Raw genomic sequence first — 50,991 nt, 5'->3', positions numbered from 1 at the left:
TCGAATGGGAGGACGCCGGCATGGACCGCCTCACCGGCGCCCCCGAGGCCCTGACGGCCCTGAAGAAGTTCGACTTCGCCCCCTCCACCGCCTCCTTCGACGCCGCCTTCAGCAACCAGACCTGACGGAAGCCGCGGCGCGCGGAAGGCGGGCACGACGGCGCGGGTTCGCCTCCGCCGTCGTGCCCGCCTTCTGTGTGTCCCCGGGTGCGGGGGCTACCGCGATGGGCGCGAGCCGACGGCGATCACCACGTCGTCGCTGCTGTGGAACATGCGGCGCCCCTCGATGCCGCCGAACTGGATCCAGAGGACCGAGCCGTCGCGGCTCGCGCCGTCGACCGTTCCCGGGCCGATGTACTCGCCGTGGGCGGTGATGTGGACAAGGGCGCCGCGGCGCAGTTCGTGCCACGAGTGGCGCGCGACGCGGGCGATGCTGGGTGCGTAGGCCATGATTGCAGTCCCCTCAGACCAGACCGAGGTTGTTGAAGGTGAAGAGGTGGATGCCGGCCAGCCCCGCGCGGGACGCCGACAGCTCGCCGATGAGCCGCTCCGACGAGTAGGCGTCGCCGCTCAGCAGCCTGCGGGCAAGCGGTCCCTTGCGGCTGATGAACTTGAGCGACGGGCCCACGCCGATCTTGGCGGCGAGCGAGATGAGCCGCGCGCGCGGGACGCGGCCGGGGACCCCGGCCCACACCGGCAGGTCCAGGCCCTCCTGCCTCAGGAGCGCGGCGAAGGCGGTGATCGCGGGCGCCGAGAAGCACATCTGCGTGACCACGTTGGCCGCGAGGTGCTGCTTGGCGAGGAGCGAGTCGAGGAGCTCGACGGCGGTGCGCTGGGGATGGCCCTCGGGGTACCCGGCGATGCCGATCGCGAGCCGTCCGCCGGTGAGGTCCGCGATGTCCTCCATGAGGTCCAGGGACGTGGCATACGGCCCGGCGGGGCGGGCGGCGTCCCCGCTGATGGCGAAGACCTCCTCGATCCCCGCGGACTCGAAGTCGCGCAGCGTCTTCGCGAGCCGGGAGCGATCCGCGATGCTCCGGGCCGCCAGGTGGGGCACAACGCTGTACCCGAGGCCGGCCAGGCGGACCGCGGCCTGGGCCGTGGCCTCGATCCCGTGGTGCGGGAGGCAGGTGACCGTCAGGGCGGTGCCCTGGGGAACCGCGGTGGCGATCGCGGGAACGATCTCCTCGGTCGGCACGATCTCGAGGCGGGTCCGAAGGGGCTCAGTGGAAGCCGAGGTGCGCGGTGGCGCGGTGAGCGTCTGTCTCGTCATGGAGGACTCCCAGGTCTGGCCGGGCTGGGCCCGGCATGGATGGCTGTCCTCCCCGCTCTGTCATGAACCTGAGAGTTTCCGCGGCTGTCGCCGCTTTGCACCGTCGGTGAGCCCGCTCTGAACGGGCTGCTTTCCAGAGTTGCCTCACCGCGGCGGTACGTGGGCCTGAGAGATTCCTGGGGAGGATTTGCTCCTACGGCACCCGCTGGCTGCACCGGCGGGACTCTCCCGCCGCAGATCATCGGCCTATTGACTTGTAGCGCAGCCCCGGGGGCGGCACCGGTTCAGTGTGTCGGACCTCACCCGCGGTGTCAATCGCGTCCAGTGGCCCGGCGCCGCGCCACAGGACCCCTCAGCCGCACTTTTGGTGACACACCGACGTAAAATGTGGGTATGCCCCGCATCCAGGCCGAGTCGAATGCAGCCCAGCGAGCCCTGACACAGCGCAGGATCCTCGACGCCTTCGGCGAGCTGCTCTTCACGCGGGGTCTCCCCGGACTCACCATGACGGATGTCGCGCGGCAGGCCGGCGTGGGGCGCACGGCTGTGTACAACTATTACGCGGACATGGAGGAACTCCTCATCGGGTACGCGCTCGACGAGACGGGCCGCTTCCTCGCCGAGCTCAAGGCCCAGCTGGCCGGGCTCGAGAACCCGATCGACCGTCTGGCCGTGTACATCCGCGCCCAGGTCGAGGACCTCTCCCGCCGCCACCTTCCCCCGGGGCCGGCCATGCGGGCCGTGCTCTCGCCGTCGTCCTTCGCCAAGCTCGGCGACCACGTGGGCGAGCTGAACATGCTCCTGACCAGGATCCTCCAGGACGCAATGGCCGAGGGCTACCTGCCCGAGGCCGACGTCGACGAGCTGGTGGGCCTCGTGCACGGCTCCCTCACCGCGAGCGCGGACCGGGGCCGCGAGGAGGAGGGCGCGCCGCACGACGACGAGGCGGAGCGCCGCACGGCCGCCACCGTGCGCTTCATCCAGCTCGGGGTCGGCGCGCGGTTCGACGCGGAGGGCAGGCCAGCGCGGGGTGCTAGCGGACCGGCGGCGTCGACGTCGGCAGGTCGCAGGTGATGGTGCCCGGCGTCTGGTCGATGAGCGCGGGGTCGGTCAGGGCCTTGTAGCCGGGAGCGAGGATGAGGTCCAGGCTCGCATCGCTGCGGCCGTCGCGCACGTAGATGCTCCCGGGGACGTTGCGCTGGAGCGTGAACGCCGCGGCCTCCCCCGCGATGCCTCCACGGATCACGGCGACCGCCTCGGTCGGATAGGTCTCGTTCCCCACGTCCTTGATCACGAACTTGCGCGCCGCGAGCTGGTCGGCGACCTGGCGCGCGAGGCCCTCGCGGGATGCCGCGTTGAGCACGTTCACGCTGATCTGGTCCGCGGGGACGTAGTCGTAGGTCCCGGTGGGGCAGGCCGGCAGGGCCGGCTGGGCGTTCGGCTGGGGAATGGTGAGGTAGCCGGAGAGGATGGCCCAGGCGGTCCCTGCGCCGAAGACCACGATCAGCGCGAGGAGCGCGATGGCCACCCCGTGCCGGACGCGCCGCCACATGCGGGACGGGTCCTCGAGCGCCTCGGGGTCTTCGCGGAACTGCTCGCGCAGCTGGCGGCCGTTGACCACATGGTGTCCGTGGTAGACGGTCGGGTCCTTCGGCTTGCGTGCCATGGTCCGCTCACGAATCCAGGTCGAGGACGCGCGCGTGGATCGCGGTGCGCTGGTGCAGTGCGGTGCGGACCGCGCGGTGGAGGCCGTCCTCGAGGTAGAGGACGCCCTTGTACTGCACCACGTGCGGGAACAGGTCGCCGAAGAAGGTGGAGTCCTCGGCCAGGAGCGCCTCGAGGTCGAGGGTCCTCTTCGTCGTCACGAGCTCGTCGAGGCGCACCGGTCGCGGGGGCAGCGCGGCCCAGTCCTTGGGCGACGTGTAGCCATGGTCGGGGTACGGACGTCCTTCGCCCACCGCTTTGAAAATCACGCCTCAAGACTAGGCTCGCACCGCCTCCGTGCGGGAGCCGGGCCGGGAGCGGCCGGGGCATTGTGGCCAAACGGTTACCCGTCCCGCGGGCCTCGCACGCGCCCGTCATCTCGGCCGGCGGATTCCTGCGCCGCGGGCCCCGGTGGAAGAATGGCGGCATGGAGACCACGCCCGCCTTCGCCCTCCTGCTCGACGTCGACGGCCCCATCGCGAGCCCCGTGACACGGGACGTGAAGCCGGAGATCATCGGGCTCCTCGGCGAGCTCGGCGCGGCGGGCATCCCGATCATCTTCAACACCGGCCGCTCCGACGCGTTCATCCGCGAACAGGTCATGGAGCCCATGCTCGCGGCCGGGATGCCCGAGGGCTTCACGGTGCACGCCATCTGCGAGAAGGGCGCCACGTGGTTCTCGTTCACGGCCGAGGGGGCGGGGGTCGTGCATGTTGACCACAGCCTCGCCGTGCCTGAGGCCTACGCGGACGATATCCGGAGCCTCGTCGCCGAGAAGTACTCCGGCCACATGTTCTTCGACGAGACGAAGCGGGCCATGGTCTCCGTCGAGCAGCACGTGGACGTCTCGAACGCCGACTACCGCGCCGAGCAGGAGCTGTTCGACGCCGACGCGATGGCCGCGATGGGCAGGCACGACCTCGGGGTCGTGCGCCTGGACCACCACGCGCCCGGCAGCGACGACACGGTGGACTACCGCGTGGACCCCACGATCATCTCCACCGACATCGAGTCGGTGCGCCTGGGCAAGGACCTCGGGGCGTCGCGCGCGTGCGAGCTCCTGCGCCGGGACGGCATCGTCCCCGCCGCCTGGTACACCGTGGGCGACTCCCGCACCGACTACGCGATGGCGGACTGGCTGCACCACAACGACCACGTCGTCTCGCACGTGGACGTCCGCCCCGCCGACGGCGTCCCCGCCAAGCCCTACGAGGTCCTCACCGCGGCATACCTGGGCCTCGACGACGACGTCATCCACGACGACGCCGGGCTCGCCTTCCTCGCCCGGTGGCGGGACTCGCTGGTCCTCGCCGACTGACCGCCGAGGTCACCCCGTCTGAGCCCGAGGTCACCCCGTCTGGGCCCGAGATCACCCGGTGTGAGCGCGAGGTCACCCCTGAAGCACGACGCCGGCCACTCGCCGTCGTGCGTCAGCCTGCCCTCTGCGCACGCAGCCGCTGCCGCGCGGTGTTGAGACCGGCGGTGACGGGCACGTGCCGTGTGGCCCGGGCGAGGCCGAAGGCCGGCATGCCGTTGTACACGACCTCGATTCCGGATGCGGGCACCTGATAGGTCTCGTGCCAGACGCCGATGTCGCCCGTGCCCGCCACCGTGCGCATGAAGTCGCGCCAGGGCTTGAGGTGCGGGGCGTCGCGGTCGGCCGCGAAGCGATGGAGGTGCTCCGGGCTCTTCCAGTAGCTCACGAGCAGGGTGGTGCGGCCGAGCCACTGGTGCCACGCGAGCATCCCGGCGTCCGGGTCCCGCTCGAGGTGCTCGAGCATCCGCGGCATTGCGGACGCGACGCGGAGCACCGGCCCGAGCTTCCACCAGCGGTTGGCCCGCATCCCGATGAGGAAGACCGTGATGTCTCCGTCCGTCGCGGCCGTGTACCGCCCGGGGAAGATCTCCTGTGCCATGGCTCTGCCCTCGCTGTCTGCTCAGAATGTTCCGCAACTCCGTTTTGTAACCGCGTTACGTAACAACGTTATGACTACACTGAGGACATGGCAAGACCCGTCCTGCACGACAGCGTGCTCCGTTCCCGCCTCCTCGACGTCACCGCCGAGCTTGTGGACCGGGAGGGCCCCGCGCGGGTGGCGCTGAGGCAGATCGCGGCCGCCGCGGGAACCTCGACCACGGCGGTGTACTCGCTCTTCGGGGGCAAGTCGGAGCTGCTCTCCGCCGTCATCGACAGCGGGTTCGCCTCGTTCGGCGATGCGCAGCGGGCGGCGGCCGACGGCGGCCTCCGGGCTCTCGGGATCGCGTACCGCGCGTGGGCGCTCGCGCATCCCGCGCTCTACCGGCTCATGTTCGGAGGAGCGCTGGCCTCCTATGCGGAATGCGCGGCGGATCCGGAGACCGCGGACGGCTCCATGGAGCCGCTTCGCCGGTCGATCGCGGCAGCACAGGCGGAAGGGAGCATGAGGCAGGCCCCCCTCGAGGACGTGGCGGCAGTGATCTGGGCCCAGGTCCATGGCCTCGTGAGCCTCGAGCTCGCAGCCATCGCGCCGCCCGACGCCGACTGGGACGCCGCCTACAACGCCGGGCTCGACGCCGTCTCACGCGCCTGGGCGCCGTGAGACCGCAAGGCCTGCTGCGGCTGCCGAGCCGGGGCGGGGCCAGGGGCGGCGGCGCGTGAACCCCCCCCTGTCGTCAGGTGGCCGGGACCGTCGCCGGGAGGGCATCCTCGATCGCAGCGACGAGCTCGGGAGCGTCCGGCTCGACCGCGGAGCGGAAGCGGCCGACGACGTCGCCCTCGGGGTCGACGAGGAACTTCTCGAAGTTCCACTTGACCTTCTCACCGAGGTCATCCCCTGCCGGGAAGCCCGTGAGGGCGGCGTAGAGGGGATGCTGGTGCTTTCCGAGGACATCCGACTTGACCGTGAGCGGGAAGGTCACGCCGAAGTTCACGCGGCAGAACTCCTCGATCTCGGCGTCGCTGCCCGGTTCCTGCCCTGCGAACTGGTTGCACGGCACCCCGAGCACCACGAGCCCGCGGTCCCGGTACTGGCGGTAGAGCGCCTCGAGGCCGTCGTACTGCCTGGTGAAGCCGCACTTGGAGGCGACGTTCACCACGAGTACGGCCCGTCCGGCAAAGCGGCCGAACGTCGTCTCGGTTCCGTCGTTGAGGGTCAGGGCAATGTCAGTAAGGCTCACCCGACCCAGTCTAGGGTGCGGGGTCGGGTGAGGGTGCGCGGGTCGGGTGGACCTTCGCTGCGGTGCGCTACTTGGTCGCCGTGGGCGTGGGAGTGGGCGTCGCCGTGGCGGTCGGCTGCGGGGCCGTCGTGGTCGTCGTCTTGGTGGTCGCGGTGCTCGGGGCGGCGGTAGCCGTAGGAGTCGGACTCGGCGCCACCGCAGTCGGCGTCGGTGTTGGCGTGGGAGTCGGCGTCGGCGTCGGGGCCGGTGCCGTGGTCTCGGTCGGAGCTGGCGCGGGCGCCGGCGCGGGTGCGGGGGCCGGCGCCGGGGCGGGCGCCGGAGTCGGCGCGGGCGCAGGCGCCGCCGGGGTGGTCGTGGACGACGGCGGCGCGGCAGGCGAGCCGGTCGGGGTCGGGTCGACGAGCGGCGGCGGAGCCGGGGCGGTCGGGGCCGGGACCACCACTTCGCCGGGGGTCGGCTCGGCGGCCTGCGCGGGGATCGCCCAGTTCTGGCGCTCGTTCGTGGACTGGCCGTCCTTGGGGGTGTAGTCCGTGATGACAACGGAGCCGAGCGCAGCCTTCTGCGCGATCGGGATGAACGTGAACGTCATCGGGTCCACATGCTGCCCGTCACGGATCGTCTCGAAGTGCAGGTGGCAGCCCGTCGATGAGCCCGTCGAGCCGACGAGGCCGATCACCTGCCCGACCTGCACCGTCTCACCCGTCTTCACTGCTGCACCGAGCATGTGGTTGTAGGTCGTGATGATCCCGTTGCCGTGGTCGATCTCGACCCGGTTCCCACCGCCCCAGGGGTGCCAGCCAGCGGCCCGCACCACGCCGGCGTCGGCCGCGTACACGCGCGTGCCGCAGGCGGCCGCGAAGTCCTGCCCCCAGTGGAACTCGCCGGCCGTGCCCGTGAGCGGACTGGTGCGGTACCCGAATCCGGAGGTCGGGACGAGGGTCTCGAGCGGCGCGTAGAGCTTGCCCGCCTCGGGACGGTGGAGATCCACGGAGGCGACGTTGACAGGGCCGCTGGGGCTGGTGCCGGTGCTCTGGCCGGCGCCGACCGTGAGCACGTCGGTGCGGTAGAAGCTGACCGAGGCGTTCGGATCGGCCATGATGGGGAGGACGTCGGATGCCATGGCGGGCGTCGCAGCGAGCGCTATCGAACTGAGGGCCGCGAGGAGCACGCCTGCGGAGCGGGCGCGGAGGCGTGTGGCACCGTGAGCAGAGGCTCGGAGCATGGTGTTCGGACTCCCCAATCAGTCGCCGCGCCGCCCCGACGGCGCTACCGGTTATACAAGCGCCCCCGGCTGACGCACGATTCATTGTGCGTGACCGGCGGGCCTCTTGAACAGGGGCCGAAGGACCGTGGGCGCCCCGCTAAACCTGTGAATTTCGCACCATGCCGGTGGGAGGGACAAAGGAAGCCCCCGGTCCGAGAACCGAGGGCTTCCACATGCGCGGAGGATGGGGGATTTGAACCCCCGAGGGCTGTTAACCCAACACGCGTTCCAGGCGTGCGCCATAGGCCGCTAGGCGAATCCTCCAGGCTTGCTCATCAAGAGCAGGCTCCAGAATACCCGACTGTGCGCTGTGTGCCGAATCGGGCCCGAGGCATCACGCACGCGGAAGCCTCAGGGAGAACGCGGCCCCGCCCTCTGGCGCCCTCCCAGCGCTGAGCCGCCCGCCGAGCCGGGCCGCCAGTCGGGAGGCGATCGAGAGCCCGAGACCGGTGCCGACCTTCCGCTCCCCCGCGTACCGGTCGCGGAGGACGCCGCGGTCGAACGCGCGGGCAAGGTCCTCGTCGCTGAGCCCGGGGCCGCCGTCGCGCACCTCGAGCACGACGGCGCCGTCCTCCTCCCGCCCGGCGAGCACCACGGGCGCGCCCCGGTGGGCGGCCCGGAGGGCGTTCTCGACGAGCCCGTCGAGCAGCTGGCGCAGCCGCCGGGCGTCGGTGGAAACGATCAGCGGTCCGGACACCTCCGCCCGCACCGCGACTCCCGCCGGCTCCCACACGCCGCGCCACGCCTCCACGACGGCGGGCAGGAGCAGGGCGGCGTCGACCTCCGCGGCGTCGATGCGGAAGTCGTCGGCCTCGAGCCGGGCGAGCTCGAGGAGGTCGCGGACGAAGTGGTCCAGGCGCTCCGTCTCCGCCGCGAGGGTCCGTCCGACGCCGGGCACCTCGGCCGGCGGGATGATGCCGTCCGCGAGCGCCTCCGCGTAGCCCTGCAGCGCCGTGAGCGGGGTGCGCATCTCGTGGGAGATGGACAGGAGGAACTCGCGCTGACGGGCTTCGCTGGACGTGAGCGAGGCGTCGAGGCCTGCGAGCGCCTTGGAGACCTCGGCAATCTCCGCCGGGCCGCCGCCGTCGACCGCCACTCCCCGCTCGCCGCCCGCGAGCCGCCGCGCCGCCCCCGCCATCCGCACGAGCGGCTTGGCGACCCATCGTGCCACGAGCGCCCCGCCCAGGACCGCCGCGGCGAGCCCGATCAGCAGCGCCCAGAGGAGCCGCGCCACGAGCGGCCCGGCAGCCTGCGTGACGGCCGAGACGGGCTCGGCGAGCACGAGCCCGCCCCCGGCGGCAATCGGCCGCGCCTCGACCACCACGAGCACGCCGAGCACGGTTTCCGTCTGGGACACCGACTGGCCGGCGAGGACCTTCTTCACCACCTCCGGGCTCACGAGCCGGCGCCCCGCACCGGAGACGGCCCCGTCCGGCTGGACGAGTGCGATCCGCCCGGCCTCCCCGAAGGCCTGCTCCCTCAGGGAGGCGAGGTCCGTCACGTTTCCCGAGGCGCCCAGCGCTGTCGCCGCCCGGGCGAGGTCGGTGCGCGCCTGGTCCACGGCTGCCGAGCGGATGAGCTGGGCGCCGACGAGGCCTGCCACGACGGTGGCGATCGCGGCCACCACCGCCATGACGAGGGTGACGCGCGCGTGCAGCGAGCGCAGCCAGCGCCTCATGGCATCCGGGGCCTCTCGTCCGCCGCGCTGTAGCCGACTCCCCGGGAGGTGCGCAGGGGACTGGCCTCGCCGAGCTTGGCCCGCAGCTGCGCCACATGGACATCCACGGTGCGGCCCCCGCCGTAGTCCGCCTGCCCCCAGACGGCGGCGAGGAGCTGCTCGCGGCTGAACACCCGCCCGGGCTGGGACATGAGGTACGCGAGGAGGTCGAACTCCATCGCTGTGAGCGCCACAGGCCGCCCGTCGGCCTCGGCGGTGCGGCGTCCGAGGTCCAGCCGGACGCGGCCGACCGCCAGGACGGGCGGCGCCTGCGGGCCCGCCGCCCGGCGCAGGATGCCCCTGACCCGGGCCACGAGCTCGCGCGGCGAGAACGGCTTGGTCAGGTAGTCGTCGGCGCCGAGCTCCAGGCCGAGCACGCGGTCGACCTCGTCGTCGCGCGCGGTGACGAAGATGACGGGAGTCCAGTCGCCTTCCTCGCGCAGCCGGCGGCAGACCTCCACCCCGTCGAGGCCGGGCAGCCCGACGTCGAGCACGATGGCCACGGGCCGCAGCTGCCGGACGCGGGCGAGCGCGGCGGCTCCGTCCCGCTCCACGTGCACGCCGTACCCGGCCCGCGCGAGGTACAGACGCTCGAGGTCGGCGATGGCGGCCTCGTCCTCGACCACGAGCACGAGCCCGCGTTCACCGTCTGCGCTCTGCCTGCGCTCCTCCACAGACTCATTCAAACGCACGACGGCGCCCGCTCGCCCCTGTCTTCCCGGGCGGCTGCGAGACTTTACAGTCCCCGAACATGGACCGAACACGGCGCTTGCCGGCGCGGGGAACCATGGGCTGCATGAGGCGCGAATCAGCCACCTCCCCCAGAACGGAAGGCACCACCATGCTCCCGACGACAGACCACTCCACACGCCCCCGCCGACGCTGGAAGGCAGGGGCCGCGGCTGCGCTCACGGCCGCCCTCCTCGCTGGCGGCGGGACAGCTGCGGCCTTCGCGAGCACGGCGCCCCAGTCCGTGGCTCCCGCCGCTGCGGCGTCCACCCCGTCGCCGTCGGCCTCCGGGCACGCGGGCCCGGGGGCCCAGCGTCTGGCGCGGGTCGCGCTGAGGCGCGTGCTCGCCGTCGTGATCCGGCAGGACGGGAGCGACCAGTACGGACAGCACGCCCAGCGCGCGGCCCGGGTGCTCACCCGGCATCCGGCGGTGTTCAAGCATGTCCCCGAGAAGATGCAGCAGGACCTCAAGACGCTCGCCGACGCGCCCGCGGGAGACGCCGTGAAGGACGCCCAGACCGTCAAGGACCGCGCGCTCGACGGGACCTACGGCGACGCCGTGAAGAAGGCGGCCGAGGCCATCCAGAAGGCGCCCGCGAAGGCCCGGCAGAACGGCTCGCCCTCGCCGTCTGCCACCCCGTCGCCGAGCCTGAGCGCGAGCAGCTGAGCGGCCGATTCGAGGCATCGGCCCGACTCCGCTAAGATGGTCTGCAGCCCCTCATGTGGCGTCATCCTGCTGAACTCCCCCAGGACCGGAAGGTAGCAAGGGTAGGTGGGCTCTGGCGGGTGCATGAGGGGCCTTTTCGTACCTGTGGATAACCCGGGCCGGACGTCGGTCCTGATTGGTAGGGTTCTCTCTGTGACTGCTCCAGCTGCCCTGTACCGCCGGTATCGGCCGGACACGTTCAAGGACGTGATCGGGCAGGAGCACGTCACCGAGCCGCTCATGACGGCGCTGCGCAAGGACCGCATCAGCCACGCCTACCTGTTCTCGGGCCCGCGCGGCTGCGGCAAGACCACCTCGGCGCGTATTCTGGCGCGCTGCCTCAACTGCGAGAAGGGCCCGACGCCGGACCCGTGCGGCGTCTGCCCGAGCTGTGTCGAACTCGCGCGCGGCGGGGCCGGCTCCCTCGACGTGATCGAGATCGACGCGGCGAGCCACGGCGGCGTCGACGACGCGCGCGACCTCCGCGAGCGCGCCACGTTCGCCCCGGTCCGGGACCGCTACAAGATCTTCATCATCGACGAGGCCCACATGGTCACCTCGGCGGGCTTCAACGCGCTCCTGAAGATCGTCGAGGAGCCGCCGGAGCACATCAAGTTCATCTTCGCGACCACGGAGCCGGACAAGGTGATCGGCACCATCCGGTCCCGGACGCACCACTACCCCTTCCGCCTCGTGCCGCCGGAGCCGCTGCTGGCGTACCTCGAGCAGCTGTGCGCCGCCGAGAACGTCACGGTGGCCCCCGGCGTGCTGTCCCTCGTGATCCGAGCGGGCGGCGGGTCGGTGCGCGACTCCCTGTCGGTGCTCGACCAGCTCATGGCCGGCGCCGGGACCGACGGGATCGACTACGAGCTCGCCGTGGCGCTCCTGGGCTACACGCACGCGGCGCTGCTCGACGACGTCGTGGATGCCATGGCTGCAGGCGATTCCGGCACGGTGTTCCGCGCCGTCGACCGTGTGATCCAGACGGGCCACGACCCGCGCCGCTTCGTCGAGGACCTGCTCGAGCGGTTCCGCGACCTCATCATCGTCCAGGCGCTGCCCGACGCGGCCGAGTCCATCCTCCGTGGAGTCCCCGCCGACCAGCTGGCGCGGATGCGCGTCCAGGGGCAGAACCTCGGTGCGGCCGAGCTGTCGCGTGCCGCGGACGTCACCAACGAGGCCTTCAACGAGATGACCGGAGCCACGTCGCCCCGACTCCACCTCGAGCTCCTCTGTGCCCGCCTCATGCTCCCGGCCGCCGATGCGAACGAGCGCGGCTGGGCCGCGCGCGTCGATCGCCTCGAGCGTCGGCTCTCCTTCGCGCACGACGGCGCGGAGCCGGCTCACGCTGCCCCGGCACCTGCCGCCCCAGCGCCGGCTGCTGCGGCGCCTGCCGCCCCGGCGCCTACCGCCGAACTGCGCGGCGCCGATGGTCAGAAGGCGCCGGTGGTACCCGAGCGGAACGGAAGGCAACCGGAGCCGCGGGCGGCGGCGCCGGGGGCCGAACGACCGACACCCGTTGCCGCCGAACCGCGTGCCACCGAGCCGACGCCGTCTTCCTCGGGACCACAGGAGGTGACCTCGGCGCCACAGGGGGTGACCTCGGCGCCACAGGGGGTGACCTCGGCGCCACACGGGGTGACCTCGGCGCCACACGGGGTGACCTCGGCGCCACAGGGGGTGACCTCGGCGCCACAGGGGGTGACCTCGGCGCAGGGCGGAGGCGCGGGGAGCGTCGAGATGGTGCGCCGCGCCTGGCCCGAGATCCTCGACGCGCTCGCAAAGGTCAAGCGCAGCACGTGGGCCCTCGTCGGCCCGAACGCCTCCGTCGCGGGGTACGACGGCCGCACACTCGCTCTGGCCTTCGGGACCTCGGGCCTGGCCTCGGCGTTCACGCGCGGCGACCACTCCGAGAACCTGCGCAAGGCCATCCAGGACGTGATCGGGGTCGACTGCCAGATCGACGCCGTGACCGGTGGCAACGGGCCGGGAACCGCGCCGACGGCGGGGGGCGACCAGCGCCCAAAAGCGCCGGCTGACCCGCCCCCGGGCACGAGTGTGCCCGAGCCCGGCAGACCCACGCCGGCTCAGGGACCCTCCGCCCAGGCACCGCGGGCTCAGGCTGCAGCACCCCGTGCCACCTCGGGCAGGGCTGCCCAGCCCGAGGCAGCACAGCCCCAAGCAGCCCAGCCCCAGACCGCGCCGGCTCCGGCGGCGGCAGCTCCCTCGGCCGCGGACATCGCCTGGGGTCTGGCGCCGGCCCCCTCTCCGGCCCCGACAGCCGAACCGACACGAGCCGCCCGGGTCGCGGAGCCGTCCCGGGCCTCGGCACCGGCCGTCCAATCCTCCGCAGGGGCCTCCCAGCCCTCCACACGGTCGGCACCGCCCGCGCTGTCGGCGCCGTCCGCGCCCTCGTCAGCTGGCGCCGACGCGGGCCGGCCGGCGGCATCCCCGGCACCGGAGCCCGCGCGGGCTGCCGCCCCCACCCCGGCATCGTCGCCGGCGCCGGCGCCAGCAGCAGCACCCGCCCGCCGCCCCGCCGCCGAGCCGACGCCCTACGACGACATCCCGTACTCGGACGAGGAGCCTCCGAGCGACTGGGAGGCCCCGTACCCGGAGGACGAGGGCTACGCCCCGAGCCGCTCGCGCAGCACCGCCCCGGACCACAGCGCCGCTCCGAGCGCCCCGGGAGCCGCAGGCACTGCAACGCCCGGACCAAGCCAGACCTCGGCTGGCGATCCGTGGTCGTACGCCAAGGAGACCTCGCCGGGCGTGTGGACGGTGGGCACGGAGCCCAACCTCCGGTCCGGCGACGCTCAGACCCCCGCAGAGGCGAGGCCGACCGCGGAGCCTGGCCCAGCGCCGTCGTACGCCCCTGCAGCAGCCCAGCCGCCCCAGTCATCCCCCGCACCGGCTCCCTCCCCCGCACCGGCCCCCTCCGCAGGGTCCGGGCGGGGCGACGGCGGCCGGAAGCTCAGCATGTACGAGCGGCTGAGCCGCAGCGCGGCCGCGCAGCAGTCGGTGCATCAGCAGTCCGCCCAGCAGCCGCCGGCCCAGGGGGCGCCTCAGTATGTCGAGGAGATCCCCAGCGCGGACGACGAGACGATCGAGGGCTCGTCGCTGTTCGGCCGGGCCGCTGTCGAGCGGATCCTGGGCGGGAAGCTCATCGAGGAACGCTCCCTCGACGGTGCGCCCCTTCCACCGCGGTAGCGTAGTGGGGTGTATGAAGGCGCAGTCCAAGATCTGATCGATGAGCTCGGCCGGCTCCCGGGCATCGGCCCGAAGTCGGCGCAGCGGCTCGCCTTCCACATCCTCGAGGCCGACTCCGATGACATGAAGCGGCTGGCCGCCGCGATCGTCGGAGTCAAGGAGCGGGTCAAGTTCTGCCAGATCTGCGGCAACGTCTCCGAGCAGGACACGTGCGCGATCTGCCGCGACACCCGCCGCGACCCGAGCGTGATCTGCGTGGTCGAGGAGTCCAAGGACGTGCTCGCGATCGAACGGACGCGCGCGTACCGCGGCCGCTACCACGTGCTCGGCGGCGCCATCAACCCCATCGCGGGAATCGGCCCCGACCAACTGCGCATCCGGGAGCTGCTCACGCGCCTCAACGACGACCAGGTCACCGAGATCATCCTCGCGACCAACCCCAACCTCGAGGGCGAGGCCACGAGCACGTATCTCGCGCGCATGCTCAAGACCATCGGGGTGACCGTCACGCGGCTCGCCTCGGGCCTGCCGGTGGGCGGAGACCTCGAGTACGCGGACGAGATCACACTCGGCCGCGCCTTCGAGGGCCGCCGGAACGCGATCACCTGAGGGCGCGATCGCCCGAGGCAACGGCGCGGAATGGTACCCCGCCGCCTGTTCGTGACAGATTGTTACGCGCCCCTCTCGGGCGGGCGCATGCTGGATCCATGAGCACTGCACGAACCTCCATCCCGGTCCTCGACCTCTCGACCGCGAGGGGCGCCGACGGCTCCTTCACCCCCGACTTCCTCGAGGCACTGCGCGACGCGGCGCACAACGTCGGCTTCTTCCAGATCACCGGCTACGGCGCCCGCCCGGGACAGGACCAGGAGCTCCTGGACACGGTCGCCGAGTTCTTCCGCCTCCCGCTCGAAGACCGCCTCGCCCTCGACAACCGCTCCTCGGCCCAGTTCCGCGGCTACACCCGGCTCGGCACCGAGGTCACCCGCGGACGCGCCGACGCCCGCGAGCAGATCGACTACGGCCCCGAGCGCGCTCCGCTCGAGGACGTCCCCGCGGAGAAGCCCTACCTGCGCCTGCAGGGCCCCAACCAGTGGCCCGCAGCCTTTCCCGACCTCGAGAAGGCCGCCATGGAATGGGCCGATCTCATGAGCGCGGTCGGTGCCGAGCTCCTGCGCGGCATCTCCGTGGCGATCGGCCTGCCCGAGGACCACTTCGACGAGCCCTTCGCCGGAACGCCTGCCTGGATGGGCAAGCTCGTGCACTACGTCGGAACGGGCGTCGTGCCCGGCGCCGGGGACCAGGGCGTGGGCCTCCACGCGGACTACGGCTTCGTCACGCTCCTGCTGCAGGACCAGGTCGGCGGGCTCGAGGTCAAGCCGTACGGGCAGGACGAGTGGATCGATGTCCCCCCCACTCCCGGGGCGCTGGTCGTGAACCTCGGCGAAATGCTCGAGGTCGCCACCGACGGCTACCTCATGGCCACCATCCACCGCGTCATCGCCCCGCCGGCGGGCGTGGACCGCTACTCCGTGCCGTTCTTCTGGTCCCCGCGCCTCGACGCGGTCATCGACAAGGTCGAGCTGCCGGCCGAGCTCGCCGCCGCGGCCCGCGGCGTCTCCGACGACCCCGACAACCCCATGCTCGCCTCGTATGGGCAGAACGTGCTCAAGGGCTGGCTCCGCGCGCACCCCGAGACGGCGCGGATCCACTACCCCGACCTGGCCGGCTGACCCCCTGCCACAGCGCACGACGGCGCCCCGCACCCAGGCGGGCCGCGCCGTCGTGCGCGGTCCCCCGGCGTCCACGGACCGGTCACAATTCATGGACGCCAACGGCCGGGGCGTAAACTGTCAGGGACCATCCCTGTAGCCTCTAGCCCCCTGTGAGTGTGCCCGCATGTCGTTGCCCCTCGAATTGCCTGCCCGGCAGCTGATCGTCCAGAAGTTCGGCGGCTCGTCCGTCGCGGACGCGGCGGGCATCAAGCGGGTGGCCGAGCGCGTCGTCGAGACGCAGCGCGCCGGGCACGAGGTCGTCGTCGTGGTCTCCGCCATGGGCGACACCACGGACGAGCTGCTCGACCTCGCGGGCGAGCTCACGGACAGCGCGCCCGCGCGCGAGATGGACATGCTCCTGTCCGCCGGCGAGCGCATCTCGATGGCCCTGCTCGCGATGGCGATCAACCAGCTCGGCGCCAAGGCCCAGTCGTTCACCGGCTCCCAGGCGGGCATGATCACCGACGGCATCCACGGCAAGGCGCGCATCATCGACGTCGACCCGCACCGGGTGCGCACCGCGCTCGACAAGGGCAACGTCGCGATCGTCGCCGGCTTCCAGGGCATGAGCCGCGAGAGCCACGACATCACCACGCTCGGCCGCGGCGGCTCCGACACGACCGCCGTCGCCCTGGCCGCCGCGCTCAACGCGGACGTGTGCGAGATCTACACCGACGTGGACGGTGTCTACACGGCCGATCCGCGCGTCGTCCCCGCGGCCAAGAAGATCGAGCGGATCTCGAGCGAGGAGATGCTCGAGCTCGCTGCCTCCGGCGCCAAGATCCTCCATCTGCGCTGCGTCGAGTACGCGCGCCGCTTCGGGGTCCCGCTGCACGTGCGGTCCTCGTTCAGCCACAACCAGGGGACGTGGGTGCTGCCCAGCCCCGAGGACAAGATCACCGTCAGCGAGGGAGTCGCTTTGGAACAGCCCATCATCTCCGGCGTCGCGCACGACCGCTCCGAGGCCAAGGTCACCGTCGTCGGCGTCCCAGACATCCCCGGCAAGGCCGCCGCGATCTTCCAGGTCATCGCGAAGGCCCACTCGAACATCGACATGATCGTCCAGAACGTCTCGACGCTCGGCCGCGGCAAGACGGACATCTCCTTCACCCTCCCGATCGTCGAGGGCGCCGAGGCCCTCACCGCGCTCAAGGAGGCCCAGGAGGAGATCGGCTTCGAGGACATCGAGTACAACGCCGAGATCGGCAAGCTCTCCCTCATCGGCGCCGGCATGCGCTCGCACCCGGGCGTCTCCGCGACGTTCTTCCAGGCGCTCTCCGACGCCGGCATCAACATCAACATGATCTCCACCTCGGAGATCCGCATCTCGGTCGTCACGCGCGCCGACCTGCTCGATGACGCGGTACGCGCCATCCACACCGCCTTCAACCTCGACGCCGAGACGCAGGCGACCGTGTACGGCGGCACCGGCCGCTGACCCTGCCGGAGAACGGCGCGGAACGGAGGAAGCGGAGCCGAAACCCTGGGTTTCGGCTCCGCTTCGCTGCTTCCCGGCCCAGACCCTCGGGTCGGGGCGGCCTTCTGGGCACTGCTGGCCGGAGGTGTCCTAGAGGTGCGTCATAGGGGGCTTCTCGTCCTTGCGGACGGCGTAGTGGTGTCCTTCTGAGTCGGTCTCGACCGCGAACGTCAGCAGTTCCTGGTCCGACGCCTGCTCGAAGGCATCGTGCCTGTGGACCACCGGCGCATTCGGGTCGCCGTGAGCGGCAGGTCCCCAGATCGCGGCGGCACGGTCCGCCGCGTGGAAGAACCTGTCCATGGCCTTGTGCGTGCGGGGCATCTCATCACCCCCTTCCGGTACGCGCCATTGTACGCCCGGGTGTGCTCTGGCTCTCAGGGCTGAGCACGCCGCAGAAGGCCTCCGGCTGTGCGGGTGCGAGCGCGCCCGAGCGCGCCTGGGGTCAGCGCAGCGAGCGGTCGGTGGGGTCCTTGGGGACCACGTAGGTGCTGCCGTCGGGGCGGGTCACGGTCTCCCACTGCTGGGCCTCCGCCTCGCGCTGGACCAGGAGCTGCTTGTTCTCCTCGGTCATCTCGTGCGTCATGGAGCTCACGTGCGCCGGCCCGAAGATGGCGCGCAGCTTCCCCGTGGCGTGCATGAACCTCCGGGCGGCACTCTCACCGGACATTTCTGGCTCTCCCTTCGACCGCCGGACCTCCGGCTCCTCTTGAATAGTACACTCATGGTTAGTGCACTAACCAATGCGGAAGGATTCGCCATGGACGCCTCGTACGACGACCTCAAGCTCGAGAGGCAGCTCTGCTTCGCCCTCAGCGTCGCGAGCCGCAGCGTGATCGCGTCCTACCGGCCCGTACTCGAGAAGCTCGGCCTCACCCACCCGCAGTACCTCGTCATGCTGGCGCTCTGGGAGCGCAGCCCGCGCACCGTGAAGGACATCAGCGAGGCGCTCCTGCTCGAGCCGGCAACCGTGACCCCCCTGCTGCGTCGCCTCGAGGACGCAGGCCTGCTCACCCGCACCCGCCAGGCGGGCAACGAGCGGGCCCTCGATGTCGCGCTCACGCCGGAGGGGGCCGCGCTCCGCGAGAAGGCGCTCGCCGTGCCGCCGACCATGATGGCCCGGCTGCAGATCACCCGCGAGGAGGCCGGCGAGCTCCACGCCTCGATGATGAAGCTCATCGCCGCCGCCCAGGCCAGCCGGGACATGGACGGCGCCGAAGCCCTCGTCGCCCAGGCCTGACGGAGCGCGGAACCCGTGCGCCCCGTCCGCCGCGTCTGGATCCCGGCACTGCTCGGCCTCGCGTCGTGCGCCGTGGCGCTCGCCGCCTGCGCTGCCCAGCCAGGACCGGCGGGCCCCGGATCCTCTGAGCCGCGCACGACGGCGCCGCCCACCTCGAGCGGCACCCCCGGCGAGCCGACGGCCGAGCTGGAGGTCGTCGTCGTGCGCGGGACGGGTGAGCCAGAGCAGCGGTGGACGCTGCGCTGCGCCGGCCCCGTCGCGCTCCCCGGCAGCACGCACCCGTGGGCCGCAGACGCGTGCCGGCTCGTCGCCGCACGGCCCGAGCTCCTCACGCCGCCGCCGGGGAACCAGCTCTGCACCCAGCAGTACGGCGGACCAGAGGTCGCGACGGTCACGGGGACGGCCGGCAGGGCGCGCGTCGAGCGGCGCTTCGACAGGACCGACGGCTGCGGCATCGCCGCGTGGAAGGCCGCCGAGGCGCTGCTCGGCCCGCCCGGCGGCGCGATCTAGGGAAATGACCCCACAACGCCCACGACAACGCCCACAATGCGACTCCTCGGCGCGCCCGAACTGACTCCCCGACGTTGTGGGGTCCCGTCCCCGACGTTGTGGGGTCGCGTCCCCGACGTTGCGGGGTCGCGTCCCCGCCGTCGGCGAGTCAGCTCGCGGGGGTCAGGGTCTTCGAGTAGACCGTCTCGCCGAGCGCATTGCGCAGCGAGACGGTGAAGGCGTCCCCGCCATCGATCTCGACGTGCCCGAAGAACTGGCTCTTGCCGTCCCGCGGGGACTGGTTCACGCGGATGCCCGCCTTAGCGAACTCGACCGTGGGCCCGAACGTCAGGTCCATGGCGTTGGGGCCGAAGGAGCCGGCGTTGACCGGCCCGGCGACGAACTCCCAGAACGGGTCGAAGTCGCGGAAGGCCGCGCGCTCGGGCGAGTAGTGGTGCGCGGCGCAGTAGTGCACGTCCGCGGTGAGCCACACGATGTTCTGCACCCCGGCATCCTTGAACGCCTTGAGCACGCGGGCGAGCTCGAGCTCGCGACCCAGCGGTGCACCGTCGTTGCGGTTGGAGATGCTCTCCTGGCCCTTCGCGTCCGGCACGACGACGCCGAGCGGGAGGTCGTTGAGGATCACCTTCCACGTGGCCTTGGACGCGCTGACCTCGCGGATGAGCCACTGGACCTGCTCCTCGCCGAGGATGTGCGTCTCGGTGGCCTCTAGCCCCGGCGTGTTCTCGCCCTTGAAGGAGCGCATGTCGAGCGCGAAGAGGTCCAGCTGGGCGCCCCGCGGGATCTTGCGGTAGATGCGCGCGGGTTCGAAGCCGGTGGTCGCGGGCGAGAGGGCGCGCCGGTCCGCGATGGGCTGGTACTCCTGCCACGCCTGGCGGCCGCGCGCGGCGAGGGTGTTGACGTCGCGGACGGTGTAGCGGGAATCGTCGATGGTCTGGCCCGGCCACCAGTTGTTGTGAGTCTCGTGGTCGTCCCACTGCGCGATCACCGGGACGTCTGCGTAGAAGGCGCGGACGTTGCGGTCCATGAGGTTGTAGCGGTGGCGCCCGCGGAACTCGTTGAGCGTCTCGGCGACCTTGGAGACCTCCTCGGTCACGACGTTCTTCCACACCTGCCCGTCGGGCTCCGTCACGCTGGCCTGGATGGGCCCGTCAGCGTAGACGGTGTCCCCCGAGTGGATGAAGAAGTCCGGCCTCGTGGCGTGCATCGCGGCGTAGGCCCGCATGCCGCCGATCTCCTCATTGATTCCCCAGCCCTGGCCCGCGGTGTCCCCGGTCCACACGAAGCTCTGCCCCCGCGGAACGTCGTTGCCCCGCGCGGCGGTGCGGCCGGCGGCGTTGGGTCCGGCCGCCGTCGAGAAGGAGCCCTGGACGGCCTCGCCCAGATTCCCGTCCTCGTCCTCGAACTGCAGGGTGAGGGCGAAGCGGCTGCCCGAGGGGAGCTGGGTGGCGGAGATCTTCGCCGTGAAGTCGGTGTCGGCGCTGGCCCAGGAGCCTCGGAGGGTGCGCTCGAAGGCACCCTTGCCGCTGATCACCGCGCCGTCGGCGTCCACGGCACGCAGCGTCGCGACGAGGCGCCCGGCCCCGGAGGACCGGGACCAGAGGACCGCCGAATCGGTGGTGGCGTCCCCGGTCTGGATGCCGGAGGGAAGGGTGAGGCGGCTGCGGACCAGCGGGACGGCCGACGGCGCGCCCGCCGCCTGGGCGGGACCCGCGGCCCCCGCCGCGGAGACCGCGGTGAGGGCACCGGCGGCAAGGGAGCTGAGGACAAGTGTGCGGCGTGACAGATCAGTCATGGCGCCAGTGTCACGGGTCGAGCTGACGTCGCCGTGACCACTCGGTGAACTTCCAGGCCGCGCGGCGCTGGCTCTGGGCGGGTCTTGGGCGGATTTCGGCCGGAATCGCCCAGTGGCAGCGCGGCTGGGCTCTTGTCCGATGCGAGAATACCCTGAACCGCCTTCTCCGGTTCATAGCGTCTGAGGACCTGCTGAAGCAGTGACTCACAGAGCGAGAGAGTTCATTCTCCATGGACAGATTCCTCGGGGTGCCCCCGGACGCCATGGTCATGCGCAAGCGGTGGCAGGAGGGCCTGCGTTCCCCGCGCGGCCTCTTCTGGGGATTCCTTGTGGCCCATGTGATGTTCCTTGTGTTCGCAGCCCTGCTCTCGCTGCGGGGAGAAGCCTTCAGCGACACCTTCATCTACCGGGACTGGGCGATGGCAGGTTTCGACGACGAGACGCTGGCGCGCGGCCCCAGCCCCTGGGGCTACCCGATTCTGGCGCTCGTCCCCATGGCCTTGGCCGCGGCAGCCGGTCCCGGCCCCTTCCTGTTCCTCTGGGTCCTGCTGACCAGTGTGCTGAACGGTTGGGCCATGGGCTCGCTGACCATGTGGGGCCAGCGGCGTGACGCCATCCCGGCCGCATGGTGGTGGCTTGGATTCACGGTGCTCATGGGATGGCTCGGCTTCGCCCGTGTCGACGGCCTGACCGCCCCCGTCGTCCTCGTTGCGCTTGTCTATGGAGTGCGTCAGCCCTTTGCAGCGTCGGTCCTGCTCGGAATCGCCGCGTGGGTGAAAGTGTGGCCCGCCGCCGTCATGCTGGCCTTCTTCGCGGTCGTGAAGGAGCGCGCGCGTGTGGCCGCCGCAGCAGTCCTGACGTCGGCCGCCGTCGTGGCCCTCGCCGTGGCGGCCGGAGCCCTTCCAAGACTGCTGAACTTCCTGACCCAGCAGGGGGGCCGCGGCATGCAGCTCGAGGCCACGTTCACCACCCCCTGGCTGTGGCTGTCCGTGCTGGGAATCGGCGACTCCCACATGTACATGAACACCGCCATCAACTCGATGCAGGTGGACGGTCCCGGAACGGCGGTGCTGTCGGTGCTGATGCAGCCGCTGCTCCTGCTGGCGGCGGCCGCCGTGACCGGTCTGACGTTCTGGGCCCTTCATCAGGGCAAGGCCAACGGCGGTATGGACCGTACGGAGCTGCTCCTTTCAGGAGCCCTCGCCCTGACGACCGCCTTCGTGGTCTTCAACAAAGTGGGCTCGCCGCAGTTCATGGTGTGGCTCGCCCCAGCCGTCGCGGTGGGGCTGACCCACAACTGGAAGGAATGGCGCGTGCCGGCGGCGATGCTGATTGCAATTGCTGCCGCCACATTCCTCATCTATCCGCTGTTCTACGATGCCCTGAGCCACAACGACCCGGGGATGGCGCTCGTCCTGTCCATCCGCAACATCCTGCTCGTAATCCTGTTTGTCTGGTCAGTACGCCGCCTGCGGACGCTGGGCCGGAAGCCGCCCATTGCGAAGCCCGAGACCGAGGAGTCCTGAGATTTCCGCCATGGTGTTCGAGCATCTGGTCCGCATCCGGCACCGCGTCCTGCCCCCGGGGTTCGTCGTCTGGTTCAGCCGGCCGTCGAGCGTGTGGTGGGGATTCGCCGTCGTCCATCTGTACTTCCTCGGATGGATGGCCTCCTTCTTCCTTGACGGCGGCACCTTCAGCGACACGGAGCAGTACCGCCAATGGGCCATGGCGGGGTACAACCCTGACAGCCTCGGCGGAAAGATCAGTCCCTGGGTGTATCCAGTGCTGGCGCAAATACCCATCTTCCTGGCCAACGTTGCGGGCCCACAGCTGTACCTGCTGGTGTGGACCCTCATCATCACGGCCCTCAACGCGGTCGCGATGCTGTACCTGACCCGCGGCCCCCGACGTCTGAGCGGGATTGCCCCCGCCTGGTGGTGGCTGTTCTTCACGGGCTTCATGGGATACCTCAGCTTCGCCCGGGTTGAGGGCATCACGGCTCCCATCGTCCTGGTCGCGCTGCTCTTCGCTGCCCGCAGACCCGTCGTCGCGTCCGTTCTGCTCAGTGTCGCGACCTGGATCAAGGTGTGGCCTGCGGCCGTGCTGGCCCCCATGGTGATCGCCTCCCGCCAGCGCCTGAGGATGGCGGCAGCCGCAGGCGCCGTCAGCGCCTTGGTGGCCTTCGGGACCTACCTGACCGGCGCCCTGGACCACATCATGGACTTCCTCATCAATCAGGGCGAGCGTGGCATGCAGCTCGAGGCGACCTTCTCCACGCCCTGGGTGTGGCTCAGCGTGTTCAACGTTGCCGGCTCGAGAATGGCCGACAACGTGGCCATCAACTCCACGGAGGTCTACGGCCCCGGTGCCGAGGTGGCCGCCTTCCTGATGCAGCCCCTGCTGGTCCTCGCCGCGATCGCCGGTTCCGTCCTTCTGGTCCGTGCCCTCAACCGAGGTGCCGAGCGCGAGGAGCTGTTCCTCGAAGGGGCGCTCATGATGACGACAGCATTCATCGTGTTCAACAAGGTGGGATCGCCCCAGTTCATCATCTGGCTGGCTCCGGTGATTGTGGCGGGGCTGACCCACGACTGGAACCGATGGAAGGTCCCCGCCGCCCTCCTGATGGCCATCGCGGCGGCGACGTTCGTGATCTATCCGCTCTTCTACACACCTCTCATCCACGCGCATCCCGCCATTGCAGCCGTTCTGACGGCGCGGAATGTCCTGTTGGTTGTCCTGCTCTCGTGGTCGGTGCGCCGGACAGCCGAACTGGGGCGCAAGCACGGCGGCCGGCCGGCCGCCTAGCCGACGTCGGGCTGCCGGCGGAGGATGCGCCGGAAGCCCCGGCGCATCAAGTCCGCCGGCCTGCCCTGGATCAGCAGCGTCCGTGTGTGGACGTCAAGGACCAGCAGGTAGCACGTGAAGAGAAGGGCGATGGCAAACGCGAGGGACGATGCATTGACAGGCAGCTCCACGAAGGACCAGACCGACAGCTGATCCTGCGCCCCGAACACCACGAAGAACGTGACCCCGACGTAGAGGCACCGGATCTGCCAGTCGTCCCTGATGCCGGTCGCGGCCAGGAAGGGGATGATCCAGAGGATGTACCACGGCTGGATGATGGGCGACAGCAGCACGACCGCCGCGAAGGCAAGTGCCATGCGTCGCACCAGCCGGGAATGCTCGCCCCGGAGCATCAGCAGGAGGACCAGCCCGACGGCCGTCCACTTCAAGGCCGTCCTGAAGACGTCCGCCATTGCAGCACCGGGGAGCCCCAGGACACTGCCGAAGAACTCAACCTGCTGGCCGAGGAAACCCGACGGCGAGTACCCCGTGTAGCCCGGGGTGGGGTCCATGATGGCCCAGGTCCAGCCCAGGCCCAGGCCGTGCGGTATGCCGCTGAGGACCAGCACCGCGAAGCTCAGCGCGGCGGTGGCGGCAGAGACCCCGAGCCTGCGCAGCCAGGATGCCCCGGCTCCTGCCCACATCAGGGCGATGAACGGGAGAAGGAGCACCGTGGCCGGCTTGATGCCGATTGATGCCGTCACGAGCAGGACTCCGCGCACGTACCGACGGGTCGCGGCCATGTATGTCCCTGCAACCGCGAGGCCGACCATGAGGGCATCGTTGTGTGCACTCGCGATGAAGCTGATCAGGAACAGCGGATTCGCCACCGCGATCCACAGGGCCCGGGCGCCGTTGATCCCGTGCAGTTCCGCCAGCCTGGGCAGGTACAGCACGCACAGCAGCACCCCGGCGACGGCCAGCAACCGGAAGAGCAGGACAGACATGTCCGGTTGGGCGCCGGTGATCGCGACCACAGCGTGTTCCAGCCAGAGGAAGTACGGGCCATACGGCGTGCGGGCCTCCGCCCACGCCGGATCGGCTCCGAGGGAGAACCAGTTGTTCAGAACGGAGATGCCCTCGGCGTAGGGGTCTCTTCCCTCCATGAGCAGGCGGCCCTGGCCGATGTAGGCGTAGACATCACGCGAATAGATCGGCACCGCGAAAAGCAGCGGCAGGGACCAGGCGCAGATGGCCGCCATCACCTGTCGCCGCGTGCCATCGCCCCAATCCCCCAGCCGCTGCCCGAGCCTCAGCCATGACCGCATCAGCAGCATGGCCCCTACAGTCAGCAGGATGGTGGAAAGCGTCACCCCCCAGCGCTCGGCACGCAGCGCAATGACGACTGGCTGGCGGACCATCGGAGATCCGCTGGCAATCCACCCGATGCCGATAGACCCGACGAACATCATCAGCGAGCCAACGAACCCCTGGCAGATCGCGACGTACGCCCTGCGCTTCTGCGCCGTGGCCGCAGGCCATCGCGCCTGTTTCGACGCCAAGGGGCTGCCCGCGGGCCGGGAGGGAGAGCTGCTTGTCGTCATGGCTCTGTGGTTTCCCCCACTCATGGTTCGGCACCCCCTGGGACGGCAGGCAGCTGACACCAATTCACAGGTGCTTCGGCAAGGAGAATTCTAGCAAGACGGCCTTTCGCGCCCCGGCCCTGGGCCCCCGTCGGCCGCCTGGCATCGGGAATAATGGACGGGTGCCTTCCCGAGCCATCCCGTTCTCCTTCCTCGCCGAGGACCGCTGGCTGCCGCGCGCCCACGCGCACGCCGCGCGGGTAGCGCGCTTCGCGGAGCCCTTCGTGGCCCGGCGCAACGCGGGGAGGAAGCACCCCATCGAGGACTTCCTCTTCACCTACTACACGCTCAAGCCCGGCCAGCTGGCCCGTTGGCACCCGGGCGCGGGAACGGCTCTCGTGGGGCACGACGCCGCCGAGCGGCTCGGGTGGAAGCACTACCGCGCGCTCACCCGCACCGAGCGGGAGGCGGCGGGCGTGGAGGAGGACGTTGCCGCCGTCGTGCTCGACCTGCCCGCCTACGCCGCGGAACGTGAGGAGACGATCCGATTCTGCGGGATCATCCTGCGCGGCACTGCGGCCCGTCCGCCGCAGTTCGGGTGCTTCGGCCTGCACGAGTGGGCCATGGCCTACCGGAGCGTGAAGTTCGGGATCCGGCACGAGTACCTCCCGCTCCGGCTCGGCGCCGACGGCACCGACCGCGTGGTCGAGGAGCACCGCATCCGCTGCACGCACTTCGACGCGTTCCGCTTCTACTCCCCCGACGCGGCGCCCCTCAACGAGCTCCAGCCGACCCGTGCCACGCAGCGCGACCTCGAGCAGCCCGGCTGCCTCCACGCGAACATGGACCTCTACAAGTGGGCGTACAAGCTGGGGCCCGCGATCCCCGGCGAGCTGCTCATGGACTGCTTCGAGCTCGCGTGGCGGGTGCGGACCATGGACATGCAGGCCTCGCCCTACGACCTCTCCGGCTGGGGCTTCGAGCCCATCGCCATCGAGACGCCGGCAGGGAAGGCCGAGTACGTCGAGGCGCAGCGCGGCTTCGCTGCCGAGGCGGCCGCGCTGCGGGAGCGGCTCACGACGGCGCTCGCCCCCCTGGAGGCCGCCCTCTCGTCCTGATCGGGCCGAGAATAGACGCAGGAGGTGCGGCATGGGCTGGTACTGGTGGCTGCTGATCGCCGCGGTCGTTGTCGTCGTCCTCGATCGGGTCCTGCTGTGGATTGAGGGCCACGGCTGGATCTACTACCGCCGGCGCAAGCCCAAGGGCGGCAGCGCCGCGATGCTCGGGGTGGCCGCCGAGCTGTTCCAGCCGTCCCACACGGTGGTGGTCGAGGAGCGGGACCGGCAGCGCCGAGAGATCGTCGACACCGCCAAGGGACGCGACCCGGGCGACCTGCCGGATCTCGGCGAGGGCCCCCCGGAGTAGGGACGCCGCCGGCCCCGACGCGAGGCTGCCCCGCCGCCGTCGTCCCCCAGCGGACGACGGCGGCGGGGCAGCCGGGTGCGGAAGCGGGCTACCGCGTCATTGGCCGGGGACGGCGTCGACGGGCGCCATCTCGGGGGCGCCGGGGGCGGAGGCTGCGGGGGCCGCCGCCGTGCCGGAGCCGACCGCGACGTTCACCATGCTGCGGACGCCGTTGTCGCCGAACGCGAGGCGGCCCATGTAGGCGCCCGGTGCGAGCCCTGTCCACGAGAGGGTCTCGGTGGCCTGGGCGCCGTTGGCGGCGACGATCGGGTTCGGCGCGACGACGGCGTTGCCCGCATCGCCCGCCCAGGTCGCAGCGCGGAGCACTGCGTCCGAGGAGCCGTTGCCGGGGCTCGCGAAGAGGTTCCCGATGACGTAGTACGTGCCCTGCAGCGGGTCCGCGATCTCGAGGCTCTCGCTTGCCGATCCGGTCGCGGCCGTGTACTGCCTGAGCCCGCCCGAGCCGTTGGGTCCGAGGACGTACAGGTCCCAGTCGGTCTGGCTGTCGGCGGCGCTGAGCTCGAACCGGGCGACCTTCTGGCCCGCCGGCACGCCCACCGCGACGAGTCCGTTCGCGGCGTCATTCGTGGCCCTCACCGGGCCGGGCACCTTGGTGATGGACTTCTGGGCGACGGGGGCGAGGCCCTCGACGCCCACGGTGATCGGTGCGTCGCTCCCCGAGGTCAGCGTGAAGGTCCCGGAGCCGTCGCCGGTTGCCGACGAGAAGCTGTAGGCCGGTTCGACCTTCGCATCGACCGGGCGCACGGCGATCGGCGAGGTGACGGTGCGGGGACCCACCCACGAGAGGGTTCCGGTGGTGAACTTCCCGAGAGGGGCCGAGACGTTCTTGACGGTGATCGTGACCTCGCGGGTCTGGCCCGCCTTCGAGAAGTTGAGCGCCTGTGGCTCGACGTGGACCTCGACGCCGGGCAGTGTGACCTGCGGCCGGTACAGGCCGGGGACCAGTGCCGTCAGCTCGCGCTTCACCTGGACCTCCCCCACGAGGGACCCCAGTGCGATCGAGGGGACGTTCACGTCCTTCGCGGCGAGCGAGCCGGCCTGCGGCGCACCCGTCGGGTAGCCCTGGCCGTTGAGGAACGCGAGCCAGTCCTTCGATCCGGCGTTGTACACGAGGCCCGGATCGGTGACCTTGGTCGTGTCGACGTGGCCGGCACCCCCGTCGAAGGGGTTGCGGTTGGCGGTGCCGTCGGCGTTGACGAGCGGGTACGCGGTTGTCATCATGGCGGACTTGACCATCGCCGGCGACCACGACGGGTTCCTGCCCAGCACGAGCGCGCCGACGCCGGCGATGTGCGGGGCCGCCATGGACGTGCCGGACATGAATCCGAACTGCTCGCCGTGGTTCCCCACGGTCGAGACGCCGGCCAGGACATTCACGCCGGGCGCGGACACGTCCGGCTTGAGCAGGTCGCCCCCGGAGGCGAGCGAGGGGCCCCGGGAGGAGAACCCGGCGATCTGCGGGGTCGGGCTGGCGGGCCTGCCCGTGAGGTCGCCCTTAACGAGGCTGACGGTCAGGGCCGGGTTGGCGGCGATCTTCGCCTTGAGCTCGGGGCCCTCGGGCGCGTTGACGTGGATCGTCGGCACCGCGTGCAGGTCGGAATCCTCCGAGCTCGGGCTCAGGTTGACAAGGATCATCCCCACGCCCCCCGCCCGCTTGACCTCCGCGCTCTTGTCGGTGCGCGCGTTGACGCCGCGGTCGCACACCACCACCTTGCCCGCGGCCTTGGCCGGGTCGAGGCTGCCGGCGAAGCACAGGTTCGCGTCCGCAGCCCCGGCCGCGGCGGCCTCGGCCGCCAGGACCGGGGCCTTGTCGAGCACCTCGCCGCTCATGACCGTCGCGCCGCGGTAGGTCGAGCCGTCCGAGACCTTCACGGTGCCCACCAGGTCGCCGGGGAAGGTGCTCGCGGCCACCGTGGTGAGCCACGGCGAGGAGTGGTTGACGGTCGAGGCCGCGGGCCCCGAGTTGCCCGCCGACGCCGAGACGAAGATCCCCGCGGAGGCTGCGTTGAGGAACGCGAGCGCCACGGGGTCCGTGGTGGAGCCCGTGTTGCCCGAGATCGAGTAGTTGAGCACGTCCACTCCGTCCTGGATGGCAGCCTCGATCGCCGCCACCGAGGCCGAGCTGTAGCAGCCGCCGGTGTTCGGGTCGTCGTCCTCCCAGCAGACCTTGTAGACGGAGACCTTCGCCGACGGCGCCACCCCGGAGCTCACGCCGAAGTCGGTGCCCGCGATGCTCATGCGGACGTCGGCGTTCCCGGCCGCGGTCGACGCCGTGTGGGTGCCGTGGGAGCCGATGTCCACGGGGGAGATGACCTCCTGGGGCGCGCGGTGCGGGGCGGGCACCGACGCGAGGAAGCCGTCCGCGAAGTAGCGCGCCGAGACGACCTTGGAGTTGCAGGCCGTCCCGTCGAAGGACGCCCCCGTGTCCGTGCCGGCCTGGCATTCTCCCGTGAAGGTCGTGCCGTCGCCCTTGAGCATCGCGATCCTGCCGTCGGAATCCCGGTACGGGACGCCGACCTGGGGCTTCGTCCCGGGCGCCAGGGCCGTCACCGGCTCCCCGGCCAGGAAGGGGTTGTCCGGGGAGTACCCCGTGTCGATGACCCCGACCACCGTCCCCTTCCCCGCGCCCTCCTTGCCGCCGAACTGCGTGGCCCATGCCCCCTGCGGGCCCGTCAGCTTCATGAAGTCATTGCTCGTGTAGTCCGGGGCCGCCTGCACGTCCTTGGCGACGGCCACGACCCGCGGGTCCTTCGCGAGCGCCTGGGCCTGCGCAGCGGTGAGGTCGGCGACGAAGCCGTTGAGCGCCGTCGTGAACTGCTGGCCCACGGCCACGCCGCTCCGGGCGGCGACGTCCCGCTGGGCCTTGCGCAGGTGCGCGTCGTAGGCCCTCACGTTCGGGCTGCCGGAGTCGACCTTGCGGCCCTTGCTCGGAGCGGTCGCCGCGTAGCCGGGGGTGCCGCCGTCGTAGGCAGCCACGGCCTGTTCGGCGAGGACCACGATGTACCGGCCGTCCTCGTACGAGGCGCCGGCGTCGGCCCGGGAGGCTGCCGGCGCGGTCGGGGTGACGTCGGGCGCTGCGCCGGCTGGCGCCGCGACGGCGGTCAGGATGAGGGGCAGCCCGACGGCGAGCGCCGCGAGGCGCGTCAGCCCGGGCCGCCCCCGGCCGAGGTTTTCTCTGTTCACGCGAGTGAGACCTTTCAGGAGCGAGTGTGACCTCCGCCACGGCGGATTGGGCCACAAGCTACCCGAAGCGAGTGCTTCACACTAGACCTATCCGAAAGATGGATCCCACCAACTTCACAGATATGACAGGGGCTTGACAGGGGCGCGGATCAAGATGCCAGGGGCGGCGACCGGCGCGCAGAAAAGGGGGGCGCAGAAAAGAGGGGCGCGCCGACTGCGGCGCGCCCCTCAGGCGTCTGTCTCTTTCGCGTTCTGTGTCTGGTGTGCAGATGTCCTTTCCTTGCGGATTCTCTGCTTGCTGGCCTCTGACAGTCCGGGGCCTACGGCGACCGAGGCCTTACATCCGCCGCGGCATCCCGGAGTCGCTGTCCTTCGCTGCCTGCGCCTCCCTGTCTTCCTTGACTTTCCTTGAGGACTGATGGCCTGTGCGGACCCGGCGGATCCGCCGGTCCGGGCCTAGCGGTGCTCGTAGGTCAGGCAGTCCGCCGCGTCGCTGCCGGGGCCGACCCGCACATCGTGCGCGTTGCACATGAGGTGGTCGTTGTGGACGCATTCCCCGCGCTGGCAGGCTCCCACGTGGGCCAGTACCTTGGGCAGGCCTCCCAGGGAGGAGGTGTCGATGAACGTCCCACAGCTCGCGTGGTTCTCGCCGCCGCCCACCGTGATGGCGTAGGCGCTGCATTCGTGGTCGTGGTTGAACGAGCAGTTGTCGACCGTGCAGGCGGAGACTTCGGTGATCTGGAGCGTCATTGATCCTCCTCGAGCCGTTCTCGTTTGCCCGGAAATCTACTCCCGTCCGCGAGGAAAAGAGCCGGCCCAATAGGGCACTTTTTCGTTCCCTATGGCAGCCCTCAGGCCCCGGCGACGTCGCCGTCGACGTAGTACCAGCGTCCCTCTTCGCGGACGAACCGCGAGTGCTCGCGCAGCACGCCGCGCCCGCCCTCGTCTACGAAGCGCGCCTCGAAGTCCACGGTCCCCTCCGTGTCGAAGGGGCCGCCCGCCGTCGTGCGCACGACGTCGAGGCGCCGCCACCGCGTCGACGTGTCGAGTTCGAGGGCGGCCGGGCGCGTGGACGGGTGCCAGGTGGCCAGCAGGTAGGAGGTGACGCCGAGGGCGTAGGCCGAGTAGCGCGAGCGCATGAGGGCCTCCGCCGTGGGCGCGGAGACGCCCTGGGCAAGGCCGCTGTGGAATCGGCCGCAGCAGGCGCCGTACGTGTCGCCGCTCCCGCAGGGGCAGCGCAGATCGGGATCGGGGGTTCCGGGACGCATGCCGGCTATGGTAAGCGCCTCCGGTAGAATCGGGGTGCAAGCCGAGTGCTTGCCCAACCACCCCCAAGCACAGGAGCACCTTTCGATGCCGCGGATCGTTGTCGATGTCATGCCCAAACCCGAGATTCTCGACCCTCAGGGTAAGGCGATCGTGGGGGCGCTGCCGCGGCTCGGCTTCACCGCCTTCAGCGGCGTGCGCCAGGGCAAGCGCTTCGAGCTCACGGTAGAGGGCCCCGTGACGGACGAGGTCCTCGAGCAGGCACGCAACGCCGCCGCGACGATGCTCTCGAACCCGGTCATCGAGGACGTGGTGAACGTCGAGGTGCTCGCAGAGGACGCGAGCGACGACGACGTGGAGGCCTCCTCCCAGACTGCCGGCGCCGAGACCGCGGGCGCCGAGGCCTGAGCATGAGCGAGACCCCCCTCATCGCAGACCTGGGCACGCCGGAGGCGGCCCCGCTCTCCGGCGCGAAGATCGGCGTCGTGACCTTCCCCGGCACGCTCGACGACCGCGACGCCGCGCGCGCCGTCCGCCTCGCGGGCGCGACCCCCGTCCCGCTGTGGCACGCAGACGAGACGCTCGGCGACGTGGACGCCGTCGTGCTCCCCGGCGGGTTCTCCTATGGCGACTACCTGCGGGCGGGCGCGATCGCCCGCTTCGCCCCGCTCATGGGCAAGATCATCGACGCGGCCAACTCCGACGCCAAGCTCCCCGTGCTGGGCATCTGCAACGGCTTCCAGGTCCTCACCGAGAGCCACCTGCTCCCGGGCTCGATGATCAAGAACGACCACCTGAAGTTCATCTGCCGCGACCAGGTGCTGCGCGTCGAGAACAACCAGACCGCGTGGACTAACGACTACGAGGTCGGCCAGGAGATCACCGTCGTCCTGAAGAACCAGGACGGCCAGTACGTCGCGGACGAGAAGACGCTCGACGAGCTCGAGGGCGAGGGCCGCGTCGCCTTCCGCTACGTGGGCTGGAACCCGAACGGCTCGCGCCGCAACATCGCGGGCATCACGAATGCGGCAGGCAACGTCGTAGGGCTCATGCCCCACCCGGAGCACGCCGTCGAGCCCGGCTTCGGCCCCCTCTCCCCCGAGGACTGCGGCTACTCGACCGACGGGCTCGGCTTCTTCACGTCCGTCCTGACCACGCTCGTCGGAGGCTCCAAGTGACCGCAGGGAACACAGAAACAGCGACCGCCCGCAAGTTCAACATCGACACGGTCGAGCACGCGGCGCAGACCCCCGACACCGACCTCCCCTGGGCCGAGCTGGGCCTGAAGGAGAACGAGTTCGAGGAGATCGTCAAGCTCCTCGGCCGCCGCCCCACCGCCGCCGAGCTCGCGATGTACTCGGTCATGTGGAGCGAGCACTGCTCGTACAAGTCCTCCAAGGTGCACCTGCGCCAGTTCGGCGAGAAGCTCACCGACGAGATGAAGAAGGACATGATGGTGGGCATCGGCGAGAACGCCGGTGTGACCGACCTCGGCGACGGCTGGGCCGTGACCTTCAAGGTCGAGTCCCACAACCACCCGTCCTTCGTCGAGCCCTACCAGGGCGCGGCGACCGGCATCGGCGGCATCGTCCGCGACATCATCTCGATGGGCGCCCGCCCCGTGGCCGTCATGGACCCTCTGCGCTTCGGCGCGGTCGACCACCCGGACACGGCCCGCCTCGTGCACGGCATCGTCTCGGGCATCGGCGGCTACGGCAACTCCCTGGGACTGCCGAACATCGGCGGCGAAGTCGTCTTCGACTCGGTCTACCAGGCCAACCCGCTCGTGAACGCGCTCGCCGTGGGCGTGCTGCGCCACGAGGACCTGCGCCTCGCCAACGCTTCCGGCGTGGGCAACAAGGTGGTCCTGTTCGGCGCCCGCACGGGCGGCGACGGGATCGGCGGCGCCTCGGTGCTCGCCTCGGAGTCCTTCGACGACTCCAAGCCGTCCAAGCGCCCGGCCGTCCAGGTCGGCGACCCATTCGCGGAGAAGGTGCTCATCGAGTGCTGCCTCGAGCTGTTCAAGCACTCCCTCGTCGAGGGCATCCAGGACCTCGGCGCTGCCGGCATCTCGTGCGCCACGTCCGAGCTCGCGTCCAACGGCGAGGGCGGCATGGAGGTCGAGCTCACGAACGTGCTGCTCCGCGACCCCAGCCTGACCCCGGGCGAGATCCTCATGTCCGAGTCGCAGGAGCGGATGATGGCGGTCGTGACTCCCGAGAACGTCGAAGCGTTCGAGAAGGTCATGGAGAAGTGGAACGTCGAGTTCTCGTGGCTCGGCGAAGTCACCGACACCGGCCGCCTCATCATCACGTGGGACGGCGAGACGATCGTCGACGTCGACCCCCGCACCGTGGCCCACGAGGGCCCCGTGTACAACCGCCCGTACCACCGCCCCGAGTGGCTCGACGGCGTCCAGGGCGACACGTTCCGCGCGTCCGAGGCCGGCAAGGCCGTTCCGGCCACGGGCGAGGAGCTCAAGGCCGCGGTCCTCGAGCTCATGGCGAGCCCGAACATGTGCGACAAGTCGTGGGTCACCAAGCAGTACGACCACTACGTGGGCGGCAACACGGCCCTCGCCTCCCCGGACGACGCCGGCGTGATCCGCGTCGACGAGGAGACCGGCATGGGCGTGGGCCTCTCGACCGATGCCAACGGCCGCTACGCCTACCTCGACCCGTACACGGGCGCCCAGCTGGCCCTCGCGGAGTCGTACCGCAACGTCGCCACCTCCGGCGCCGTGCCGATGGCCGTCACCGACTGCCTCAACTTCGGCTCTCCCGAGGACCCGGAGGTCATGTGGCAGTTCGCCGAGGCCGTCCGCGGCCTCGCCGATGCCTGCCAGGTGCTCGGCATCCCGGTCACGGGCGGAAACGTCTCGCTCTACAACCAGACGGGCACGACGGCGATCCACCCCACCCCCGTGGTCGGCGTCCTGGGCCGGTTCGACGACGTCGCCCGCCGCACGCCGTCGGGCTGGCAGCGGAACGCGGACGGGCAGGCGATCTACCTGCTCGGCGTCACCCGGGACGAGCTGGACGGGTCCGAGTTCGCCAACCTGCGCGGCCACCTCGGCGGGCTCCCGCCGAAGCTGGACCTCGAGGCGGAGAAGACGCTGGGCGCGATCCTCATCAACGCCTCCCGCGACGGCATGATCGACGCCGCGCACGACCTCTCCGAGGGCGGCCTCGCCGCCGGGCTGACCGAGATGGCGCTGCGCTTCGGCGTGGGCGCGCGGGTATCCCTCGACGAGCTGTGCGAGCGCGACGGCATCGATGTCTTCACCGCGCTCTTCTCCGAGTCGCAGGGCCGCGCGATCGTGTCGGTGCCGCGCTCCGAGGAGGTCCGCTTCAACGACATGGCGACCGCCCGGAACTACCCGGTGCAGCGCCTCGGCGTGGTCGACGTCCTCGCGACCTCGATCGACGTCCAGGGCCAGTTCGAGCTCCCCCTCGCGGACCTCCGCGAGGCACACGAGGGGACGCTGCCGAAGCACTTCGCCTGACCCCGGAGCCTCTGCCCCCGGGCCCGGCCCCCGGCCCCCAGCCCCACTCATCGACTGCTCCGTAAGTGTCGTTCTGACGCCTCAGAAGGACACTTACGGAGCAGTCGTTTGTCCGAGGGGCCGGGGACGCACCTCGAGCACGGCGGCCCCCGTGATCCGGTCTCCCGCGAGGTCGGCGAGCGCGCGGTGAGCGGCGTCGAAGGGGTACGGCACCGTCGTCGTGCGCACGGGGATCTCGGCGGCGAGGCGGAGGAACTCCTCGCCGTCGGCGCGCGTGTTGGCGGTGACGCTGCACAGCTGCCGCTCCTGGAAGAGGTGCTCCTGGTAGTTCAGCGATGGGATGTCGCTGAGGTGGATGCCGGCGACCGCGAGGGTCCCGCCCCGGTCGAGGGCGGCGAGCGCCGGCGGGACGAGCGTGCCGACCGGTGCGAAGAGGATCGCGGAGTCGAGCTTCTCTGGGGGCTCCTCGTCCGCGGCCCCGGCCCAGGCGGCGCCGAGCTCGAGTGCGAGCTCGCGCGCCTCGGGGGCGCGCGTCATGACGTAGACCGTCGCGCCGAGGTGGAGCGCCAGCTGGGCGGTGATGTGCGCACTGCCGCCGAAGCCGTAGATGCCGAGGCGCCCGCCGTTGGGGACGTCGGCCCGCTTCAGCGCCCGGTATCCGATGATCCCCGCGCACAGCAGCGGCGCGGCCTCACGGTCTCCGAACGCCTCAGGGACCCTGTACGCGTAGTCCTCGCGCACGACGGCGAGCTCCGCGTACCCGCCGTCGTCGTCCCACCCCGTGAACCGGGGTGCTTCGCAGAGGTTCTCGCGCCCGGCGCGGCAGAAGCGGCAGGTCCCGCAGGTCCCGCGGAGCCAGGCGATCCCGACCCGTTCGCCGAGCTCGAAGCGCAACGCTCCCGCCCCGGCGGCCTCCACCGTCCCGACCACTTCGTGGCCCGGGACGACGCCCTGCCGCCTCGGCGCGAGGTCACCCTCGGCGAGGTGCAGGTCGGTCCTGCACACCCCGCACACCGCCACCCTGACCAGGATCTCGCCGGGCCCGGGGACGGGGTCGGCCCGCTCGCCGACGACGAGCGGGCCGCCCTCACCGTCCCCGGTGGCACCGCCCGCGGGCCCCGGGACGTCCACCCACCATGCGCGCATGGCGCCATTGTGCCGCGGGCCGGCCGGGGCGGACAGGGACCGAGGTCCGATGTCCGCCCGGGCATCAAGGGGTCATGTCCCTGTGTGGGGGGGGTCATGTCCCTGTGTTGGGGGGGTCACGTCCCTGCGTTGAGGGGTCCTGTCCCTGGCTCCTGCGCGTAGGGACATGACCCCTCAACCAGACGAGGTCAGCCCGAGACCACCGTCACCAGATGCGTGGCGGGGTCGTACCGGAACGCGATCGCGCCGCCGGGATGGTCGAACCCGATGTTCGGCCCGTTCAGCGCCCCGCCCACACCGTAGTTGAGGTCCCAGGACCCGTTGAGGGCCGCCTTGAACGAGTACGAGCCGGCCGGCACCGAGGCGAGCCGTAGGATCCACCCCTGCGAGCGCGGGTCCCACGCGGCAGAGGTCGCCGGGCAGGCCGGGTCCCAGTCCCCCGCACACCCGGCCAGATGCTGGTACGTCCCGGGGAGGTTGACCGAGGCCGGCTGCGTCACGGGCCATCCCGCGGTGACGAGGTGGGTCGAGTCGTTGTAGCTGAACGTCACCGTCCCGCCCGGGTGGTCGAGGCCGATGTTGGGGCCGTTGACCGCCCCGCCGACCCCGTAGTTCACGTCCCAGGAGCGGTTGAGCGCGGCCTTGTAGGAGTAGCTGCCGGCCGGCAGCGTGTACGTGCCGCGCCAGACCCCCTGCGCGCCGTCGAACGCGAGCTGCGCCTGGGGGCACGCCGGATCCCAGTCTGCCGCGCAGCCCATCGCGGTGTTCAGCGTCCCCGGCACCGCGACCGCTGACGGCTGCGCCGCGTGCTCGGCCACCGTGGTCAGGTGGGTGTCGTGCCGGTAGGTGAACGTCAGCTTCCCGCCCGGGTGGCTGACCGAGATGTTCGCCCCGTTCGGCGCCCCGCCGTCGCCGTAGTTCTGGGTCCACGATCCGTTGAGCGCGGCCTTGACCTGGTAGGTGCCGGCCGGGAGGTCGAGCGTGAGCCGCCACTCGGAGGCGACCGGGTCGTACTGCGCCATGGTCGCCTCGCATGCGGGGTCCCAGTCGCCCGCACAGCCGGCGAGGTGCTGGTAGTCGCCGGCCACCGTGACCGAGAGCGGCTGCGGCGCCGGCCCCTTGGGCGCGTCCGGGTCCACCGGGGTAGGCACGACGGCGGAGACGGTCGCCGCCGAGGTGGCGGTGTGGCCGGCGTTGTCCAGGGTGAGGGCCCGGTACTCGAGCGGGGTTCCCGGCGTCATGCCCTTCGTGGCGTGGAAGACCTGGTAGGGGTACGTGTCATCAGTGCCGATGTTCTCCCACTGGCCTCCCGGCGTGCGTGCCTGGAACGTGACCTCGTAGAACGAGTCACGCGGCAGGTCCGCAGTGACGTTGACGCGCGTGTTGTCGCCGCCGGCCGCCTTCGGGGTCCCGAGCACGGGAACCGGTGCGGCCGCCGAGTCCGGGATGCGTCCCGCCGATTCGTACACCACCGTGGAGAATGCCGGCACGGTCACAGTGAGGGTCTTGTCCGCCGCCGTCTTGAGCCGGTCCGCGGCACCGTCGCCGAAGACCTTCGCGAACGGCCGCTGCGCGAGGTACGTCGGCACGGCCGCGGTCCGGGGGGCCGCGGTGTTGTTCAGCGCCACGACGTACTCGCGCTGCGCGGTCGCGTCGATCCGGGAGAACGCGTACACCCCAGCCGTCGCGTCGGCGTACCGGTCCTGGTGCGCGCCTGTGCGCAGCGCCGGGTTGTCCTTGACCACCTTCGCGAGGTCGGCGATCGAGGTGTAGAGCGGGTGGGTGGTGACGTAGTTGTCCGAGGCGTGCGTCGCCGTCGTGCCCAGGAGCGTGTCGGCGAGGTACTCGGGGGTCTTCGAGGCGAACATGTCCTGCCGGGCGAGCTGGTCCCCGCCGGCGCCGGTGAAGCCCTGCTCGTCGCCGTAGTAGACGATCGGGTTGCCGCGCGAGAAGTACATGAGCTCTGTGGCGAGCCGGTCGCGGGCGACCTTCTCGGCGTCGGGGGCGTTCGGGTTGTCCTGGGCGATGAACGAGCCGATACGGCCCATGTCGTGGTTCCCGAGGAAGGTGGGCAGCTGGTACACGTTCGAGGTCGCGGTCGTGTACCAGTCGTCGCCCTGGAAGAGCTTCTGCAGGGTGGTGGCGGGCGATGACGCCGACGCGTAGGAGCGGGCGGCCTGCTGGAACGGGAAGTCGAGGACGGCCTGCACGCCGTCGGACGTGGTGAACTTCGAGGTGAAGTCGCGCGAGGTGTCGTAGACCTCGCCGAACATGAAGAAGTCCTTCTTGCCCACCGAGTGGGCGTAGTCGAGGATCGCGGGCGAGAACTTCTGCCAGAACTCGTCGTTGACGTGCTTCATCGTGTCGATGCGGAAGCCGTCGATCCCGAAGTCCCCGATCCACTTCCGGTACACGTCGATGAACCCGTTGAGGACCGTCGGGTTCTCGGTGAAGAGGTCGTCGAGGCCCGAGAAGTCGCCGTAGTTGGCGCTCTCGCCCGCGAACGTCGAGTCGCCGCGGTTGTGGTACAGGCTCACGTCGTTGAGCCAGGCAGGCACCTTCAGGTTCTCCTCGCCGGGCGAGACGTACGGGTGGTACGGGAACGACGTCGCCGGGTCCATCACCGGGAAGCTGGGCTGGTCGGCGACCGCGGCGTCGTCGAACACGTTGCCCGCGGCGTCCCTGTACGGGGCCGCGGTCTTGCTGATGTAGCCCTTCCGGTCGCCCTCGGTGTACTTGATGACGTCCGCGGTGTGGTTGGTGATGATGTCGAAGTAGACCTTCATCCCCCGCTCGTGTGCCTTCGTGATGAGGTCCCCGAGCTCGGCGTTGGTGCCGAGGTGCGGATCGATCTGGGTGAAGTCGGTGATCCAATAGCCGTGGTAGCCGGCGCTCTTGTCCTGCGGCTGGACGGCCCTGTTCTTGAAGCTCGGGGTGAGCCAGATCGCCGTCGTGCCCAGGCCCTGGATGTAGTCGAGCTTGCCGGTGAGGCCCGCGAGGTCGCCGCCGTGGTAGAAGCCCTTGTTCGCCGGGTCGAACCCGGAGACCATCGGGTACGCGCCGAGACCGCCCTGGTCGTTCGCGGCCGTGCCGTTCGCGAATCGGTCCGTCATGACGAAGTAGTAGTTCTCCGTGCCCGCCGCGGTGCGGAACGAGTGCGCGGCGCCCGTCGCCGGGCTGGCGGGCGACGGCGCCGGGCCGGCGAGCGCCGCCGTCGCCCCCTGGGAGAGGAGGCCCGCGGCGAGCACGACGGCGGCTGCTGCGGCTCTCGCGCGGCGGGCGCCGCGGGCGCGGGGGCGGAAAGGGCGGTTCGTCATGGAGACCTCCGGGAGTGCGGTGACTCGGCCAACTATGGTCCATGTCACACGGCGTGACAAGGTCGTCATGGAACCGGGTCTCGACAGTCGCATGGCGGGCTTGGGACGATCGGCTCGTGACCGCTTCCTCCCCCTCCGCGGCTCCGCGCCTGCGCGACCTCGCGCTCCTGCGGCGCGTGCGCGACCGGATCGACCGCGAGTACGCGCAGCCGCTCAACGTCGAGGAGCTGGCCCGGGGCGTCCACCTGTCCGCGGGGCACCTGAGCCGGCAGTTCCGGCAGGCCTACGGGGAGTCGGTGTACCAGTACCTGATGACGCGGCGGATCGAGCGGGCAATGTCCCTGCTGCGGATCGGGGATGCGAGCGTCACCGAGGTGTGCTTCGCCGTCGGGTTCTCCTCCCTCGGCACGTTCAGCACGCGGTTCTCGGAGCTGGTCGGGGTGCCCCCGAGCGTCTACCGGGAGCAGGGGGCGGACGTGACGGCCGGGATGCTGCCGTGCATCGCCAAGCAGGTCACGCGACCGGTCAGGAATCGAGAAGCGCAGCCCGCCGCACGCTCGTAGCGTGGTGGCCATGGAACTCACCATTCATGCAAGCGCCCTCCCGCACACCGACCCGGAGGCGTCCCTCGCCTTCTACCGCGATGTCCTAGGGTTCGAGGTCCGCCAGGACGTCGGCCGGGGCACGATGCGGTGGATCACCGTGGGACCCGTGGGCCAGCCCAGCACCTCGATCCTCCTGGCCCCGCCGGCCACCGACCCGGGGATCACCGAAGACGAGCGCCGGACCATCTCCGAGATGATGGCCAAGGGGACCTACGGCTGGATCCTGCTGGCCACCCCGGACCTCGACGAGGTGTTCGAGAAGGTCCAGGCCACCGACGCCGAGGTCGTGCAGGAGCCCACCGCGCAGCCCTACGGCCTCCGCGACTGCGCCTTCCGGGACCCCGCGGGCAACCTCATCCGCATCCAGGAGCACAAGTGAGCCCGGCAGCCAAGGCGGGCGCTGCGGCCGAGGCGACCGGCGCGCCGTCGTCCGCGTTCAGCGCCGAGGAGCGCGCGGCGATGAAGGAGCACGCCGCCGAGGTGAAGAAGGCCCGCGGCCGCCAGAGCGCGGCGGACAAGGCGGCCGGCGACCTTGCCGACACGGCCGCCAAGATCGAGTCGTTCGAGGAGCCGGACCGTTCGATCGCCCGGCGGCTGCACGCGCTGGTCGCCGAGGCCGCGCCCCAGCTCGCGCCGAAGCTCTGGTACGGCATGCCCTCCTACGCCCGCGACGGCAAGGTGGTGCTCTTCTTCAAGGACCGGAGGAAGTTCGGGAGCCGGTACGCGACGCTCGGATTCGAGGAGACCGCGGCCCTGGACGACGGCGCCATGTGGGTGACGTCGTTCGCCCTGACCGAGCCGGGCGAGGACGACTGGGCCCGGATCGCGGAGCTCGTGAGGAAGGCCGGGGGCTGACCTCAGCGCAGCACGATCAGCTGGGCCCTCCCGTCGGTGAAGAACTCGTCCCCGCTGCCGTTGTGACCCATCTGGGGGTGTGTGAGCGCGACGAGCTGCTCCGGGTATCGGAGGGAGCCGATGATGTAGGCACGCTCGGCGTCGATGTTGGGGTCGATGTGGTGGGTGGGCACCTTCGCCGTTCCGGCGAACTCGATCCCGTCGTCGAAGCTGGCCGTGCCCTCCCAGACGGGGCGGCCGTCGGGCGCCGTGTAGTCGGTGCGCCAGATGCGGGTGTGGTGGCGCTGGCGCAGCGAGTTCTCCGCGGTCGCCTTCTGGAACGCGAGGGACTCGGGGCGCCCCGCCATGAACGACGGCGTGACCGGGGCCGTGGCGTACTGGCCGCCCTGGATCCCCACGGCGAAGGCGCGCAGCGTGTTGGCGAACGTCGACGGCTCCGCACGGTCCCACCCGGCCGCCCCGAACGCCGCGAGGAGCTGGTCCTCGGAGCCGACGTAGATGAAGTTCGCCGGCTCCATCCGATCGCCGGTGAGCGTCTCGCTGTAGAGCGGGAGCCGCGCGAACGACGCCGCGTCCAGCGCCGGCAGCGCCGTGGTGGGCTGCTGCGCGGGGTGCTCCTGCGGGTGGAGCAGCAGCGGCGCCGTCGTGAGTGCGAAGGCCACCCCCACGACGGGCACGACCGCGACCACGCGCCTCACGCTGACGGCCCGCTGCTGCCGGCCGATCAACGGGAAGCGGCTCGCGATCTCGAGGAAGCCGACGGCCGCGGCCAGGAGGGCCGCCCCGAACAGCATCCCGCCCCAGACGTCGCTCACGTGGTGCACGCCGAGGTACACGCGGCTCATCCCGACCAGCAGGACCACCGCCAGGTAGGCGGCGACGACCAGCACCCGGGACGCCGCTGAACGGTACGCCCGCACCAGCAGGTACGCGAGGAGCCCATAGACGACCACTGCCCGCACGGTGTGGCCGCTCGGGAACCCCGGAGTCGTCACCACGAGCAGGGCCAGGGACTCGTCCGGGCGCTGCCGGTGGAGGATCTGCTGGACCAGATCCGTCAGGAGCTCCTGCGCCACGACGGCGCCGACCACCGCGGTGGCGAGGAAGCGGCGTCGGGCCTGCCACAGCACGAGCGCCGCGGCGGCCGTCATCAGGACCACGGTCTGCCAGTTCGCGAGCATGGTCGCGGCGATGAAGAAGGCCGTCTCCCCCGGCGTGCGGACCTTGGGCATGAGATTCGCGATGCGCTCGTCGATGCGCGTCAGGACGCCGCCGCTGACCACGGTGTAGGCCACGCCGAGGAAGTTCACGAACGGAACGGCCGCCACCACGACGACGCCCGTGAGCCACAGCCCCGACGCCCTGTCGCGGCGGAACCGGTTCCGCAGCCACACCGCCCCCGGGGCATTCGTGGCCCGGGCCCTGACCACGTATTCGTTCGCGGCGAGGCCCTCCCAGGCGGCCGCGGCGAGCGAGCGCAGCATCTCCGACGGCCGCGCGAGGGCACGCACCACAGCCCAGACGAAGACCCCGATGAAGACCGCCTCGAGGAACACGGCAGCGAGGAACAGCATGGGCGAGACGAACAGCGTCAGTGTGCGGACGGCGTAGAAGAAGACGACCATGAGCACGAGGGCTGCCAGGGCCAGCGCCAGGTGCGGGGCCGCGCCGATCCTGCGCCTCGGCGCGTGCCGCACTGGTCCGCTTGCCACGTCAGACGCCATAGGGCGATTCTCCCCACTTTCCTGAAGGGTTCCTGCAGGCGGCCCGCGCGTCAGGGTGCGCTCAGGGTGAACCCCGAGGCGCGCGGGCGGATCGGCGGGGATAATCGAACGGTGAGCACCCCCGGCAACGCCCCTCGGCGGAATCCGTACCGGGACCCGAGCGCCTACTGGCCCGACGGCGTCCCGCCCGGGAGCACGTCCGCCCGGGGATCGCGCGGGCTCGACGGCCTGGTCCCCGACGGCCAGCGCCACGGCGAGCTTGCGCGCAGGGGTGAGGCGTCGCCGTCGTCCGCGGGATCCCGCCGCAGCGAGCCGCGGCAGCCGCGCCCGCCCAAGCCTGCTTCGCGGTTGGCGACGTTCCTCGGGGTCCTCTGCTTCGCGGCGGGGCTGACAACCTTCACCGTCGGATTCATCCCGGGCGGATGGGGAGCCTTCCTCGCGTCGGGACCGCTCGTGTTCGCGGCGCTTGCCGGCTGGGGCTCGTTCGCGCGGTCGAAGGCGCGTGCCGCCCGGATCTCTGGGATGGCGATTGCCGGCGTGGCGCTCAGCGCGCTGCACGTGGCGCTGCTGATGTTCGTGCGCTGACTGCTGACTGCGGCGCTCAATCCTCGCTGTGCAGGTCGCGGCGGCGGGCGCTGAGGAGATCGACCTCGGGCCGGCCCGCGACGAGGCGTTCGACGCCGTCGAGCACCTCGAGCGCGTGGGCCCGGTCCCCCGAGACGATCCCCGCGCCGATGCGGGCGCGCCGGTACAGGTCGTGTTCGCCCACCTCCGCGACGGACACGTCGAAGCGGCGTCGCACCTCGGCGACGATGGGCCGGACCACCGAGCGCTTCTCCTTGAGGGTGTGCACGTCGCCGAGGAGCAGGTCGAGCTCGATCCACGCGATCCACATGCGCCCATTTTCTCCCCCCTCTCATCGACCCCCTTCATCGACTGCTCCGTAAGTGTCGGTTTGAGGCCCCAGAACGACACTTACGGAGCAGTCGATGAAGGGGTGGAGGCGCCGGCGGAGGCCTTGCCGGGGCGCCAGCCCCTGAGGAAGAGGGCCGTCCGGACCTTCGCGACGGCCGCCTTGGCGTCGTTGGCCATGTGGCGCTTGGAGATCCTCACCTCGGCCCAGCCGACATCGTCATAGCTCTCGGAACGGGCGATGTCCCGCACGATCTGCGGCTCCGTCCCGTGGTGCTCGCCCTCGTACTCGACTCCGACGCCGTACTCGGGGTAGCCGATATCCGGCTTCGGGCCGCGCTGCCCATGGCTTCCCACAATCCGGGCGTTGAGCACCGGTTCCGGAAGGCCCGCGCGCAGCAGGGCGAGCCGCAGCGCCGTCTCCTGCGGCGAATCCGAGCCGACCCGGATCAGCCCGAGGGCCAGCCGCGCCTTGCGGATCCCGCGTTTGCCGCGGTGCCGCGCGACGATGTCCCGCAGGGCTTCCAGTGTGCAGTGCGGCTCCTCGCGGCCCTCCAGCTCGGGATACGGGATCCGGACGCAGGCGTCACCGACGGCGACCAGCTCGTCCAGCGTGATCCGTTCAGCCAGGTCGAGCCAGGTCCGGGCGGGGGTCGTGACCGGAACACCTCCGAGGCGCGTGATCTCGCCGGGCAGGAGCTTGGCCCGGTGCACGACGACGTGCGGCCGCTTCAGGTGCGCTGCCCCCTCGGGCCGGATCACGTGGAAGACCTCGTCCTCACCCAGCCCCCGCTTCCGGGTTGGGAGGCCATGGAGCTCTGCGGCCGTCGTGTGGGAGGCCGCGCACTGCTCGTTGACCTCGACGAACGGGCGCACCCGCGCGCCCAAGGCGAGCGCCGCCGTCGTGCTCTGCCCCCTAATCCCGCGCCCCATGAGCCTGAGGCTCCGGTGGCGCAGCCTGCGCTTGCTGACCCCGGCATGGGCGGCCTCGGCCACCGTGAAGGGCCGTCCGGAGAGCTGCTGGGGGAGACGCCGCGGGGTCTTCATGCCCTCATGAGAGCAGAATCGGGACAAGGCGGCAGAAGTTATCCACACCCCCTCATCGACTGCTCCGCAAGTGTCGTTTTGAGGCCCCAGAACGACACTTACGGAGCAGTCGATGGACCGGGGAGGACGCCGAGGCGCGCCAGACGACGTCGCGCGGCCGCCTCACTCGGCGACATCGGGTCGAGGGCCCGACCCACGACGGCGAGGGTCGCCTTCGCGGCGCCCGTCACCGGGAGCGGCACCGGCCCGAGGCGGGGCCGCTCGAGCCCCAGCAGGTCCAGGTGCCGCTGGGGCATCCCCGACACCACCGCGTTGAACAGCACGGCGTAGCCCGGGCGCAGCAGCGGGTCGAGCGGCGGCCGGCGCAGGAACGAGACCACATCGGCCAGGCGCGGTCCGCCGGCAAGCTGCCCTGCGGCGTCGTACGCCTCCATCCGCTCGACGAGGGCGGACGCGGTGCGCGGCGGGTCGGCCACCCCCATGAGCTCCCCGGCCGCGGCCCACTCCCCCACGTAGCGGTCCGCACCCCCGGGAACCGGCCCGGCAAGCAATTCGTACGCCCGCAGGAACGCATCCGTGAAGGCGAGGTGGACCCACTCGGCCAGTGTGGGGTCATTGGCGGAGTAGTGCTCGTGCGTGCCGTGGCCCGTGACGAACTCCCCCTCCACGGGCACGTGCCGCTTCCGCACCCACGCGCACGCACGGCGGGCGGCCGCGGTGTCCCCGTAGGTGACGGTGAAGATCCAGCGGATCGTGCCGGCGAGCCGTGCAAGGGGGTCGGCGCGGTAGTTCGAGTGCTCCACGACGCCGGCGAGCACACCCGGGTGCAGGGCCTGCGTGAGAAGGGCGCGGATGCCGGCGGCGATGGGCGTCATGCCCCCGTGGACGGCCCAGACCGCGGAGCCAGGCGCGAAGTACCCCGCGTCGTCGCCCTCCTCGAGGGCTTCCTCCCACGCCAGGTTCCCCTCGGACTGGCCTGAGAAGGTCGTCAGGAGGCGGCGCCGCAACGGGCCGATGAGCGTGTCGTTGAGACCGGTGGTCACCCACCCAGCGTACCGGCGGGTTGGCTGGCCGGGGCCCCCTCCGCTTGGGGGAGCCGGGGCCCCGGCTGCCTGGCGCTGATGCGCCGTCGGTCTACTTTGCCCAGTACACGTGGTTGGTCAGGGGGACGAACTCCTCCGGATCCGAGACGCTGACCACCTCGCCGATCAGGATGACGTGGTCCCCCGCGTCCACCCGCTGCCAGAGGCGACACTCGAGGTGCGGGACGTCGTCGGCCACAATCGGCGAGCCCAGCGTCCCGGGCCCCCAGGCCAGTCCCGCGAACTTGTCCGTCCCCTTCGCCGCGAACCGCGCCACGAGGTCCCGGTGGGACTCGGACAGGATGTGCACGGCGTAGTTGTCGGTGCGGTTCCAGATCTCGAATGAGCTCGACTTCTTGTCCACCGCCCACGAGACGAGCGGCGGGTCGAGGCTGATCGACGTGAACGAGTTGCTCACGAGGCCTGCGATCGCGCCGCCGTCCGAGGTGGTGATGACGGCGATGCCCGTGGCCCAGTGCCCCATGGCGCGGCGCAGGTCCGCGCCCGTCACGAGGTCGAGGGGTGTCGCTGTCATGGGCTCCTCCAGCTAGTCGGCCGGACGCCCACGGTTCGCAGGCGCCGTACTTGCCGCGGATGGCCACCGCGGCCGGATCTTCATCTGGGGCACCCCACTACGGGAGAGGGTTGCCGCCCGGCCAGCCAGAGCTTCGCGCCGGGACTCTTGATCCTGTCCTTCACAGTACGGAAGGGATCCACCGGTCGTCCAACGTATCCGCGGGCGGTGGAAACACGCGGACACATTGTCATTTGTTACGCGCGCCCCGACGTCTGGTTTTGCACGGCGGGCCTTCTTTACGTGAAATGTGAAGTGACCATCCCGAGCGGCTGAGAGATCTGGCTCCGTGACGCCGCAGCAACCATGGCCCCCGCAGGGGCCACAGGTGCTACCGCCAGAACCGATGGAGATGCACATGCCTTCTGCCCTGGCCCAGCCGACTTCCGAGGCGCCCCACCGCGGTTCCGCCCTCGCCGCGCCCCGCGCCGCCTCGCTGGAGTTCCGCGGCGTCGCCCAGTCCTTCGCCGCCCGCCGCGGCCGTGGCACCGGGACGGGCGCGCACGACGGCGTGACCCACGTCCTGCGCGACGTCGACCTCGCGCTCGCCCCGGGTGAGATCGTGGCCCTGCTGGGCCCGAGCGGCTCGGGAAAGTCCACGCTGCTGCGCATCGCCGCCGGGCTCGACGCGCCCGCGGCTGGGGAACTGCTCGTGGGCGGCCAGCCGAGCAGCGGCATCTCGCCCCTGTGCGCCGTCGGCTTCCAGGAGCCCCGGCTCCTGCCCTGGCTGAGCGTGCACGACAACGTGGCCCTGGGCCTGCCCAAGGGGACCGAGAAGCGCGAGGGGCGCGCCGCCGTCGACCGCCTCCTGGCCCTCGTGGGCCTGACCCACTGCGCGGCGTACCGCCCAGGCGAGATCTCCGGCGGCATGGCCCAGCGGGCCTCGCTGGCCCGTGCCCTGGCCCGGCGCCCCGGCGTGCTGCTCCTGGACGAGCCGTTCGGCGCCCTCGATGCGCTCACCCGCCTGAAGATGCAGGACCTCCTCCTGCGCGTCCACGAGGCCGAGCCCACCACGGTCCTGCTCGTGACCCACGACGTCGACGAGGCGCTCCAGCTCGCCGACCGCGTCGTGGTGCTCGGCTCCGAGGACGGCGTGCCCGGCGCAACGATCCAGCACGTCCTCGACGTCCCGGGCGAGCGCCCCCGCGACCGCGCCGACGCCGAACTCGCCCGCCTCCGCGGCACCCTCCTGTCCACGCTCGGCGTGGACACGCACCACCACTGACCCTCCCCCGCACGTCCACCCGCACCCCGCACCCGCACGAAGAGGTTCCCCATGCCTGCCCTGAACCAGTCCCGCACCGCCGCGTTCCGCACCGCCGCGTCCCGCCGCTCCTTCCTCGCCCTCGGCCTCGGCGCCGCCGCCCTGGGCCTGAGCGCGTGCGCCGGCGAGGGCTCCGGCGGCTCGGCGCCCGCGGCGAAGGCGGCCGGGACGCTGAACATCGACTGGGCCACCTACAACCCGCTGTCCATCGTCATCAAGGAGAAGGGCTGGCTCGAGGAGGCCCTCAAGCCCTCGGGCGTCGGCGTGAACTGGGTCCAGTCCGCCGGATCGAACAAGGCCAACGAGGCCCTGCGCGCCGGGGCGATCGACGTCGGCTCCACTGCCGGCTCCGCGGCGCTCCTGGCCCGCGCGAACGGCTCGCCGATCAAGGCGATCAGCCTCTACTCCCAGCCCGAATGGGCCGCGCTGGTGGTCGGCAAGGACTCGAAGATCGCCTCCGTCGCGGACCTCAGGGGCAAGCAGGTCGCCGCGACCAAGGGCACGGACCCCTACTTCTTCCTCCTCCAGGCGCTCGAGGCCAACGGGCTCAAGCAGGCCGACGTCACGGTCCAGAACCTCCAGCACGCGGACGGCCGCACGGCCCTCGAGAACGGCTCCGTCGAGGCGTGGAGCGGCCTCGACCCGATCATGGCGGCCGCCGAGCAGAACGGCGCGAAGCTGCTCTACCGCAACATCGACTTCAACACCTACGGCTTCCTCAACGCCACCGAGTCCTTCCTCAAGGACCGGCCGGAGCAGGCGCAGACTGTCGTGGACACCTACGAGAAGGCCCGCGGCTGGGCTGCGGCGAACCTCGAGGAGACCACCTCGATCCTCGCCAAGGCGGCCAACATCTCCGATGCGGTCGCCGGGAAGGTCATCAAGGAGCGCACTCGGCTGGCCATCAACCCGGTCCCGGGCGAGACGCAGCTCGCGGTCCTGAAGAAGGTCGGCCCGATCTTCGTCGCCTCCGGCGATGTCTCCGGGCAGGACAAGATCGACACGGCCCTCGCCTCGCTCCTCGAGCCGAGCTTCGCGTCCAAGGCAGCCAAGTGAGCACCGCCTCCTCCGGGACCCGGCCCGAGGCTGAGGCGACGCACGACGCCGCGGAGGCGCCCGCCGTCGTGCGCGGCACCCTGCGCCGGGGTTCCCAGGGCGACGCGGCCGGCGGGCTCAAGCGCGCGGCGATCGGCGCCGTCGTGCCCCTGGTCCTGCTCGCGCTGTGGCAATGGTCCACCTCGGCGGGGCTGTTCAGCGCGGTCCAGCTGCCGGCGCCGGGCGCGGTGCTCGCTGCCGGGGCGGAGCTCGCGGGCCGCGGGGAGCTGTGGCAGCACGTGGGCATCTCGACGCAGCGCGTCCTGCTCGGGTTCGTGATCGGCGGAGCGCTGGGGCTCGCGTTCGGCTCGCTCGTGGGGCTGTCGCAGTGGGCGGACCGGCTCCTCTCGCCGACGATCGGGGCGCTGCGCGCGGTGCCGTCGCTCGCGTGGGTGCCGCTGCTGATCCTGTGGCTCAAGATCGGGGAGAACTCGAAGGTCACGCTGATCGTGATCGGCGCGTTCTTCCCCGTGTTCACCACGGTGTACCTCGCGCTGCGGCACGTGGACCGGAAGCTGGTCGAGGCCGGGCGGGCGTTCGGGCTCACCGGCCTGCAGCTGCTGACCACGATCCAGCTGCCCGCCGTCGTGCCCGCGATCTTCTCGGGCCTGCGGCTCGCGCTCGCGCAGGCGTGGCTGTTCCTCGTCGCGGCGGAGCTCATCGCGTCCTCGATGGGCCTGGGCTTCCTCCTGACGGACTCGCAGAACAACGGACGGACCGACAGGCTGCTCCTGGCCATCGTGCTGCTGGCGGTCATCGGCAAGATCACCGACGCCCTGCTGGGCGTCGCCGAGAGATGGGCGGTGCGCCGGTGGGCGTGAGCATTGACGAGACATCAGCCGTTGACGCCGGGCTGAGCGGTTCGGGCCAGACGGGTTCAGGCCGGACGGGTTCTGCCCAGACGGGCCCAGAGCGCCTCGCCTTCTGGGAGGACGCCGCGCGGCGCCTCGAGTGGGCGCAGCCCTGGGAGCGGGCCCACACCTGGATCCCCGCGGATGTCGAGGCGAACGAGCCCCCGGTGATCCGGTGGTTCGAGGGCGGCCAGCTGAATGCGGCCGTGAACTGCGCCGACCGGCACGTGGCCGCGGGGCGCGGTCACAAGGTCGCACTGCACTTCGAGGGCGAACCGGGCGACCGGGTCACCGTGACCTACGCGGACCTGCAGCGCCGGGTCTCCCAGGCCGCGAACGCTCTGCTCGCGCTGGGCATCGGCAAGGGCGACCGCGTGGTCATCTACCTGCCCGTGCTCGTCGAGACCGTGGTCGTCACGCTCGCCTGCGCCCGCATCGGGGCCGTGCACTCGCTCGTGTTCGGCGGCTTCTCCGCCGAGGCACTCCGCTTCCGCGTCGAGGACACGGGCGCGAAGCTCCTGGTCACCACGGACGGCCAGTACCGCCGCGGGAAGGCCGTACCGGTCAAGGACAACGCCGACGCCGCGGTGCGCGGCGGCGCGGAAGCCGGGGACAACGCCGTCGAGCACGTCCTCGTGATCCGCCGGACCGGCTCCGAGATCGCGTGGACGCCGGGACGCGACGTGTGGTGGCACGAGCTCGTCGACGCCCAGCCGGAGACGCACGAGGCGGAGGCGTTCGACGCCGAGACCCCGCTGTTCATCATGTACACCTCCGGGACCACGGGGAAGCCGAAGGGCCTCGTCCACACCACCGGCGGCTACCTCACGCAGGCGTCGTGGAGCCACGAGTACCTGTTCGCCAACCCGGACCCTGCGCTGCGCGACGCCGACGTGCACTGGTGCACGGCCGACCTCGCCTGGGTCACCGCGCACACGTACGAGATCTACGGCCCGCTCTCCAACGGCGTCACCCAGGTGATCTTCGAGGGCACGCCCAACACCCCGCACCCGGGCCGGCACTTCGAGATCATCCAGCGCTATGGCGTCACGAGCTACTACACGGCGCCCACGCTGGTCCGCTCGCTCATGGGCTGGTTCCCGGACGGCGTGCCTGCCGAGTACGACTTCTCGTCCATCCGCGTCCTCGGGACCGTGGGCGAGGCCGTGAACCCGGAGGCGTGGCGGTGGCTGCGCGAGAACATCGGGCGGGACTCGGGCGGCGACGTGCCGGGCGGCGTGCCGATGGTGGACACGTGGTGGCAGTCCGAGACGGGTGCGACCGTGCTCTCCCCGCGCCAGACGGACGCCGCGTTCAAGCCGGGGTGCGCCACGCGGGCGCTGCCGGGCCTCTCCACTGCGATCGTGGACGACGACGGCGCGCCCGTTCCGGCCGGGGTGCAGGGCTTCATCGTGGTCACCGAGACCGGACCCGCCATGGCGCGCACGGTCTGGGGCAACCCGCAGCGGTACCTCGACTCGTACTGGCGCAAGTACGCCGAGCAGGGCTGGTTCCTCGCCGGGGACGGAGCGAAGTCGGACTCCGACGGGGACACGTGGATCCTCGGTCGGGTCGACGACGTGCTCAACGTCTCGGGCCACCGGCTCTCGACGATCGAGATCGAGTCGGCGCTCGTGTCCCACCCGGCCGTCGTCGAGGCCGGCGTGTGCCCCGTGGCGGATCCGACGACGGGGCACGCGGTGGCGGCGTTCGTCGTCGTGAATCCCGACGCGGTCCAGACGCTGGTTGAGCGGAGTCGGAGCCACGATCCCGAGCAGGTCCTCGCCGACGCGCTGCGTGCCCACGTCGCGAAGGAGATCGGCCCCATCGCGAAGCCGCGCGACGTCGTCGTGGTCCCCGACGTCCCGAAGACGCGCTCGGGCAAGATCATGCGCCGCCTGCTCACGCAGCTCTTCGAGGGCAGCACGCTCGGGGACACGACGAGCCTGCAGAACGAGCCGTGCATCGCGGAGATCGAGAAGGTCCTCGCGGCGCGGTAGCAGACCCCACAAGAGACGGGACGGGACCCCGCAACGTTGTGCACTGGTCCCCGATAGTTGGACTGGCTTATTGAGATCCTAGGCTGCCAGGGCCTGGGCGCGGTATTGGACCGGGCTCAGGCCCTGGAGTCGTTGGGAGGTGCGTTCGTTGTTGTACCAGC

49 protein-coding genes, 1 tRNA gene, 1 other RNA gene, 1 pseudogene and 3 riboswitches are annotated in these 50,991 nt (G+C 71.2%); of the genes and pseudogenes, 27 read left to right on the top strand and 25 right to left on the bottom strand.

Annotated features, from left to right (window positions below):
- A pseudogene (locus tag ACQ5BE_RS18340) lies at window positions 1-125 on the top strand (sugar phosphate isomerase/epimerase); the annotation flags it as partial.
- Between the two features lie 90 nt (window positions 126-215).
- Here ACQ5BE_RS18340 and ACQ5BE_RS18335 read toward each other — a convergent pair.
- Entirely contained in the window at window positions 216-449 is a 234-nt protein-coding gene (locus tag ACQ5BE_RS18335; RefSeq protein ID WP_208711486.1) for a hypothetical protein, read from the bottom strand.
- 13 nt (window positions 450-462) lie between these two features.
- Window positions 463-1,272, bottom strand: coding sequence for a methylenetetrahydrofolate reductase (locus ACQ5BE_RS18330; RefSeq protein ID WP_430298393.1), 810 nt, complete (start codon window positions 1,270-1,272; stop codon window positions 463-465).
- A 143-nt stretch (window positions 1,273-1,415) separates the two neighbouring features.
- Window positions 1,416-1,513, bottom strand: a riboswitch (glycine riboswitch).
- 152 nt (window positions 1,514-1,665) lie between these two features.
- On the opposite strand from ACQ5BE_RS18330, the gene ACQ5BE_RS18325 reads away from it, so the two are divergent.
- A complete protein-coding gene (locus tag ACQ5BE_RS18325; RefSeq protein WP_430298392.1) occupies window positions 1,666-2,346 on the top strand; it encodes a TetR/AcrR family transcriptional regulator in 681 nt (226 codons plus the stop codon).
- Here ACQ5BE_RS18325 and ACQ5BE_RS18320 read toward each other — a convergent pair.
- Window positions 2,306-2,938 (bottom strand): LytR C-terminal domain-containing protein, encoded by a 633-nt coding sequence (locus ACQ5BE_RS18320; protein WP_430298390.1) that lies wholly within the window; start codon window positions 2,936-2,938, stop codon window positions 2,306-2,308. The genes ACQ5BE_RS18325 and ACQ5BE_RS18320 overlap by 41 nt on opposite strands.
- 7 nt (window positions 2,939-2,945) lie before the next feature.
- A complete protein-coding gene (locus tag ACQ5BE_RS18315) occupies window positions 2,946-3,245 on the bottom strand; it encodes a type II toxin-antitoxin system VapB family antitoxin (protein WP_208711482.1) in 300 nt (99 codons plus the stop codon).
- A gap of 158 nt (window positions 3,246-3,403) precedes the next feature.
- Between ACQ5BE_RS18315 and ACQ5BE_RS18310 the strand changes: the two genes are divergently transcribed.
- Window positions 3,404-4,294, top strand: coding sequence for a hypothetical protein (locus tag ACQ5BE_RS18310; RefSeq protein WP_430298389.1), 891 nt, complete (start codon window positions 3,404-3,406; stop codon window positions 4,292-4,294).
- Between the two features lie 112 nt (window positions 4,295-4,406).
- Here ACQ5BE_RS18310 and ACQ5BE_RS18305 read toward each other — a convergent pair whose 3' ends face one another.
- On the bottom strand, window positions 4,407-4,892 hold the full coding sequence (locus tag ACQ5BE_RS18305) for a DUF4188 domain-containing protein (protein WP_430298388.1): 486 nt from the start codon (window positions 4,890-4,892) through the stop codon (window positions 4,407-4,409).
- Between the two features lie 87 nt (window positions 4,893-4,979).
- Between ACQ5BE_RS18305 and ACQ5BE_RS18300 the strand changes: the two genes are divergently transcribed.
- Entirely contained in the window at window positions 4,980-5,555 is a 576-nt protein-coding gene (locus ACQ5BE_RS18300; protein ID WP_430298387.1) for a TetR-like C-terminal domain-containing protein, read from the top strand.
- Between the two features lie 73 nt (window positions 5,556-5,628).
- On the opposite strand, the gene ACQ5BE_RS18295 is transcribed toward ACQ5BE_RS18300, so the two are convergent.
- From ACQ5BE_RS18295 to ACQ5BE_RS18275, 5 genes are all read right to left on the bottom strand, one after another.
- Window positions 5,629-6,141, bottom strand: a complete 513-nt coding sequence (locus ACQ5BE_RS18295) for a glutathione peroxidase (RefSeq protein WP_430298396.1) — start codon at window positions 6,139-6,141, stop codon at window positions 5,629-5,631.
- A 58-nt stretch (window positions 6,142-6,199) separates the two neighbouring features.
- On the bottom strand, window positions 6,200-7,252 hold the full coding sequence (locus ACQ5BE_RS18290) for a M23 family metallopeptidase (protein WP_430298386.1): 1,053 nt from the start codon (window positions 7,250-7,252) through the stop codon (window positions 6,200-6,202).
- A gap of 322 nt (window positions 7,253-7,574) precedes the next feature.
- A tRNA-Ser gene (locus ACQ5BE_RS18285) sits at window positions 7,575-7,660 on the bottom strand.
- A 70-nt stretch (window positions 7,661-7,730) separates the two neighbouring features.
- A complete protein-coding gene (locus ACQ5BE_RS18280; protein ID WP_430298385.1) occupies window positions 7,731-9,074 on the bottom strand; it encodes an ATP-binding protein in 1,344 nt (447 codons plus the stop codon).
- Entirely contained in the window at window positions 9,071-9,787 is a 717-nt protein-coding gene (locus ACQ5BE_RS18275; protein ID WP_430298384.1) for a response regulator transcription factor, read from the bottom strand. Before ACQ5BE_RS18275 ends, ACQ5BE_RS18280 begins: the two co-directional genes overlap by 4 nt.
- A gap of 167 nt (window positions 9,788-9,954) precedes the next feature.
- Between ACQ5BE_RS18275 and ACQ5BE_RS18270 the strand changes: the two genes are divergently transcribed.
- The 6 genes from ACQ5BE_RS18270 to ACQ5BE_RS18245 all read left to right on the top strand — a co-directional run bounded on the left by ACQ5BE_RS18270 (window position 9,955) and on the right by ACQ5BE_RS18245 (window position 16,971).
- Complete coding sequence (locus ACQ5BE_RS18270; RefSeq protein ID WP_430298383.1) at window positions 9,955-10,509, top strand: hypothetical protein; 555 nt, start codon at window positions 9,955-9,957, stop codon at window positions 10,507-10,509.
- Between the two features lie 42 nt (window positions 10,510-10,551).
- Window positions 10,552-10,648, top strand: an RNA gene (ffs, locus tag ACQ5BE_RS18265) — signal recognition particle sRNA small type.
- 53 nt (window positions 10,649-10,701) lie between these two features.
- Window positions 10,702-13,758: a DNA polymerase III subunit gamma and tau gene (locus tag ACQ5BE_RS18260; RefSeq protein ID WP_430298382.1), complete on the top strand. Its 3,057-nt coding sequence runs from the start codon at window positions 10,702-10,704 to the stop codon at window positions 13,756-13,758.
- 9 nt (window positions 13,759-13,767) lie between these two features.
- Window positions 13,768-14,367 carry a recombination mediator RecR gene (gene recR / locus ACQ5BE_RS18255; RefSeq protein WP_344300289.1) on the top strand — a complete coding sequence of 200 codons (600 nt, stop codon included), beginning with the start codon at window positions 13,768-13,770 and terminating at the stop codon, window positions 14,365-14,367.
- Between the two features lie 98 nt (window positions 14,368-14,465).
- Window positions 14,466-15,491 carry an isopenicillin N synthase family dioxygenase gene (locus ACQ5BE_RS18250; protein ID WP_430298381.1) on the top strand — a complete coding sequence of 342 codons (1,026 nt, stop codon included), beginning with the start codon at window positions 14,466-14,468 and terminating at the stop codon, window positions 15,489-15,491.
- A 166-nt stretch (window positions 15,492-15,657) separates the two neighbouring features.
- Window positions 15,658-16,971, top strand: a complete 1,314-nt coding sequence (locus ACQ5BE_RS18245) for an aspartate kinase (protein ID WP_208711472.1) — start codon at window positions 15,658-15,660, stop codon at window positions 16,969-16,971.
- 129 nt (window positions 16,972-17,100) lie between these two features.
- Here the strand turns inward: ACQ5BE_RS18245 and ACQ5BE_RS18240 are convergent, their stop codons facing one another.
- Together ACQ5BE_RS18240 and ACQ5BE_RS18235 are read right to left on the bottom strand one after the other, a co-directional pair.
- Window positions 17,101-17,331 carry a hypothetical protein gene (locus ACQ5BE_RS18240; RefSeq protein ID WP_369802272.1) on the bottom strand — a complete coding sequence of 77 codons (231 nt, stop codon included), beginning with the start codon at window positions 17,329-17,331 and terminating at the stop codon, window positions 17,101-17,103.
- Window positions 17,332-17,452: 121 nt separating this feature from the next.
- The gene (locus tag ACQ5BE_RS18235; RefSeq protein WP_208711471.1) at window positions 17,453-17,677 is read right to left on the bottom strand and encodes a hypothetical protein; all 225 of its coding nucleotides are present in this window, start codon (window positions 17,675-17,677) and stop codon (window positions 17,453-17,455) included.
- A 90-nt stretch (window positions 17,678-17,767) separates the two neighbouring features.
- Between ACQ5BE_RS18235 and ACQ5BE_RS18230 the strand changes: the two genes are divergently transcribed.
- Together ACQ5BE_RS18230 and ACQ5BE_RS18225 are read left to right on the top strand one after the other, a co-directional pair.
- Window positions 17,768-18,247, top strand: coding sequence for a MarR family winged helix-turn-helix transcriptional regulator (locus ACQ5BE_RS18230; protein WP_430298380.1), 480 nt, complete (start codon window positions 17,768-17,770; stop codon window positions 18,245-18,247).
- 15 nt (window positions 18,248-18,262) lie between these two features.
- The gene (locus ACQ5BE_RS18225; RefSeq protein WP_430298379.1) at window positions 18,263-18,757 is read left to right on the top strand and encodes a serine protease inhibitor; all 495 of its coding nucleotides are present in this window, start codon (window positions 18,263-18,265) and stop codon (window positions 18,755-18,757) included.
- Between the two features lie 148 nt (window positions 18,758-18,905).
- On the opposite strand, the gene ACQ5BE_RS18220 is transcribed toward ACQ5BE_RS18225, so the two are convergent.
- Complete coding sequence (locus tag ACQ5BE_RS18220) at window positions 18,906-20,552, bottom strand: alkaline phosphatase D family protein (protein WP_430298378.1); 1,647 nt, start codon at window positions 20,550-20,552, stop codon at window positions 18,906-18,908.
- A gap of 263 nt (window positions 20,553-20,815) precedes the next feature.
- Here ACQ5BE_RS18220 and ACQ5BE_RS18215 point away from each other — a divergent pair, with 263 nt between their 5' ends.
- Together ACQ5BE_RS18215 and ACQ5BE_RS18210 are read left to right on the top strand one after the other, a co-directional pair.
- On the top strand, window positions 20,816-22,078 hold the full coding sequence (locus ACQ5BE_RS18215) for a glycosyltransferase family 87 protein (protein WP_430298395.1): 1,263 nt from the start codon (window positions 20,816-20,818) through the stop codon (window positions 22,076-22,078).
- A gap of 10 nt (window positions 22,079-22,088) precedes the next feature.
- On the top strand, window positions 22,089-23,357 hold the full coding sequence (locus ACQ5BE_RS18210) for a glycosyltransferase 87 family protein (protein WP_430298377.1): 1,269 nt from the start codon (window positions 22,089-22,091) through the stop codon (window positions 23,355-23,357).
- Here ACQ5BE_RS18210 and mptB read toward each other — a convergent pair.
- Window positions 23,354-24,940, bottom strand: coding sequence for a polyprenol phosphomannose-dependent alpha 1,6 mannosyltransferase MptB (gene mptB / locus ACQ5BE_RS18205; protein WP_430298376.1), 1,587 nt, complete (start codon window positions 24,938-24,940; stop codon window positions 23,354-23,356). The genes ACQ5BE_RS18210 and mptB overlap by 4 nt on opposite strands.
- A 161-nt stretch (window positions 24,941-25,101) precedes the next feature.
- Between mptB and ACQ5BE_RS18200 the strand changes: the two genes are divergently transcribed.
- A complete protein-coding gene (locus ACQ5BE_RS18200; protein ID WP_430298375.1) occupies window positions 25,102-26,037 on the top strand; it encodes a 3-methyladenine DNA glycosylase in 936 nt (311 codons plus the stop codon).
- 31 nt (window positions 26,038-26,068) lie between these two features.
- The gene (locus ACQ5BE_RS18195; RefSeq protein WP_430298374.1) at window positions 26,069-26,344 is read left to right on the top strand and encodes a hypothetical protein; all 276 of its coding nucleotides are present in this window, start codon (window positions 26,069-26,071) and stop codon (window positions 26,342-26,344) included.
- Between the two features lie 96 nt (window positions 26,345-26,440).
- Here the strand turns inward: ACQ5BE_RS18195 and ACQ5BE_RS18190 are convergent, their stop codons facing one another.
- From ACQ5BE_RS18190 to ACQ5BE_RS18180, 3 genes are all read right to left on the bottom strand, one after another.
- On the bottom strand, window positions 26,441-29,587 hold the full coding sequence (locus ACQ5BE_RS18190; RefSeq protein WP_430298373.1) for a S8 family serine peptidase: 3,147 nt from the start codon (window positions 29,585-29,587) through the stop codon (window positions 26,441-26,443).
- Between the two features lie 456 nt (window positions 29,588-30,043).
- Complete coding sequence (locus ACQ5BE_RS18185; RefSeq protein ID WP_208711462.1) at window positions 30,044-30,337, bottom strand: DUF1540 domain-containing protein; 294 nt, start codon at window positions 30,335-30,337, stop codon at window positions 30,044-30,046.
- A gap of 101 nt (window positions 30,338-30,438) precedes the next feature.
- Window positions 30,439-30,855, bottom strand: coding sequence for a YchJ family protein (locus ACQ5BE_RS18180; RefSeq protein ID WP_430298372.1), 417 nt, complete (start codon window positions 30,853-30,855; stop codon window positions 30,439-30,441).
- An 85-nt stretch (window positions 30,856-30,940) separates the two neighbouring features.
- On the opposite strand from ACQ5BE_RS18180, the gene purS reads away from it, so the two are divergent.
- The 3 genes from purS to purL are packed head-to-tail and all read left to right on the top strand — an operon-like array spanning window position 30,941 to window position 34,358.
- Window positions 30,941-31,261: a phosphoribosylformylglycinamidine synthase subunit PurS gene (gene purS / locus ACQ5BE_RS18175; protein ID WP_430298371.1), complete on the top strand. Its 321-nt coding sequence runs from the start codon at window positions 30,941-30,943 to the stop codon at window positions 31,259-31,261.
- Window positions 31,262-31,263: 2 nt separating this feature from the next.
- A complete protein-coding gene (gene purQ, locus ACQ5BE_RS18170; RefSeq protein ID WP_430298370.1) occupies window positions 31,264-32,031 on the top strand; it encodes a phosphoribosylformylglycinamidine synthase subunit PurQ in 768 nt (255 codons plus the stop codon).
- Complete coding sequence (gene purL, locus ACQ5BE_RS18165) at window positions 32,028-34,358, top strand: phosphoribosylformylglycinamidine synthase subunit PurL (RefSeq protein ID WP_430298369.1); 2,331 nt, start codon at window positions 32,028-32,030, stop codon at window positions 34,356-34,358. The genes purQ and purL overlap by 4 nt, the downstream gene beginning before the upstream one ends.
- A gap of 93 nt (window positions 34,359-34,451) precedes the next feature.
- Here the strand turns inward: purL and ACQ5BE_RS18160 are convergent, their stop codons facing one another.
- Entirely contained in the window at window positions 34,452-35,504 is a 1,053-nt protein-coding gene (locus ACQ5BE_RS18160; RefSeq protein WP_430298368.1) for a zinc-dependent alcohol dehydrogenase family protein, read from the bottom strand.
- 188 nt (window positions 35,505-35,692) lie between these two features.
- On the bottom strand, window positions 35,693-38,821 hold the full coding sequence (locus ACQ5BE_RS18155; protein ID WP_430298367.1) for an alpha-amylase family glycosyl hydrolase: 3,129 nt from the start codon (window positions 38,819-38,821) through the stop codon (window positions 35,693-35,695).
- Window positions 38,822-38,937: 116 nt separating this feature from the next.
- Here ACQ5BE_RS18155 and ACQ5BE_RS18150 point away from each other — a divergent pair, with 116 nt between their 5' ends.
- Genes ACQ5BE_RS18150 through ACQ5BE_RS18140 form a run of 3 tightly spaced genes read left to right on the top strand, consistent with a single transcriptional unit; the run spans window position 38,938 to window position 40,281 of the window.
- Window positions 38,938-39,384, top strand: coding sequence for a helix-turn-helix transcriptional regulator (locus ACQ5BE_RS18150; protein WP_430298366.1), 447 nt, complete (start codon window positions 38,938-38,940; stop codon window positions 39,382-39,384).
- Between the two features lie 10 nt (window positions 39,385-39,394).
- Window positions 39,395-39,805 carry a VOC family protein gene (locus ACQ5BE_RS18145; protein ID WP_430298365.1) on the top strand — a complete coding sequence of 137 codons (411 nt, stop codon included), beginning with the start codon at window positions 39,395-39,397 and terminating at the stop codon, window positions 39,803-39,805.
- Window positions 39,802-40,281 (top strand): iron chaperone, encoded by a 480-nt coding sequence (locus ACQ5BE_RS18140; protein ID WP_430298364.1) that lies wholly within the window; start codon window positions 39,802-39,804, stop codon window positions 40,279-40,281. The genes ACQ5BE_RS18145 and ACQ5BE_RS18140 overlap by 4 nt, the downstream gene beginning before the upstream one ends.
- 2 nt (window positions 40,282-40,283) lie before the next feature.
- On the opposite strand, the gene ACQ5BE_RS18135 is transcribed toward ACQ5BE_RS18140, so the two are convergent.
- Entirely contained in the window at window positions 40,284-42,005 is a 1,722-nt protein-coding gene (locus tag ACQ5BE_RS18135; RefSeq protein WP_430298362.1) for an LssY C-terminal domain-containing protein, read from the bottom strand.
- Between the two features lie 111 nt (window positions 42,006-42,116).
- Here ACQ5BE_RS18135 and ACQ5BE_RS18130 point away from each other — a divergent pair, with 111 nt between their 5' ends.
- Window positions 42,117-42,590, top strand: a complete 474-nt coding sequence (locus tag ACQ5BE_RS18130; protein ID WP_430298361.1) for a hypothetical protein — start codon at window positions 42,117-42,119, stop codon at window positions 42,588-42,590.
- Between the two features lie 16 nt (window positions 42,591-42,606).
- Here the strand turns inward: ACQ5BE_RS18130 and ACQ5BE_RS18125 are convergent, their stop codons facing one another.
- The 4 genes from ACQ5BE_RS18125 to ACQ5BE_RS18110 all read right to left on the bottom strand — a co-directional run bounded on the left by ACQ5BE_RS18125 (window position 42,607) and on the right by ACQ5BE_RS18110 (window position 45,581).
- Window positions 42,607-42,900, bottom strand: a complete 294-nt coding sequence (locus tag ACQ5BE_RS18125; protein WP_208711451.1) for a DUF503 domain-containing protein — start codon at window positions 42,898-42,900, stop codon at window positions 42,607-42,609.
- 80 nt (window positions 42,901-42,980) lie between these two features.
- Window positions 42,981-43,964, bottom strand: coding sequence for a hypothetical protein (locus tag ACQ5BE_RS18120; RefSeq protein ID WP_430298360.1), 984 nt, complete (start codon window positions 43,962-43,964; stop codon window positions 42,981-42,983).
- Between the two features lie 98 nt (window positions 43,965-44,062).
- Entirely contained in the window at window positions 44,063-45,007 is a 945-nt protein-coding gene (locus tag ACQ5BE_RS18115; protein ID WP_430298359.1) for an oxygenase MpaB family protein, read from the bottom strand.
- A gap of 91 nt (window positions 45,008-45,098) precedes the next feature.
- Window positions 45,099-45,581: a flavin reductase family protein gene (locus tag ACQ5BE_RS18110; protein ID WP_430298358.1), complete on the bottom strand. Its 483-nt coding sequence runs from the start codon at window positions 45,579-45,581 to the stop codon at window positions 45,099-45,101.
- Between the two features lie 41 nt (window positions 45,582-45,622).
- Window positions 45,623-45,734, bottom strand: a riboswitch (SAM riboswitch).
- Between the two features lie 142 nt (window positions 45,735-45,876).
- A riboswitch (SAM riboswitch) is annotated at window positions 45,877-45,973 on the top strand.
- A 5-nt stretch (window positions 45,974-45,978) separates the two neighbouring features.
- On the opposite strand from ACQ5BE_RS18110, the gene ACQ5BE_RS18105 reads away from it, so the two are divergent.
- The 4 genes from ACQ5BE_RS18105 to acs all read left to right on the top strand — a co-directional run bounded on the left by ACQ5BE_RS18105 (window position 45,979) and on the right by acs (window position 50,830).
- Complete coding sequence (locus ACQ5BE_RS18105; protein WP_430298357.1) at window positions 45,979-46,845, top strand: ABC transporter ATP-binding protein; 867 nt, start codon at window positions 45,979-45,981, stop codon at window positions 46,843-46,845.
- Between the two features lie 51 nt (window positions 46,846-46,896).
- Window positions 46,897-47,940 (top strand): aliphatic sulfonate ABC transporter substrate-binding protein, encoded by a 1,044-nt coding sequence (locus tag ACQ5BE_RS18100; RefSeq protein WP_430298356.1) that lies wholly within the window; start codon window positions 46,897-46,899, stop codon window positions 47,938-47,940.
- Window positions 47,941-48,020: 80 nt separating this feature from the next.
- Window positions 48,021-48,800, top strand: coding sequence for an ABC transporter permease (locus ACQ5BE_RS18095; RefSeq protein WP_430298394.1), 780 nt, complete (start codon window positions 48,021-48,023; stop codon window positions 48,798-48,800).
- Window positions 48,776-50,830, top strand: coding sequence for an acetate--CoA ligase (acs, locus tag ACQ5BE_RS18090; RefSeq protein ID WP_430298355.1), 2,055 nt, complete (start codon window positions 48,776-48,778; stop codon window positions 50,828-50,830). Before ACQ5BE_RS18095 ends, acs begins: the two co-directional genes overlap by 25 nt.
- Window positions 50,831-50,908: 78 nt before the next feature.
- Here acs and ACQ5BE_RS18085 read toward each other — a convergent pair.
- Window positions 50,909-50,991, bottom strand: an 83-nt coding sequence (locus tag ACQ5BE_RS18085; RefSeq protein ID WP_430296798.1) for an IS3 family transposase, incomplete at its 5' end; no start/stop codon positions are given.

This window comes from Sinomonas sp. B1-1 (assembly GCF_050474465.1).
Lineage (GTDB): Bacteria > Actinomycetota > Actinomycetes > Actinomycetales > Micrococcaceae > Sinomonas > Sinomonas flava.
Note: the sequence above shows the minus strand (reverse complement) of the source record. Positions and strands in the feature narration are given on the sequence as shown.

Bases quoted from the DNA above. Each gene is read 5' to 3' on its own strand.
- ACQ5BE_RS18335 (WP_208711486.1), bottom strand. From the start codon at position 449: ATGGCCTACGCACCCAGCATCGCCCGCGTCGCGCGCCACTCGTGGCAC.
- ACQ5BE_RS18330 (WP_430298393.1), bottom strand. From the start codon at position 1,272: ATGACGAGACAGACGCTCACCGCGCCACCGCGCACCTCGGCTTCCACT.
- ACQ5BE_RS18325 (WP_430298392.1), top strand. From the start codon at position 1,666: ATGCCCCGCATCCAGGCCGAGTCGAATGCAGCCCAGCGAGCCCTGACA.
- ACQ5BE_RS18320 (WP_430298390.1), bottom strand. From the start codon at position 2,938: ATGGCACGCAAGCCGAAGGACCCGACCGTCTACCACGGACACCATGTG.
- ACQ5BE_RS18310 (WP_430298389.1), top strand. From the start codon at position 3,404: ATGGAGACCACGCCCGCCTTCGCCCTCCTGCTCGACGTCGACGGCCCC.
- ACQ5BE_RS18305 (WP_430298388.1), bottom strand. From the start codon at position 4,892: ATGGCACAGGAGATCTTCCCCGGGCGGTACACGGCCGCGACGGACGGA.
- ACQ5BE_RS18300 (WP_430298387.1), top strand. From the start codon at position 4,980: ATGGCAAGACCCGTCCTGCACGACAGCGTGCTCCGTTCCCGCCTCCTC.
- ACQ5BE_RS18290 (WP_430298386.1), bottom strand. From the start codon at position 7,252: ATGGCATCCGACGTCCTCCCCATCATGGCCGATCCGAACGCCTCGGTC.
- ACQ5BE_RS18280 (WP_430298385.1), bottom strand. From the start codon at position 9,074: ATGAGGCGCTGGCTGCGCTCGCTGCACGCGCGCGTCACCCTCGTCATG.
- ACQ5BE_RS18270 (WP_430298383.1), top strand. From the start codon at position 9,955: ATGCTCCCGACGACAGACCACTCCACACGCCCCCGCCGACGCTGGAAG.
- ACQ5BE_RS18250 (WP_430298381.1), top strand. From the start codon at position 14,466: ATGAGCACTGCACGAACCTCCATCCCGGTCCTCGACCTCTCGACCGCG.
- ACQ5BE_RS18245 (WP_208711472.1), top strand. From the start codon at position 15,658: ATGTCGTTGCCCCTCGAATTGCCTGCCCGGCAGCTGATCGTCCAGAAG.
- ACQ5BE_RS18240 (WP_369802272.1), bottom strand. From the start codon at position 17,331: ATGCCCCGCACGCACAAGGCCATGGACAGGTTCTTCCACGCGGCGGAC.
- ACQ5BE_RS18235 (WP_208711471.1), bottom strand. From the start codon at position 17,677: ATGTCCGGTGAGAGTGCCGCCCGGAGGTTCATGCACGCCACGGGGAAG.
- ACQ5BE_RS18230 (WP_430298380.1), top strand. From the start codon at position 17,768: ATGGACGCCTCGTACGACGACCTCAAGCTCGAGAGGCAGCTCTGCTTC.
- ACQ5BE_RS18220 (WP_430298378.1), bottom strand. From the start codon at position 20,552: ATGACTGATCTGTCACGCCGCACACTTGTCCTCAGCTCCCTTGCCGCC.
- ACQ5BE_RS18215 (WP_430298395.1), top strand. From the start codon at position 20,816: ATGGTCATGCGCAAGCGGTGGCAGGAGGGCCTGCGTTCCCCGCGCGGC.
- ACQ5BE_RS18210 (WP_430298377.1), top strand. From the start codon at position 22,089: ATGGTGTTCGAGCATCTGGTCCGCATCCGGCACCGCGTCCTGCCCCCG.
- mptB (WP_430298376.1), bottom strand. From the start codon at position 24,940: ATGACGACAAGCAGCTCTCCCTCCCGGCCCGCGGGCAGCCCCTTGGCG.
- ACQ5BE_RS18195 (WP_430298374.1), top strand. From the start codon at position 26,069: ATGGGCTGGTACTGGTGGCTGCTGATCGCCGCGGTCGTTGTCGTCGTC.
- ACQ5BE_RS18185 (WP_208711462.1), bottom strand. From the start codon at position 30,337: ATGACGCTCCAGATCACCGAAGTCTCCGCCTGCACGGTCGACAACTGC.
- ACQ5BE_RS18180 (WP_430298372.1), bottom strand. From the start codon at position 30,855: ATGCGTCCCGGAACCCCCGATCCCGATCTGCGCTGCCCCTGCGGGAGC.
- purS (WP_430298371.1), top strand. From the start codon at position 30,941: ATGCCGCGGATCGTTGTCGATGTCATGCCCAAACCCGAGATTCTCGAC.
- purQ (WP_430298370.1), top strand. From the start codon at position 31,264: ATGAGCGAGACCCCCCTCATCGCAGACCTGGGCACGCCGGAGGCGGCC.
- ACQ5BE_RS18160 (WP_430298368.1), bottom strand. From the start codon at position 35,504: ATGCGCGCATGGTGGGTGGACGTCCCGGGGCCCGCGGGCGGTGCCACC.
- ACQ5BE_RS18155 (WP_430298367.1), bottom strand. From the start codon at position 38,821: ATGACGAACCGCCCTTTCCGCCCCCGCGCCCGCGGCGCCCGCCGCGCG.
- ACQ5BE_RS18145 (WP_430298365.1), top strand. From the start codon at position 39,395: ATGGAACTCACCATTCATGCAAGCGCCCTCCCGCACACCGACCCGGAG.
- ACQ5BE_RS18135 (WP_430298362.1), bottom strand. From the start codon at position 42,005: ATGGCGTCTGACGTGGCAAGCGGACCAGTGCGGCACGCGCCGAGGCGC.
- ACQ5BE_RS18125 (WP_208711451.1), bottom strand. From the start codon at position 42,900: ATGTGGATCGCGTGGATCGAGCTCGACCTGCTCCTCGGCGACGTGCAC.
- ACQ5BE_RS18120 (WP_430298360.1), bottom strand. From the start codon at position 43,964: ATGAAGACCCCGCGGCGTCTCCCCCAGCAGCTCTCCGGACGGCCCTTC.
- ACQ5BE_RS18110 (WP_430298358.1), bottom strand. From the start codon at position 45,581: ATGACAGCGACACCCCTCGACCTCGTGACGGGCGCGGACCTGCGCCGC.
- ACQ5BE_RS18105 (WP_430298357.1), top strand. From the start codon at position 45,979: ATGCCTTCTGCCCTGGCCCAGCCGACTTCCGAGGCGCCCCACCGCGGT.
- ACQ5BE_RS18100 (WP_430298356.1), top strand. From the start codon at position 46,897: ATGCCTGCCCTGAACCAGTCCCGCACCGCCGCGTTCCGCACCGCCGCG.
- acs (WP_430298355.1), top strand. From the start codon at position 48,776: ATGGGCGGTGCGCCGGTGGGCGTGAGCATTGACGAGACATCAGCCGTT.